52 protein-coding genes (2 of these 52 only partly in view) are annotated in these 57,671 nt (G+C 58.2%); 30 read left to right on the forward strand and 22 right to left on the reverse strand.

Annotated elements, in window-relative coordinates; genetic code table 11:
- On the forward strand, positions 1-1,708 hold the 3' portion of the coding sequence (locus ACR0I8_RS20585) for a sugar phosphorylase (RefSeq protein WP_170380341.1). Its footprint begins 35 nt before the window's first position; the window shows 1,708 of its 1,743 coding nt (coding positions 36-1,743); the start codon falls outside the window, past its left edge; it ends in the stop codon at positions 1,706-1,708.
- Here the strand turns inward: ACR0I8_RS20585 and ACR0I8_RS20590 are convergent.
- Together ACR0I8_RS20590 and ACR0I8_RS20595 are read right to left on the reverse strand one after the other, a co-directional pair.
- The gene (locus ACR0I8_RS20590) at positions 1,686-2,921 is read right to left on the reverse strand and encodes a glycosyltransferase family protein (protein WP_170692662.1); all 1,236 of its coding nucleotides are present in this window, start codon (positions 2,919-2,921) and stop codon (positions 1,686-1,688) included. The two genes, ACR0I8_RS20585 and ACR0I8_RS20590, sit on opposite strands and share 23 nt — an antisense overlap.
- An 18-nt stretch (positions 2,922-2,939) precedes the next feature.
- Positions 2,940-3,716: an HAD-IIB family hydrolase gene (locus ACR0I8_RS20595; RefSeq protein WP_170692664.1), complete on the reverse strand. Its 777-nt coding sequence runs from the start codon at positions 3,714-3,716 to the stop codon at positions 2,940-2,942.
- A 263-nt stretch (positions 3,717-3,979) separates the two neighbouring features.
- Here ACR0I8_RS20595 and ACR0I8_RS20600 point away from each other — a divergent pair, with 263 nt between their 5' ends.
- From ACR0I8_RS20600 to ACR0I8_RS20635, 8 genes are all read left to right on the forward strand, one after another.
- The gene (locus ACR0I8_RS20600) at positions 3,980-4,879 is read left to right on the forward strand and encodes a LysR substrate-binding domain-containing protein (RefSeq protein ID WP_170692666.1); all 900 of its coding nucleotides are present in this window, start codon (positions 3,980-3,982) and stop codon (positions 4,877-4,879) included.
- Between the two features lie 93 nt (positions 4,880-4,972).
- Positions 4,973-7,024, forward strand: a complete 2,052-nt coding sequence (locus tag ACR0I8_RS20605) for an ABC transporter substrate-binding protein (protein WP_170692668.1) — start codon at positions 4,973-4,975, stop codon at positions 7,022-7,024.
- Between the two features lie 89 nt (positions 7,025-7,113).
- Complete coding sequence (locus ACR0I8_RS20610) at positions 7,114-8,106, forward strand: ABC transporter permease (RefSeq protein WP_480703573.1); 993 nt, start codon at positions 7,114-7,116, stop codon at positions 8,104-8,106.
- 1 nt (position 8,107) lies between these two features.
- Positions 8,108-9,271: an ABC transporter permease gene (locus tag ACR0I8_RS20615; protein WP_170692670.1), complete on the forward strand. Its 1,164-nt coding sequence runs from the start codon at positions 8,108-8,110 to the stop codon at positions 9,269-9,271.
- A complete protein-coding gene (locus ACR0I8_RS20620; RefSeq protein ID WP_170692672.1) occupies positions 9,271-11,205 on the forward strand; it encodes an ABC transporter ATP-binding protein in 1,935 nt (644 codons plus the stop codon). The genes ACR0I8_RS20615 and ACR0I8_RS20620 overlap by 1 nt, the downstream gene beginning before the upstream one ends.
- A gap of 96 nt (positions 11,206-11,301) precedes the next feature.
- The gene (locus ACR0I8_RS20625; RefSeq protein ID WP_480703576.1) at positions 11,302-12,489 is read left to right on the forward strand and encodes a 2-aminoethylphosphonate--pyruvate transaminase; all 1,188 of its coding nucleotides are present in this window, start codon (positions 11,302-11,304) and stop codon (positions 12,487-12,489) included.
- A gap of 14 nt (positions 12,490-12,503) precedes the next feature.
- A complete protein-coding gene (phnX, locus tag ACR0I8_RS20630; protein ID WP_170692676.1) occupies positions 12,504-13,292 on the forward strand; it encodes a phosphonoacetaldehyde hydrolase in 789 nt (262 codons plus the stop codon).
- Positions 13,293-13,296: 4 nt separating this feature from the next.
- On the forward strand, positions 13,297-14,733 hold the full coding sequence (locus ACR0I8_RS20635) for a sulfatase-like hydrolase/transferase (protein ID WP_170692678.1): 1,437 nt from the start codon (positions 13,297-13,299) through the stop codon (positions 14,731-14,733).
- Between the two features lie 54 nt (positions 14,734-14,787).
- Here ACR0I8_RS20635 and ACR0I8_RS20640 read toward each other — a convergent pair whose 3' ends face one another.
- The gene (locus tag ACR0I8_RS20640) at positions 14,788-15,621 is read right to left on the reverse strand and encodes an IclR family transcriptional regulator (RefSeq protein ID WP_170692680.1); all 834 of its coding nucleotides are present in this window, start codon (positions 15,619-15,621) and stop codon (positions 14,788-14,790) included.
- A gap of 246 nt (positions 15,622-15,867) precedes the next feature.
- Here ACR0I8_RS20640 and ACR0I8_RS20645 point away from each other — a divergent pair, with 246 nt between their 5' ends.
- The 7 genes from ACR0I8_RS20645 to ACR0I8_RS20675 all read left to right on the forward strand — a co-directional run bounded on the left by ACR0I8_RS20645 (position 15,868) and on the right by ACR0I8_RS20675 (position 22,415).
- Entirely contained in the window at positions 15,868-16,962 is a 1,095-nt protein-coding gene (locus ACR0I8_RS20645) for a TRAP transporter substrate-binding protein (RefSeq protein WP_170380352.1), read from the forward strand.
- An 81-nt stretch (positions 16,963-17,043) separates the two neighbouring features.
- On the forward strand, positions 17,044-17,652 hold the full coding sequence (locus ACR0I8_RS20650; RefSeq protein WP_170380353.1) for a TRAP transporter small permease subunit: 609 nt from the start codon (positions 17,044-17,046) through the stop codon (positions 17,650-17,652).
- Positions 17,645-19,009, forward strand: a complete 1,365-nt coding sequence (locus ACR0I8_RS20655) for a TRAP transporter large permease (protein WP_170380354.1) — start codon at positions 17,645-17,647, stop codon at positions 19,007-19,009. Before ACR0I8_RS20650 ends, ACR0I8_RS20655 begins: the two co-directional genes overlap by 8 nt.
- On the forward strand, positions 19,006-20,361 hold the full coding sequence (locus tag ACR0I8_RS20660; protein ID WP_170692682.1) for an amidase: 1,356 nt from the start codon (positions 19,006-19,008) through the stop codon (positions 20,359-20,361). Before ACR0I8_RS20655 ends, ACR0I8_RS20660 begins: the two co-directional genes overlap by 4 nt.
- A gap of 4 nt (positions 20,362-20,365) precedes the next feature.
- Positions 20,366-20,560, forward strand: a complete 195-nt coding sequence (locus ACR0I8_RS20665) for a hypothetical protein (protein ID WP_170380356.1) — start codon at positions 20,366-20,368, stop codon at positions 20,558-20,560.
- A gap of 4 nt (positions 20,561-20,564) precedes the next feature.
- Complete coding sequence (locus tag ACR0I8_RS20670; protein WP_170640145.1) at positions 20,565-21,527, forward strand: 2-hydroxyacid dehydrogenase; 963 nt, start codon at positions 20,565-20,567, stop codon at positions 21,525-21,527.
- Positions 21,528-21,542: 15 nt separating this feature from the next.
- Positions 21,543-22,415, forward strand: a complete 873-nt coding sequence (locus ACR0I8_RS20675) for an NAD(P)-dependent oxidoreductase (protein WP_170380358.1) — start codon at positions 21,543-21,545, stop codon at positions 22,413-22,415.
- Positions 22,416-22,519: 104 nt separating this feature from the next.
- Here ACR0I8_RS20675 and ACR0I8_RS20680 read toward each other — a convergent pair whose 3' ends face one another.
- The 7 genes from ACR0I8_RS20680 to ACR0I8_RS20710 all read right to left on the reverse strand — a co-directional run bounded on the left by ACR0I8_RS20680 (position 22,520) and on the right by ACR0I8_RS20710 (position 30,093).
- Complete coding sequence (locus ACR0I8_RS20680; protein WP_170692684.1) at positions 22,520-23,665, reverse strand: ABC transporter permease; 1,146 nt, start codon at positions 23,663-23,665, stop codon at positions 22,520-22,522.
- Positions 23,662-24,588, reverse strand: a complete 927-nt coding sequence (locus tag ACR0I8_RS20685; protein WP_170692686.1) for an ABC transporter ATP-binding protein — start codon at positions 24,586-24,588, stop codon at positions 23,662-23,664. The genes ACR0I8_RS20680 and ACR0I8_RS20685 overlap by 4 nt, the downstream gene beginning before the upstream one ends.
- The gene (locus ACR0I8_RS20690) at positions 24,585-25,547 is read right to left on the reverse strand and encodes an HlyD family secretion protein (protein ID WP_480703580.1); all 963 of its coding nucleotides are present in this window, start codon (positions 25,545-25,547) and stop codon (positions 24,585-24,587) included. Before ACR0I8_RS20690 ends, ACR0I8_RS20685 begins: the two co-directional genes overlap by 4 nt.
- Before the next feature lie 213 nt (positions 25,548-25,760).
- Positions 25,761-26,543 (reverse strand): FkbM family methyltransferase, encoded by a 783-nt coding sequence (locus ACR0I8_RS20695; RefSeq protein WP_170692688.1) that lies wholly within the window; start codon positions 26,541-26,543, stop codon positions 25,761-25,763.
- On the reverse strand, positions 26,540-27,619 hold the full coding sequence (locus ACR0I8_RS20700; RefSeq protein WP_480526190.1) for a glycosyltransferase family 4 protein: 1,080 nt from the start codon (positions 27,617-27,619) through the stop codon (positions 26,540-26,542). Before ACR0I8_RS20700 ends, ACR0I8_RS20695 begins: the two co-directional genes overlap by 4 nt.
- A 220-nt stretch (positions 27,620-27,839) precedes the next feature.
- Entirely contained in the window at positions 27,840-28,967 is a 1,128-nt protein-coding gene (locus ACR0I8_RS20705) for a Hint domain-containing protein (RefSeq protein ID WP_170692692.1), read from the reverse strand.
- A gap of 214 nt (positions 28,968-29,181) precedes the next feature.
- Complete coding sequence (locus ACR0I8_RS20710; RefSeq protein ID WP_170692694.1) at positions 29,182-30,093, reverse strand: LysR substrate-binding domain-containing protein; 912 nt, start codon at positions 30,091-30,093, stop codon at positions 29,182-29,184.
- A gap of 90 nt (positions 30,094-30,183) precedes the next feature.
- On the opposite strand from ACR0I8_RS20710, the gene ACR0I8_RS20715 reads away from it, so the two are divergent.
- The 3 genes from ACR0I8_RS20715 (at position 30,184) to ACR0I8_RS20725 (ending at position 35,297) form a co-directional block, all read left to right on the forward strand.
- The gene (locus ACR0I8_RS20715) at positions 30,184-31,704 is read left to right on the forward strand and encodes a trimethylamine methyltransferase family protein (protein WP_170692696.1); all 1,521 of its coding nucleotides are present in this window, start codon (positions 30,184-30,186) and stop codon (positions 31,702-31,704) included.
- 119 nt (positions 31,705-31,823) lie between these two features.
- Positions 31,824-34,292, forward strand: coding sequence for an FAD-dependent oxidoreductase (locus ACR0I8_RS20720; RefSeq protein ID WP_170692698.1), 2,469 nt, complete (start codon positions 31,824-31,826; stop codon positions 34,290-34,292).
- Positions 34,293-34,307: 15 nt separating this feature from the next.
- Entirely contained in the window at positions 34,308-35,297 is a 990-nt protein-coding gene (locus ACR0I8_RS20725; protein WP_170692700.1) for a GlxA family transcriptional regulator, read from the forward strand.
- Positions 35,298-35,327: 30 nt separating this feature from the next.
- On the opposite strand, the gene speB is transcribed toward ACR0I8_RS20725, so the two are convergent.
- The 6 genes from speB to ACR0I8_RS20755 all read right to left on the reverse strand — a co-directional run bounded on the left by speB (position 35,328) and on the right by ACR0I8_RS20755 (position 41,207).
- Positions 35,328-36,311, reverse strand: a complete 984-nt coding sequence (speB, locus tag ACR0I8_RS20730) for an agmatinase (RefSeq protein ID WP_170692702.1) — start codon at positions 36,309-36,311, stop codon at positions 35,328-35,330.
- Between the two features lie 97 nt (positions 36,312-36,408).
- Positions 36,409-37,887, reverse strand: coding sequence for an aldehyde dehydrogenase (locus tag ACR0I8_RS20735; RefSeq protein WP_170692704.1), 1,479 nt, complete (start codon positions 37,885-37,887; stop codon positions 36,409-36,411).
- Positions 37,888-37,896: 9 nt separating this feature from the next.
- On the reverse strand, positions 37,897-38,931 hold the full coding sequence (locus ACR0I8_RS20740; RefSeq protein WP_170692754.1) for an LLM class flavin-dependent oxidoreductase: 1,035 nt from the start codon (positions 38,929-38,931) through the stop codon (positions 37,897-37,899).
- Positions 38,931-39,851, reverse strand: coding sequence for a flavin reductase family protein (locus ACR0I8_RS20745; RefSeq protein WP_170692706.1), 921 nt, complete (start codon positions 39,849-39,851; stop codon positions 38,931-38,933). Before ACR0I8_RS20745 ends, ACR0I8_RS20740 begins: the two co-directional genes overlap by 1 nt.
- Positions 39,848-40,636, reverse strand: a complete 789-nt coding sequence (locus ACR0I8_RS20750; RefSeq protein WP_170692708.1) for an alpha/beta fold hydrolase — start codon at positions 40,634-40,636, stop codon at positions 39,848-39,850. Before ACR0I8_RS20750 ends, ACR0I8_RS20745 begins: the two co-directional genes overlap by 4 nt.
- Positions 40,608-41,207: an amino acid synthesis family protein gene (locus ACR0I8_RS20755; protein WP_170692710.1), complete on the reverse strand. Its 600-nt coding sequence runs from the start codon at positions 41,205-41,207 to the stop codon at positions 40,608-40,610. The genes ACR0I8_RS20750 and ACR0I8_RS20755 overlap by 29 nt, the downstream gene beginning before the upstream one ends.
- A gap of 106 nt (positions 41,208-41,313) precedes the next feature.
- Between ACR0I8_RS20755 and ACR0I8_RS20760 the strand changes: the two genes are divergently transcribed.
- The 9 genes from ACR0I8_RS20760 to ACR0I8_RS20800 all read left to right on the forward strand — a co-directional run bounded on the left by ACR0I8_RS20760 (position 41,314) and on the right by ACR0I8_RS20800 (position 51,475).
- Positions 41,314-42,153: a LysR family transcriptional regulator gene (locus tag ACR0I8_RS20760; RefSeq protein WP_170692712.1), complete on the forward strand. Its 840-nt coding sequence runs from the start codon at positions 41,314-41,316 to the stop codon at positions 42,151-42,153.
- Positions 42,154-42,217: 64 nt separating this feature from the next.
- A complete protein-coding gene (locus tag ACR0I8_RS20765) occupies positions 42,218-43,261 on the forward strand; it encodes a pyridoxal-phosphate dependent enzyme (protein WP_170692713.1) in 1,044 nt (347 codons plus the stop codon).
- The gene (locus tag ACR0I8_RS20770; RefSeq protein ID WP_170692715.1) at positions 43,258-44,403 is read left to right on the forward strand and encodes a M24 family metallopeptidase; all 1,146 of its coding nucleotides are present in this window, start codon (positions 43,258-43,260) and stop codon (positions 44,401-44,403) included. Before ACR0I8_RS20765 ends, ACR0I8_RS20770 begins: the two co-directional genes overlap by 4 nt.
- Entirely contained in the window at positions 44,400-45,110 is a 711-nt protein-coding gene (locus ACR0I8_RS20775; protein ID WP_170380377.1) for an aspartate racemase/maleate isomerase family protein, read from the forward strand. The genes ACR0I8_RS20770 and ACR0I8_RS20775 overlap by 4 nt, the downstream gene beginning before the upstream one ends.
- 136 nt (positions 45,111-45,246) lie before the next feature.
- Positions 45,247-46,347, forward strand: a complete 1,101-nt coding sequence (locus tag ACR0I8_RS20780; protein WP_170380378.1) for an ABC transporter ATP-binding protein — start codon at positions 45,247-45,249, stop codon at positions 46,345-46,347.
- Between the two features lie 102 nt (positions 46,348-46,449).
- The gene (locus tag ACR0I8_RS20785; RefSeq protein ID WP_170380379.1) at positions 46,450-47,541 is read left to right on the forward strand and encodes an extracellular solute-binding protein; all 1,092 of its coding nucleotides are present in this window, start codon (positions 46,450-46,452) and stop codon (positions 47,539-47,541) included.
- Between the two features lie 70 nt (positions 47,542-47,611).
- Positions 47,612-48,886 carry an ABC transporter permease gene (locus ACR0I8_RS20790; protein WP_170556043.1) on the forward strand — a complete coding sequence of 425 codons (1,275 nt, stop codon included), beginning with the start codon at positions 47,612-47,614 and terminating at the stop codon, positions 48,884-48,886.
- A gap of 5 nt (positions 48,887-48,891) precedes the next feature.
- Positions 48,892-50,103, forward strand: a complete 1,212-nt coding sequence (locus tag ACR0I8_RS20795) for an ABC transporter permease (protein WP_170473721.1) — start codon at positions 48,892-48,894, stop codon at positions 50,101-50,103.
- A 160-nt stretch (positions 50,104-50,263) separates the two neighbouring features.
- Positions 50,264-51,475 (forward strand): aminopeptidase P family protein, encoded by a 1,212-nt coding sequence (locus tag ACR0I8_RS20800; RefSeq protein WP_480703586.1) that lies wholly within the window; start codon positions 50,264-50,266, stop codon positions 51,473-51,475.
- A gap of 56 nt (positions 51,476-51,531) precedes the next feature.
- Here the strand turns inward: ACR0I8_RS20800 and ACR0I8_RS20805 are convergent, their stop codons facing one another.
- The gene (locus tag ACR0I8_RS20805) at positions 51,532-51,831 is read right to left on the reverse strand and encodes a hypothetical protein (RefSeq protein ID WP_170380383.1); all 300 of its coding nucleotides are present in this window, start codon (positions 51,829-51,831) and stop codon (positions 51,532-51,534) included.
- Between the two features lie 145 nt (positions 51,832-51,976).
- Between ACR0I8_RS20805 and ACR0I8_RS20810 the strand changes: the two genes are divergently transcribed.
- A complete protein-coding gene (locus ACR0I8_RS20810; protein WP_480526157.1) occupies positions 51,977-53,140 on the forward strand; it encodes a Hint domain-containing protein in 1,164 nt (387 codons plus the stop codon).
- A gap of 92 nt (positions 53,141-53,232) precedes the next feature.
- Here ACR0I8_RS20810 and ACR0I8_RS20815 read toward each other — a convergent pair whose 3' ends face one another.
- Both ACR0I8_RS20815 and ACR0I8_RS20820 read right to left on the reverse strand, forming a co-directional pair.
- On the reverse strand, positions 53,233-53,970 hold the full coding sequence (locus ACR0I8_RS20815; protein WP_170692719.1) for an anti-sigma factor: 738 nt from the start codon (positions 53,968-53,970) through the stop codon (positions 53,233-53,235).
- A complete protein-coding gene (locus ACR0I8_RS20820) occupies positions 53,967-54,539 on the reverse strand; it encodes an RNA polymerase sigma factor (protein WP_480703588.1) in 573 nt (190 codons plus the stop codon). Before ACR0I8_RS20820 ends, ACR0I8_RS20815 begins: the two co-directional genes overlap by 4 nt.
- Before the next feature lie 48 nt (positions 54,540-54,587).
- Between ACR0I8_RS20820 and ACR0I8_RS20825 the strand changes: the two genes are divergently transcribed.
- Positions 54,588-55,526 carry a c-type cytochrome gene (locus ACR0I8_RS20825; RefSeq protein ID WP_170692721.1) on the forward strand — a complete coding sequence of 313 codons (939 nt, stop codon included), beginning with the start codon at positions 54,588-54,590 and terminating at the stop codon, positions 55,524-55,526.
- Between the two features lie 63 nt (positions 55,527-55,589).
- On the opposite strand, the gene ACR0I8_RS20830 is transcribed toward ACR0I8_RS20825, so the two are convergent.
- The 3 genes from ACR0I8_RS20830 to ACR0I8_RS20840 form a co-directional block, all read right to left on the reverse strand.
- Positions 55,590-56,042, reverse strand: a complete 453-nt coding sequence (locus ACR0I8_RS20830) for an SRPBCC family protein (RefSeq protein ID WP_170556048.1) — start codon at positions 56,040-56,042, stop codon at positions 55,590-55,592.
- Positions 56,043-56,148: 106 nt separating this feature from the next.
- Entirely contained in the window at positions 56,149-56,961 is an 813-nt protein-coding gene (locus ACR0I8_RS20835) for an XdhC family protein (protein WP_170556049.1), read from the reverse strand.
- Positions 56,962-56,973: 12 nt separating this feature from the next.
- Positions 56,974-57,671, reverse strand: partial view of a VWA domain-containing protein gene (locus ACR0I8_RS20840; protein ID WP_170692723.1) — the 3' portion only. 493 nt of this gene lie beyond the right edge of the window; only the last 698 of its 1,191 coding nucleotides appear in the window; its start codon lies beyond the right edge, outside the window; it ends in the stop codon at positions 56,974-56,976.

Raw genomic sequence — 57,671 nt, forward strand, 5'->3', positions numbered from 1 at the left:
TCTGATCCGTATCTACCCGGACCATGACCATGCAGAATTATCCGAGCAGATTGTGCAAGCGTTCTGGCCGTCCGGCCACCACCAAAGAAAGCAGGGGCGAAAACCCGGCAATGGTCTCTGGTCGGAGCGGGACAGTGTTCTGATCACTTACGGCAATTCCATCGAAGATCAGGTCCACAAACCTCTGGACTTGTTGCACGATTTTCTTGTGCGTCATCTGCAAGGGGTCGTGAACGGCGTGCATATCCTGCCATTCTTTCCCTTCACATCCGATGATGGGTTTGCGGTTTCGGATTATTACAGCGTCAGCGCGCAATTGGGGGATTGGCCAGACATCACGCGCATCGCGGATGATTTCCACCTGATGTCGGATCTTGTGCTCAACCACGTGTCCAGTCAGGGGCTATGGTTCAACAACTACCTGCAGGGAAAGCCGCCGCATGACAGGTTCTTCTTCGAGGCTAGGCCTGAAGAGGATCTGCAGCCGGTGGTACGGCCCAGAACCACCCCGCTTTTGCGTCAGGTTGAAACGAGCCGTGGCGACCGTCACGTCTGGTGTACTTTTAGCCACGATCAAATCGACCTAGACTTCCGCAATCCTGAGGTTCTGATCGAAATGCTTCGGATCATCCGACTGCATATCGACAAGGGCGTGCGCATCCTGCGGCTGGATGCCGTGGCCTTCATCTGGAAAGAAGTGGGCACGACCTCGATCCACCTTCCTCAGACGCATGCCATCGTGCAACTGCTTCGGCTTCTTTGCGATTTCACGACAGAGACTGTCGTCCTGCTGACCGAAACCAATGTTCCGCGTACAGAAAATTTAAGCTATTTCGGCAATCGGAACGAGGCACATGCGGTTTACAACTTTCCCCTTCCTCCCTTGATCCTGCACGCCATGCAGTCTGGCACTGCCCGGTACTTGCGTGACTGGCAGGCGGCCATGCCCCCGGCGCAATTGGGGTGTGCCTATCTGAACTTCACCGCCAGCCATGATGGTATCGGGATGCGGCCCGCAGAAGGGCTGCTGCCACCCGAAGAAAAGACGCGGATGATCGACACCGTGCGAAACCTGGGCGGGCTGGTTTCCATGCGCGCCTTACCGGATGGTCGCGAAGAACCTTATGAATTGAACTGCGCCTTCTTCGAGGCCATGTACGCGACCTTTGACGGCGAAGACCAATTTCACTTGGCGCGTTTCATCTGTTCGCAGACTATCGTGATGTCGCTTGAGGGTATTCCCGCGTTTTACATCCATTCACTGTTGGCTACCCCCAACGACCATGAGGCGGTTGAACGTCGCGGGATGAACAGGGCGATCAACCGGCATCGCTGGCACTATCCGGACCTGCTGTCAAAGCTCGCTGATCCTGGATCGGATCAATCCCGAGTGTTGTCGGAAATGTCTCGCCGGTTGCGCATTCGTGCGCAGCAGTCGGCGTTCCACCCGAATGCGACGCAGTTTACCCTACGGCTTGACGAAAGGGTTTTTGGAATTTGGAGGCAGAGTCTGGATCGAAGCCAATCCATTTTCGCCCTTCACAACGTGTCTGCGGATCACGTTCAGATTAATCCGACAGAAGTGAACCTGATTGCCGAAGAAACATGGATGGACGCCCTGACCGGCGAGGTCTTTGGTGCTAATATGTCCGAATTCTCACTGGCGCCTTACCAGTGTCGCTGGATCACGAACGCCCCTGCGGTGTGAACTCATCCAGATCCAGCGCGACCGCTTCGCTCAGGTGGTGCAGGAACTCGGCATCTGCGGCATGGACCCGGTTCCATGTCGGGATAAACGGCGTCTCATGGGGGTTCTCCAAAAAGACCCGCCCGGCGCGGATGATGTTTTCGGCAAAGAGCTCGATCGACTTTTCCTCAGTGTGGCGATCAAGCGCCAAGCCGTTCATCTTTGCGTCGGTATAGTACCCCTCAAGCAAATCCAGCGCCGAGCGATAATAGGTCGCCTTGAGGGTCCGGAATGTGTTTGTGGTGAATACGGTACCATCTGCGGCCAGTTTACGGAAAATGGCCTTACAGATGTCGGTCGACATTCGGCTTAGCCCGGTGTTGGCATCCTCGGGCGACAGCTTCTGATGCTTATGATCGTAATTGTCGGCAATCTCGACCTGACAGACGGATTTGGGAGCGAGGTTCCTCCAGGCCTCAGATAGAACGCCGATTTCCAGCCCCCAGTCGGACGGGATACGTAGATCGGGCAGGGTCGGGGTGCGAATGGCAAACTCGCCTGACAGCGGATACCGGAAGCTGCGCAGGTAATCGATGTAGTCTCGATCTCCGATTACCTTCTTCAGCGCGATTAGCAGAGGGCTGACAAGCAGCCGCGTAACACGGCCGTTCAGGTTGCCATCGCCGATGCGCGGATAATAGCCTTTGGCCATCTGGAACGGGAAGGTTGGGTTGACCACGGGGTAAACCAGCCGATCGAGCATATCCCGTTTGTAGGTCACGATATCACAGTCATGGATCGCCATGACCGAGCTGTCGGCGCAGGCCAGCAGGTAGCCGATACAGGACCAGACGTTTTTGCCCTTGCCGGGTTCCTGTGGTGCAAGGCCAAGGTCGCGCAGCCGGTCTTCCAGCTGCAGCATCCGGGGGCTGCTGTTCCAGATCACAACATGTTTCTGGTGCAAACGGTCGAAAAACGCCCTGGCGCGTTGGTATTGTTCTGCGTCGGCCTGATCGAGCCCGATGATAATGCGATGCAGGTAATTGACCTTGGACAGCTCGTCGATAATCCCCGTAAGGGCCGGGCCTTCCAGTTCTGAGTAGAGACAGGGCAGGATCAGTGTCACCTTGCGTGTTTCGGCAAAGACCGAGATTTCGTGCACCAGATGCTCGGCCGGACGGCTTCGCAGGTTGTGAAGCGTGGTGATGTTTCCGTTCTGATGGAAGTCTGCCATTTGGGCTGCCTGTCTTGGTTAACTGTCTTCGTGATCGGGTGCGGTGAGGGTCAGAATGGCCTCGGCCCAGCCTTCGGGGCCTTCGCGTGTGGTTCTGAATATCCGCTGCTCGTCTCCGAGCGCCTGGACCGGAATGGGTGCACCATGCCGGTTTGCGACAACGACACCAGTGTCGGCGGCAAGGATCATTTCCAGATCGTTCGGTGCATCGCCGAGCGCGATGGTTCTTTCCGGTTTCAACAGACGGATCACATCGGACATGGCATCTGCTTTGGTCTTTCCAAACGACAAGGTGAGAAATCGACCGCCTTGCCTGGCCTTTAGACCGTACCGCCCGGCTTCGGAGATAAACGTACCTAGATCCTCTGGCGCGCCATCCCACACGCCCGGTTCGCTGAAATGCCGATCCTGGGCTTTCTCTGCCTCGACGAGATCAAGGCCGGTCCTGTCGCTCACCTCCTGCACGCTCATATCTGCGAAGCCGCGAAAGCCAGGTGGGAGGTGTTGCAGGATATTCAGAATGTTCAGATATTCGGATGGCCCGCCGGTTTCTGGGTGGCCCGGTGCCAGAATGCCAGCACCATTTTCAACGATCGACGGCATGTTCGAAAAGCCGATGGCTTGGCGAATGCCAATCATCTCGACAGCGGTTTTACTGCTGGCTAGCACAAGTCCCGCGCCGATGTCCCGAAGGTGTTTTAGTGCCGGTTGCGCGGCGTCCCAGCTATAGTCGTGATGGTTCAGCAGAGTACCATCGAGATCGGAGAAAACCAGAAGTGGCAGGCGTTGGAGCATGGCTTCTGACTAACATCCGAGACTGTGCGGCTACATCTCAAATCACAAGAAGATGCGAGTTTTTTGTTTAAAAAATCAGCATACAGGCGAGAACGATTAAGAATTAGGCAGCTTGGACCGGTAGAACGTGACTTAACCCGCTCCCATGCGCACTGGACGCGCGGGAAATGAAAACGGATAAAGCTAGGAAAGTGTATCCGGGCATCGAGCTTTGTGCCCGTTCCGGATCACCTGCACGAAAGCGCGAGCGAAGGAAGCCAACCATGCCCAGCAACGTAGAACCGAGCATTCGCCAGCTGAAAGCGCTTGAGGCGGTTGCCCGCACCGGCAGTTTCACGGCTGCGGCAGAAGAGTTGGGCGTCTCTCAACCAACGGTTTCCAACCTGATCGTCGCCTTGGAGCGGCAAACCGAGTGTCGCTTTTTGCGGCGGGGCAACAAAGGTATTGAAACCACCGAAATGTTCGAAACACTGCGTCCACAGATCAAGGCTCTGCTGGCGTTGAAGTCCGAGGTCGATCTGGCGATTGGCGCTCGGAAAGACCTGAAGTCGGGCAGTTTTTGGGTGGGCTATTCGACCTATCAGATCGCCATGCCACCTATTGCCCGATTTATCCAGACCCATCCGGGTGTCACCCTGAATGCGCGTGCTATGGCCAGTCTCGACCTTCTGCCCTTGCTGCGTACCGGTGATCTGGATGTCGCCTTTGTCACCGCGCGCGAACCGCTGGAGACGATGCATTGCCAAAAGGTAGCTTCGTTTCGGATCGGCATAGTGGCCCAAAACGAAGGTGCATTGCGAGACGTCGAAACCCTTAGTTGGGCGGATGTCGCGAAACTGAGACTGATACAGCGGGAGCCAAATGCCGGTACGCGTCAGATCTTCGAACGCGCAGCATCTGAGGCTGGTATCGCGCCGGATACCATTCTGGGCCTCGGCTCCTGGGGGTCGATCACCTCTCTGGTTCGGGCTGGCGTGGGCGAGGGGGTAGGCTTCGAATCGGAGTTGGTGGCCGCAGACAAGGATCTGAAATTCATCCCGATAAACGATCAAAAACTAAGCGCTCATCAGTTTTTGGTTTCGATGCCGGCGATGGCTGCGTCGGCCACTGTCCGGCAATTTTATGAAATTACACAAGAAACTTTGGAGAGCGTTGGCGAATAGGAGTAACATAGTTTAAAGCTATAAACTCTTACTCATTATTAAACTGTTACAATAGCCCCTTAACCGGGTCGTCGAACAAACCTGGAGGTTGTCATGACGATCCGTCATATTCTGATGTCCACTGCCGCGACGATGATTGCGGTTCCCGCGCTGGCAAATTGCCCTGGCGCCACCGTCGCTGATCCAATGGGGCTGGAGCCCGCTTTCCCGCAGCAGTTGGAACTGGCCGAGCTGCAATCGGCTGCATCCTGCACCCTGGAATTCTCGGAAAACCCAGCGATTGCCGACCTGAACGGCAAAATCCTTGGCAACGCCGACCTAGCCGCTGTTGCAGACCGTTTGCCGACCGAGCCTCTGGTCGTGATGCCCTATGACAGCATCGGCCAGTATGGCGGCGCGATCACCGGCATCTCGAAAGCGACCGAGTCGGGCACGTCGGACCTGCTGTCTGTGCGCCACGTGAACTTTGTGCGCTATGCGGATGACCTGCAGACGGTTGTGCCCAACGTCGCCAAGGCATGGGACTGGAACGAAGACAAAACCGTTCTGACGATCACGCTGCGTGAAGGCCACAAATGGTCGGATGGCGAACCCTTCACCGCCGAAGACGTTGCCTTCTGGTATAATGACCTGCTGCTGAACACCGACATACTGGAAAAAACTCCGGATCGCTGGCTGTTCGCAGGCGAGCCGATCAAGGTTGAGGCGGTTGACGACGTGACCGTCCGCATGACCTTCCCGGTACCGACGCCGGGCATTCTGAACCGCTTTGCCGTCGACTATGGCCAGCCGTTCCAGCCCAAGCATTTCCTGGGCCAGTTCATGCCCAAATACAACGAAAACGCCGATGCACTGGCGCAGGAATACGGTTTCGCCAACGGGGCCGAAGCGGTTGATTTCTACTATGGCGGCTCGGACTGGAAAGACGTTCCCTCGCCGCTGCTGAAAGACGCCGACAAAGCAGCTGCCATCGGCCGTGCGGTTGTGCCGACCCTGGAAAGCCACATCGTTGTCGAAGAGACCTCGGAAGGGCGCAAACTGGTGGCGAACCCCTATTTCCACCAGGTCGACACCGCGGGTAACCAGCTGCCCTATATCAACGAAATCGTTGAGAGCTATGTCAGCGACAAGGAAGTTCAGAACCTCAAGGTCATGAACGGAGAGGTTGTCTGGAAACAGCAAGCGATCTTCCTGGAAGACTTCCCGCTGCTGAAAGAGAACGAAGGCAAAGGCGGCTACACGATCCAGTTCGCGCCGACCCTGGGTGAAAACGTGTTCTTCTCGTTCAACCGCACCCATAACGACGAGGTGCTGCGCGAGATCTTCAACGATGTGCGCTTCAACCGTGCCATGTCGCTGGCGATGAACCGTGATGAAATCAACGAGATCGTCTATCTGGGTCAGGGCACTCCGATGCAGGGTGTTCCGGCCGAGCCAAAGACCGTGTCGTTCATCTCGGACGACGTGCTGAACAAAGACATCGCCTATGATGTCGAAGGCGCCAAGGCCCTTCTGGCCGAAATGGGTCTGAGCGACAGCGACGGCGACGGCACGTTGGAGCGTCCGGACGGCAAGCCTCTGGTCATTCGTCTGGTCTATTCCTCGCAGGGTGTTCCGGTGAAAATGATGGAGCTGGTGCGGGATTACTGGACCGCCGTGGGCGTCCGCGTCGACCTGAAAGAGGTCACCTCGGACGAATACCGCGCCTCGGGCAACAACAACGATCTGGACCTGACGACCTGGAAATATGACGGCAATGCCGGCCCGACCATCTCGCAGGATACCACCGTTTTCGTGCCGCCGTTTGGTGACTTCTTCAACCCGGGCACCGGTGCCAAATGGGCCACATGGAAACAGACCGATGGGGCCGAAGGCGTTGAACCCCCAGCCGATATCCAGAAGCTGTGGGAGCTGAGCGAGAAGTTCATTCAGGCTGAGTTCGGCTCGGACACCAGCAATGAAATCGGTGCGGAAATCGTCAAGATCCACACGGACAACATGCTGAAGATCGGCACCGTCGGTGACATCGTTGCCCCCTTCCTGTGGCGCAACGATCTGCAGAACGTCAAACCCATCAAGTCGAAAACCTACGACTTCTACTGGACCTACCCCTACCGCCCCTCGCAGTGGTGGCTGGAACAGTAACCCCCATACGGGTTTGACATTTTCCTCCGGGGCGTTTGCAGCAGACGCCCCGGAGTTTGCAGTCCAAGCTGCAATCTCGGGACAGACGCATGCTCAGATTCACTGCCGAACGACTAGTAGGGATGGCCATCACGATGCTTTTGGTGTCGATGATGGTGTTCCTGATCATGGAAATCCCGCCCGGAGACTACGCCGACCGCTACGCGTTCCGGAAATACTCGGGCACTGGGGTCAACGTGACCGAGGCCGATGTGCAAGCCATCCGTCAGGAGCTGGGATTGGACAAGCCGATGTTGCTTCGGTATTTCGACTGGATCGGGGGTATCGTTCTACGTTGGGATTTCGGGCAGGCCTTCGCCTTTGAAACCTCGGTCACCAAGGTGATCGGTGACAAGGTCTGGCTGACCGCAGGCATCCTGTTCGCGACGCTGATCCTGACCTACCTGATCTCGGTCCCGGTTGGGATCTACGCAGCCGTGCGGCGCGGTTCGGCCATTGACTACGGTCTGACGATTTTCTCGTATCTGGGCCTCGCGCTGCCGAACTTTCTGCTGGCACTGGTCATGCTGTATTTCGCCAACCGCTGGTTCGGGGCGGATATCGGTGGGTTGTTCTCGGCCCAGTATCAGGACGCTCCGTGGAGCGTGGCCAAGGTCTGGGATATGCTAAAACACCTATGGTTGCCTGCGGTGGTTCTGGCCTGGTCGGCGGTGGCCTACCAGATCCAGACCGTGCGCGCGACCATGTCGGATGAGCTGAACAAGCTGTCCGTCACCGCAGCCCGCGCGCGCGGTGTGCCCGAGCGGAAGTTGCTGATCAAATACCCGGCCCGGCTGGCGATCAACCCGGTCGTCTCGACCATCGGGTTTGACGTGAACCGTATCTTTTCCGAGCTGCCGATCGTGGCCGTGGTTCTGGGCCTGACCGAACTGGGTGAGCTGCTGCTGAAAGCGTATCTCGACCTCGACATGAACGTGGCGGGTGCGATCCTGCTGATGCTGACCTTTGCCATCGTGTTCATGAATTTCCTTTCCGATCTGCTGTTGGCGTGGCTCGACCCGCGCATCAAGCTGGGGGCGTGACATGACCGATATGACAGATCCCGAAATGACCCCGGCCCAGCGTCGGGCTGCGGAAAAAGAACGTCAGCAGCTGCTGAAATACTATTCAGCCTCGCAATGGACCCTGATCTGGTGGCGTTTCAAAAAGCACCGCGCCGCGATGTATGCCTCAATCGTGCTGGGGCTGATGGCGCTGGCCGGTTTGTTTGCCGAAATCGTGGCCCCTTATGGCCCGGTCACGCGCGATACCTCCTACATCGAAGGTCCGCCGCAAATCCCGCGCTTTTGCGATGACAATGGATGCTCTGTCGTGCCCTTTATCAACGGCACCAAGACCGAGCGTGATCCGGTGACCCTGCGGGCCGTCTCGGTGCCCGATCCCGAGGTGCGCAACTATCTGGGGCTGTTCGTCAAAGGCGAACCAGTCAAGGTTCTGGGCTTTATTCCAACCGACCGCCACCTAATCGGCTTGCAGAACCCGGACGCCAAGATCCATTTCTGGGGCACGGATGATCTGGGGCGGGATGTGTTCTCGCGCACCATCTATGCCACGCGGACCTCTCTTTCGATTGGTGTGATCGGGGTGCTGATCTCATTCGTGCTGGCGCTGATCATCGGCGGGTTTGCCGGGTATTTCAGCGGCCTCATCGACAACATCATCCAGCGCGTGACCGAGGTGATCCGGGTTGTGCCCATCATCCCGCTTTACATGGGACTGGCGGCCGCCATGCCCAAGGAGTGGTCGACCACACAGGTCTATTTTGCGATGACACTGATCCTTGGCCTTTTTGGCTGGCCGACACTGGCACGGCGCATCCGGTCTCAGCTTCTGTCGATCCGGAACGAAGACTATGTGGTTGCGGCCCGACTGGCCGGCGCGCGCCCCAAGCGCATCATCGGTCAGCACATGCTGCCAAGCTTCACCAGCTTCATCATCGTCGATCTGGTGATCTCGTTCCCCTACATGATCCTGTCGGAGACCGCGCTGTCATTCGTTGGCCTGGGCCTGCGCCCGCCGTCGGTCTCGTGGGGTGTTCTGCTGCAACAGGCGCAATCGGTGCGCGCGATTGAGCAAACCCCATGGCTGTTCATTCCCGCCGTATTCGTCGTGGTGGCCGTTCTCGCCTTCACAGTGATCGGCGACGGGCTACGCGACGCGGCTGACCCTTATGCGGAGGCGAAGTGATGGCAAACATCCTCGACGTCAAAAACCTGACCCTGTCTTTCCGCACCGATGAAGGGCTGATCCAGCCGGTTCGCGATGTCTCCTTCTCGCTTGAGAAGGGTAAAACGCTGGGTATCGTGGGTGAAAGTGGCTCGGGTAAGTCCGTGTCGACCAAAGCGGTGATGCAGCTTCTGCCAAGCATTGCCAGCATCAATCAGGGGTCCGAGATCAACTACATCATGAAAGATGGAAAATCCGTCGATCTGGCCAAGGTGCGCCCCCATAGCCCGCGGATGGGCGTGATCCGCGGCGGTGAGATCGGGATGATCTTTCAGGAGCCGATGGCCAGCTTTTCGCCGATCTACACCATCGGCAACCAGATCATGGAGGCGATCCAGCTGCATCGCGGGCTCAACAAACGGCTGGCGCGTGAGCTGGCGATAGAGATGCTGGACAAGGTCGGCATCACCAACCCCTCCGCCCGCGTCGATCAGTTCCCGCATGAGATGTCGGGTGGCATGCGCCAGAGGGCCATGATCGCTCTGGCCCTCTCGGCGGGCCCGCAACTGCTGATCGCGGATGAGCCGACAACCGCTTTGGACGTGACCATTCAGGCGCAGGTTCTGCAACTGATGCGTGATCTGCAGGCTGAGCTGGGCATGAGCATGATTTTCATCACCCACGATCTGGGTGTGGTCGCTCAGGTCGCGGACGACATTGCAGTGATGTATAAGGGCGAGATTGTCGAGCGTGGCACCGTGCGCGAGGTCATCAACAACCCGCAACAGGCCTATACCCAGCGCTTGCTGGACGCGGTTCCGCGGTTGGACAAAGTCGTCCCGCCCGCGCCGTTGAAGAAAGCGCGAAAGCTGATTGACGTCCACAATCTGGGCGTCGCGTTCGAGGTGCGGAAGAAGAAACTGTTCCGAACCGAGGTTGAAACGGTCCGCGCGGTTGGTGACATCACCTTCGACATCCTTAAGGGCGAAACCGTGGGTCTTGTCGGCGAAAGTGGGTCGGGCAAAACCACCGTTGGTCGCGCGATGCTACGCGCTATTGATCCCAGCGAAGGCGAGGTGATCTTTCACCGCAAGAAAAAGGGCGATATCGATCTTGCCAACGCCTCCGAGGCTGAGCTGCGCGCGGTGCGCAGCAAGATCAACATGGCGTTCCATGAAGGGCCGGTTCAGTTGCACACCCTTGGTGGCAACTTGCTGCGCAGCTTCCGCCCGGAAATGAGCCTTGTCTTTCAGGACCCGTATTCCTCACTGAACCCGCGCATGACGGTGCGGGATATCATCGCCGAACCGCTGGTGGCCTCGGGCCTGATGACAGACCGGGATCAGATCGACGAGCGGGTGCGCGAGATCGCGGCGCGTTGTAAAATCGATCTGGAGCATCTGCGCCGCTTCCCGCATGCGTTCTCCGGTGGGCAGCGGCAGCGGATCTGCATTGCGCGCGCGCTGGTTTCCAAGCCCAAGTTTGTTGTTTGCGACGAATGCGTTTCGGCGCTGGATGTGTCGATTCAGGCCGAGATCGTCGCGCTTTTAAAGGACGTGCAGGCCGAACTTGGTGTCAGCTTCCTGTTCATCGCTCATGACCTAGCGGTGGTCGCACAGATCTCGCACCGGGTGGCGGTGATGTATCGTGGGCGGTTCATGGAATATGGCCCGACTGACAAGATCTTTTTCAACCCGCAGCACCCTTACACCAAGGCGTTGCTGTCCGCCGTACCACACCCTGATCCAGACGCCGAATTCAAACCGATCCGTTTTGAGGGCGACATGATCCATCCCGTTGCCTTCTCTGGCCCGGACGGGGTGTCGCTGCGCATCCCTGATCAGCCCTCGGACGAGCCGATCCAGCTGGTAGAGGTGGATGAGGGGCATTTCGTGGCCTGTCATCTGGATCAGCACGTGACCGCGGAAAGGACCAAGACGCTGGAACCCGCTTAGCCGGTCGAAATGCCCTTGCGGGGGTCACTGGAAAACTGTAGCCAAGCCATAGCTCGAACCTATGTTATGGCACCATTCATATAGAAGATGAATGACATGATTGATCACACCCAAAAACTGCCATCGCCGCATTTCGGTGAACCGTATCTGTTGACTCCGGGCCCATTGACCACGTCGCTGCCAGTGAAAGAGGCGATGCTGCGCGACTGGGGCAGCTGGGACGCTGATTTCCGCGCCATGACGGCTGAGTTGCGTAGCCGCCTGCTGGATATTCTGGGGAAGGACAAAGCCCGCTATGACTGTGTGCCTTTGCAGGGCAGCGGCTCTTACGTGGTCGAGGCGATGCTGGGTAGCTTTGTGCCCAAAGACGGCAAGGTGCTGGTGTTGTGCAACGGCGCCTATGGCAAACGAGCGGTACAGACTCTGGGTTATCTTGGCCGTGACTACGCCGTAATCGACATGGGGGACTATTTGCCGCCGCGCGGGGATCAGGTGGCCGCGGCTTTGCAGGCCGACCCCGCGATCACGCATGTGCTGGCCATCCATTGCGAGACCAGCTCGGGCATCCTCAACCCGCTGCAAGAGATCTCTGACGCCACGCAAGCGGCTGGCCGCAAGCTTTTGGTTGATTCCATGTCGGCCTTCGGTGCTGTTCCGCTCGAGCCGCATGTGATCCCGTTTCAGGCCATGGTCAGCTCGGCCAACAAATGCATCGAAGGCGTGCCAGGCTTTGGTTTTGTGATCGTCGAAACAGATGCGATCAAGGCGGCGGAAGGCAATAGCCATTCGCTCAGCCTGGATGTTCACGCCCAATGGGCCGCGATGGAGAAAACGGGCCAGTGGCGCTTTACCCCGCCCACGCATGTGGTTGCGTCTTTCGTCGAAGCACTGCGCGCGCATGAGGCCGAGGGCGGCGTCGCCGCACGGGGCGCGCGGTATCTTGAGAACCGCAAGACGCTGGTCAAAGGGATGCGCGCGCTGGGCTTTGTCACATTGCTGGACGATGAGTGGCTGTCGCCGATCATCACCACCTTCTTCTGCCCCGGTCATCCGAGTTTTGCGTTTCCGGATTTCTATAACCGCATGAAAGCGCGCGGATTTATCCTGTATCCCGGCAAACTCACAGCAGCCGAAAGCTTCCGGATTGGCCACATCGGACAAGTCGATGCGCATGTGATGCAAGCGGTCGTTGACACCGCAGCCGAGGTGCTGCGTGACATGGGGGTCGACAGTGCCAGACCCTCGGACGAAACACTCAAACAGAAACAGGTTGAACCTGCCTGACGAAAGGAAAGACAATGAGCAAATTCAAAGCCGCCGTGTTTGATTGGGCGGGGACAATGGTCGATTTCGGATCATTCGCGCCGATGGGCGTGTTTGTTAAGGCCTTCGCCAAGTTCGATATCGAAGCCACGATCGAACAGGCCCGCGCACCGATGGGCGCGCCCAAATGGGATCACATCCGCACCATGATGGATATGCCCGAAATCGCCTCCCAGTGGGAGGCAAAATACGGCAACGCGCCCACCGATCAGGATGTCGACAAGGTCTATGAGATCTTTGTGCCGATGAACGAAAGAGTCGCCGCCGACTACGCGGATCTGGTTCCGGGAGGCAAAGCTGCGATTGACGATCTGCGGTCCATGGGCCTCAAGATCGGATCGACCACGGGCTATACCCGCTCAATCATGGAGAACGTCCTGCCGGTTGCCGCCGCTCAAGGCTATGAGCCGGACAATTTGGTCTGTTCCGACGACCTGCCCGAAGGCCGCCCCGGCCCGCTGGGCATGTATAAATGCATGGTCGATCTGGTGGTCTATCCGCCAGCGGCGATCATCAAGGTCGATGACACCGAACCGGGCATCAAAGAGGGCGTCGCGGCTGGCTGTCTGACCGTAGGTGTGTCTTTGTCCGGCAACGCAGTGGGCAAGACACCGGAGGAACTGGCTGCTCTGTCCGCAGAAGAGGTTGACGAACTGCGCCAGCATGCGACCAAGATCCTGAAGGACGCCGGTGCGGACTATGTGATCGACACGGTTGCCGATCTGCCCGCGCTGATCCGTGAACTGGACAGCGCAGAGGCCTGACCCCATGCTGAAGAAGGCTCCGCGCAATTTTCTGTTCATCGTCATCGATCAGTTCCGCGCGGACCTTCTAACGGGTGCTTTAGGCCAGCATGTGCCGCTGCCCAACATTCGCGCTCTGGCCGCGCGGTCGGTGCATTTCCGCAACCATCATACAGTTGTGGTGCCCTGCGGTCCGGCCCGTGCAAGCTTGCTGACGGGTCAATACGCCATGAACCACGGATCGGTTCAGAACGGCGTTCCGCTGCGGCGCGATATCCCCAACCTTGCAACGGCGCTGCGCACCATTGGGCGAGAGCTGTTGTTGTTCGGCTATACAGATACGCAGCCTGATCCCAGAGGCTTGCACCCGAATGACCCGGCGCATCTCTCCTACACAGGGCCGATCCCAGGGATCACCGAGGTCACCGAGATGCGCGAGGAAGCGTGGGAGTGGCTCGCCCATCTCAGATCGCGTGGCTATGACGTGCCGGATGCAGGCGACCTGAATGCGCTCTACAAACCTAAGAACGACACTCTCGGAGGGCCTGCGCTCTATGACGCGCAGGACAGTGATACCGCGTACCTGACCGACCGGGTTTTGGCGCATCTTGACGTTCGCAAATCTCAGCCGTGGTCTGCCATGGTCACCTACATCCGGCCGCATCCCCCGTTTGTTGCCCCCGCGCCGTATAACGATTTGATCAACCCGCAGGACATCCCGCCACCGGTTGAGGCCACTTTTGAGCATCCTTTTTTCGAAGCCTATCATTCCCGCCCAAGCGGTACGGATATGTTCTGGGGTTTTGACGGACAGCAAGATGCCATGACGCCCGAGCAGATCGCTCTCTGCAGGTCCACCTATCTTGGGCTTGCCGCCGAAGTCGATCACCATATCGGTCGGATTTTTGAATGGTTGGAAAACGTGGGTCAGTTGAACGACACACTGATCGTGTTGACTGCCGATCACGGAGAGATGCTGGGCGATCTTGGTCTTTGGGGAAAGCAGACCCCGTTCCGCGCCGCCTCCCACGTGCCCCTGATGATCGGGCATCCAGATCTTGCGCCCGAAGATATCGACGTATTGACCCAGTCGATTGACGTGGCCCCGACGGTTCTGTCGGCGCTTGAGGCGACAACGCCGCCCGAGATGCAGGGCTGTAATCTTTTGGCGGCCAACCGACCCGACGGGCACGAGGCCATGGTAGAGCTTGAGCTTGGATCCGCGACCGGCCAAGGGCGCTTTGAAACCGCATGGCAGTGCCCGCCCGAGCATTGCCGCACAATCGCGTTTGAGAAAGACGGATACCGGCTTGCGCATTTCGCGACGGATATTGAGCCGATGCTTTTTGATGTCGAAAATGATCCCGATTGCACCCGGAATCTCGCGCGGGAAGATCTGCCCCGACTGCATCACCTGCGGGCTGAGGCGCTGTCACACAGGATGAGAAAAGGCTCGGTCTGAGGTGACCTCGGGGCCTGACTCCCAAAGCTTAAAACGGTTGAAAAAGCAAAGAAATTAACTCTGAGGTGAGGAATTCCGGAGCTTTTCAGAAATGCTTGCCGCAGTCTCAACAACCGACGCGGCCAAGGTTTCAAGCTTGTTGTCGGGGAATCTGCTGATGGGCCCAGACACTGAAACGCCAGCGACGACATTCTCCAACGAGTCGAATACAGGCGCCGCGATACAGCGTAGGCCTGGAAAACGCTCTTCATCGTCGATTGCCCATCCTCTTTGCCGGGATGTCTGCAGCTCGTCCTTGAGCTTTTGTTTGTCCGTAATCGAATTGGGCGTCTGCTGAACCAGTGTCAGTGGGTCCAGTAGCTTTTCAAGTGCAGCCTCATCCATATACGCCATGATGGCTTTGCCGACACCGGATGTATGAAAATAGGCTGCGGTTCCATTCTTGATCGAGGCGCGGATCGGGTTTTCGGATTCCACCTGAATCAGATACAGCAGCTGCCCGCCTTCCTCAATTGCAAGGTTTACGGTCTCTCCGGTTTCCTTGGACAGCTTGCGCATCGCGGCTGGTGCGACCTCCAGCAAATTCGAGGCTTCCTCAAACGTGTTGCCGATCCGATAGGCCTGCGGTCCGACGCGCCACTTACCATGTTCGGCATCGTTAACCACCATTCCTCGCTGTTGAAGCGTGGTCAGAAGCCGGTGCGCCGTCGCCGTTGGAATGCCTGTCGTTCTTGCGATGTCGACAAGCGTCGCGCCCCGGGCATCTGCAATGGCAATCAGGACACGAATCCCACGATCCAGCGCCCCGACCAGAGAACCTGCGGGCTTTTCTTCATTCGCTTTCAGGCGTGGGCGCCCGCGTCTTGCAACTGTTTTTGGTTCGTTCATTTTTGGCGCGTTTGTCATCTGGCTTGTTGTGAAAAGAGTCTAGCTTGTTCGCAAGTGCAAAAAAATGAAAATAATAAATGGATTAAAAACAATAAATTGCGCCTATTTTGACGCTCAAAATGAAAGAGTTTCCAAAATATTTTGAAAAATCGCGAATCTGGCTTATCGTAGATTCTATCCGCTGGAGGGCGGGTTTGGTGCCAATGCCGAAGGGATATCGGCGACGGCCCAGTCTAGGGAGGAAACATGACAAAATCTTTGAACCGCAGAAACTTTCTGCGCGGCTCCGCTGTTGTAGGTGCTGGTGCGCTTGCTGCTCCGGCTGTCCATGCGCAGGAAGGAACGACAATGAAGATGCAGGCAGCCTGGGGCGGCGGCATCTTTCTTGAGAACGCGCAATCCTACGTCAACCGCGTCAATGAAATGTCCGGTGGCAAACTGACGATCGAACTTCTGCCTGTGAATTCGGTCGTAAAAACCAGCCAGATGCAGGACGCGGTCCACCGCGGCGTTCTGGACGCGGCGCATTACGTTCCGGCCTACTGGTACTCGAAATCCAAGACGGCATCGCTGTTCGGAACGGGTCCGTGCTTTGGCTGGTCCAGCCAAGAGGTTCTGGGCTGGGTGAACTATGGCGGCGGTCAGGAACTGTTTGACGAGCTGATGGGCATCCTTGGCCTGAACGTTGTGTCCTTCTTCAACTCGCCCATGCCCGCACAGCCACTGGGTTGGTTCAAAGAGGAAATCACAAGCTCGGATCAGATGAACGGTCTGAAATACCGTACAGTTGGTCTTGCGGCAGATGTTCTGCTTGAGATGGGCATGTCCGTTGTGCAGCTGCCCGGGGGCGAGATCCAGCCCGCGATGAAGTCCGGCCTGATTGATGCGGCCGAGTTCAACAACCCCACATCCGACCGCGACTTTGGTATGCAGGACGTGTCCAAACACTATCATCTGGCCTCGTTCCACCAGAGCCAGGAGTTCTTCGAGGTCACGTTCAACAAGGACAAGTTCAACGCGCTTGCGCCCGAGCTTCAGGCGATCCTGAAATACGCGTCCGAGGCCGAGAACTCGAACTTCTACTGGAACAACACCAAGCGCTACGCTGACGATCTGGTGACGCTGGCCGAAGAGCAGGGTGTCAACGTGTATCGCACGCCTGACAGCGTGATGCAGGCTCAGCTTGAGGCTTGGGATGTTGTGGTCGAAAGGATCTCGAACGAAGATCCGTTCTTTGCCAAGGTCGTCGACAGCCAGAAGGCCTATGCGAAGACTGTCATGAACTACCTCAACCTCAACCAGCCTGACTACAAGCTGGCGTATAAGCACTACTTCGGCTGAGGCCTGACACTCTTTGAAAACGGAAGGTCGCGCTGGTGCGCGGCTTTCTGAACTGCGGGCGGAACAGGCGAGGAACTGACCTTGATCAAGACAATCCACGCCATCGAAGGGCTAAGCCAATGGGTCGGCAAAGCCTTCGGTTGGTGCATCCTAATACTGACACTTTCGGTGTCCTACGAAGTGTTCGTCCGGTATGTGCTGAACAAACCGACCGTCTGGGCGTTCGATATGATGGTGCAGATGTATGGCGCCCTTTTCCTGATGGCCGGGGCCTATGCGCTGGCGCAAGACGCGCATGTGCGCGGCGACGTGCTGTACCGCCTGTTCTCGGTCCGCTGGCAGGCGCGGGTCGATTTCGTTCTGTATATCATCTTTTTCTTTCCCGGCATGTTTGCCCTGTTCTGGTACGGCTGGGAAATCGCCAAGGACAGTTGGCGCTATGAAGAGGTGAGCTGGAACAGCCCCGCCAGAATTCAGATCTACTTCTTCAAAACCCTGATCCCGGTCGCTGGTGTGTTGCTGATGCTGCAAGGGCTTGCCGAGATGGCAAGATGCTGGCTGGCGATGAGGAATGGCGTCTGGCTCGACCGTTTGGATGACGTGCGTGAGACCGAAGACATGCTGATGGAATCAACCGTCGACCGAATTCATACAACAGGCACCAAGCAAGGAGGTCGCAGCGATGACTGACCCACAAGTCGCCATCCTGATGCTCAGCCTCTTTATTGTACTGGTGCTGCTGGGCTTTCCGATTGCGTTCACACTGCTCGCCATGGGCGTCGCGTTCGGGTACTACGCCTATTACCAGTCCGCGCCCGAGAGCATTGCGGACATCTTCAACAACAACATCTTCTACCTGCTGAACCAGAACACCTATTCGGTGATGGAGAATGACACGCTTGTTGCCATCCCCTTGTTCCTGTTCATGGGCTACGTGGTCGAAAGGGCGAATATCGTCGACCGTCTGTTCTTTTCGCTCTACATGGCAGCCCGCAACCTGCCTGGGTCTCTGGCGATCGCGGCGCTGCTGACCTGTGCGGTGTTCTCGACAGCGTCGGGGATTGTGGGCGCGGTTGTCACCCTGATGGGATTGCTGGCCTATCCGGCAATGGCCAACGCGGGGTATCAGCGCAGTTTTGCCTCGGGCGTGATCTGCGCCGGTGGAACCTTGGGCATCCTGATCCCGCCGTCGATCATGTTGATCGTCTACGCCGCCATTGCTGAACTTTCTCCTCTGCGCCTCTATGCAGCGGCGGTCTTTCCGGGCCTCATGCTGGCGGGTCTCTACATCGTCTACGTCATGGTGCGCGTCTGGCTGAACCCGTCGCTGGCCCCCAAACCGCAGGAGGATGATGTTCCGCCAAAACGGCAGATTTACATGGACCTGCTGATTTCGTTCGTGCCGTTGACCGTTTTGATCCTGCTGGTGCTTGGATCAATCCTCGGCGGTCTTGCAACGCCGGCCGAAGCGGCCGCGATGGGCGCATTGGGCGGGCTTGTGCTGGCAGTGCTCTACCGGTCGCTCACCTGGGACAAGGTCAAGCAAAGCGTCTTCCTCACGGCCAAGGCAACCGCCATGGTGTGCTGGTTGTTCGTGGGCTCGTGGACCTTTGCGTCGATCTTTTCGTATCTCGGCGGGCATGACGTGATCGAGCATTGGGTTGTTGGTATGAACCTTCAGCCCTGGCAGTTCCTGGTGCTTGCGCAGTTGATCATCTTCCTGCTGGGCTGGCCGCTTGAATGGTCCGAGATTCTGATCATCTTCGTGCCGATCTTCCTGCCCATGCTCGAAACGTTTGGCGTCAACCCGTATTTCTTCGCGATGCTGGTGGCTCTGAACTTGCAGACCTCATTCCTGACACCACCGATGGCCATGTCGGCCTACTATTTGAAGGGGGTCCTCAAGAACCAGATTCAACTGATGGAGATCTTCCGAGGTCTGATGCCCTATCTGGCCATCGTGATCCTGTGCATGGTGCTGATGTATCAGTTCCCGGGCATCGCGCTGTGGCTGCCTGACTACCTCTTCGGGGTCTGGGTGCCATGACCAAACACGATCTGTCATTGTTCTCGGCGGTTCAATCCGCCGAGGGCATTCGGGACGGGCGTATCTTGTCCGAAGCGCTGGTCGAGGACTGTCTCAAACGCATCGAAGAGACCGACGGCACCATCCGCGCCTGGGCTTACCTGGATGCAGGCGTAGCGCTGGATCAGGCGCGTGAGCTGGATCGCATTCGCAAGGCCGGACGGGCGACAGGCCCCTTGCACGGCGTGCCCATCGGGCTAAAGGACATTGTCGATACAAAAGACATGCCCACGCAGCGGGGCACACCGATCTTTTCGGGTCAGCAGCCGGAGGCAGATGCTAGGCTCGTAGAGTGCTTGCGCGAGGCCGGCGCCGTCATCATGGGCAAGACTAAGACGACCGAGCTTGCCTTCATGCATCCGACCGACACCACCAACCCTTTTGATGCGACCAGAACACCAGGGGGGTCGTCCAGCGGATCGGCAGCGGCCGTTGCGGCAAGACATGTGCCTCTGGCCATCGGCACCCAGACAGGGGGCTCGGTTATCCGCCCGGCCTCTTACTGCGGCGTCTATGGTTTCAAACCCACGCGCGGAATGATCTCGCGACATGGGGTTTTCAGGACGTCGGTCTCTTTGGACCACGTTGGGGGGTTCGCCAACGCGCTGGAAGATATCGCTTTGCTGACAGATGTGGTCGCCGGATATGACCAGCGCGATCCCGCCAGCTTTGCCCGGCCGCGAGCGGATATGCTGTCCGGCGCGCAGGCTGATGTTCCGGTCGAGCCTAACATTGCCTGGCTGGAATTTCCATTCAACGACCGCCTTGATGAAGATGCGCTTGAGGGGCTGAACGCCGTTATCGAGGGGCTTGGTGGAAGGGTCGAACGTTTTTCGGTATCGCCGCAACTGGCCGATTTGATCACCGTTCACAAAACGATCTATGACTTTGAAATTCGCCAGAACATGGCCGAAATCTCGAATGCGCATTGGCCGGAACTCAGCCCCGAGATGCAATCCGCAATCACCCGCGGCGGAGATATTAACGAGGCCCAATATGAAGACGCCTTGGCAGTCATGGCGTCCGCGCAAGGCTTTTTTGCCGAGTATTTCAATGAATTCGACGCGATCTTGGCCCCGGCAGCTACCGGTGAAGCCGTTCCGCAGAGCGCGGGGCATACCGGAGATTCCGTTTTCTGCCTCACCTGGACGCTGGCAGGTTTGCCCTGCCTCACGCTGCCTTTGTTGGTGGGGCAGAATGACCTGCCCATTGGTGTCCAGCTGATCGGCGCGGTCGAAGAGGACGACCGGCTTCTTCGGACAGCTTCATGGGTTCAAAGAACCCTCAGAACGCAAGAATTAAAGGGAGAGTAATCCTATGTCACGACTGACAAATATTCTCATGGGCCTCATCGGCACCGGCTTGATGATGGTGTTCGTTCTCGGGCTTGCCCACAGTATCTCGACCGGTTTCGCCGGGTTCTGGGGCGGGTTTCCATTCTTGTGTATTGCGGTCTTCGTAATAGCCCTGGCGCTGTACAATTTCTGGGAAGACGCGATCAAAAAGGACTGACCCCATGAGCGATAGACCCGTTCTCTGGCTACCGCGTCGGGTGTCCGATGCCACGATTGCGCGCGCGCGACAAGGCTATGACGTGATCCTGAACGAGGCCGACACGCCGGGCACGGCGGACGAGATCATCGCCATGAGCGCAAGGGTCGACGCGATGATGCCCTGTCACTCGGAACATTTCTCGGCCGAGGTCGTCTCAAAGCTCGATCCACGGCTGAAGATTGTAGCGAACCATTCAGTGGGCGTAGATCATTGTGACCTTCCGGCGTTGGCGGCGAAGGGGATTGTCGTGACAAACACGCCCGACGTGCTGTCGGACGCCACGGCCGAGCTTGCGATGTTGCTGATGCTGGGTGCCGCGCGGCATGCGGTCCGAGGGGACCGCCTGATGCGCACCGGTGCCTGGGACAGCTGGAGCCCGTCTTTCATGGTAGGCAAACAGCTCACCGGCGCTCGGCTTGGGATTGTCGGTATGGGTCGTGTGGGCCGCGCGTTCGCAGAAAAGGCGCGCGGTTTTGAAATGGAGGTTCACTACTTCAACCGCACCCGCCTGTCGCCTGAACAAGAGCAAGGCGCGACATATCACGGCAGCATCGACACGTTGTTGACGGTCGCGGATTTCCTGTCGCTGCATTGTCCCGCAACACCGGAAACCGTGAACCTGTTGGATGCTGAAAACCTGGCAAAGCTGCCTGACGGCGCGGTTCTGGTGAACTCGGCAAGGGGTGCGCTTGTTGACGAAGACGCTTTGCTGAGCGCAATCGAAAGCGGAAAGCTGGCGGCTGCCGGGCTTGATTGTTTCAAGACCGAGCCGGGTGGAAACCCAAAATTCGCCGCGCATGAAAACATCTTCATGCTGCCGCATATCGGCAGCGCCACAACCAAAACCCGAGACGCTATGGGCTTTCGAGCGTTGGACAATCTGGATGCTTTTTTTGCGGGTCAAACACCGCGAGACCTTTTGTAGTAGAGGACATAAGTAATGGCTAAACTTGCTTTTCTCGGCCTGGGCGTGATGGGCTATCCGATGGCAGGCCACTTGCAGGCTGCAGGCCACGACGTGACTGTTTTCAACCGGACGGCAGCCAAAGCCGAAGCCTGGGTTGCCGAACATGGTGGCTCGATGGCCGCAACCCCGCGCGAGGCGGCCGAGGGGGCAGAATTTGTCATGACCTGTGTGGGGAATGACGATGACCTACGCAGCGTGTGCACCGGGGCAGACGGAGCTTTCTCCGGGATGTCGCAAAGCACAACGCTCGTGGATCACACGACCGTTTCAGCTAAAGTCACACGCGAGTTGTATGCGGCAGCGAAGGATCAGGGTTTGGGCTTTGTAGACGCGCCGATTTCGGGCGGTCAGGCGGGGGCCGAAAACGGTGTCCTTTCGATCATGTGCGGCGGGGATCAGTCTGTTTACGATGCAGCCGAGCCGATCATGCAGGTCTATTCGAAGATCTGTCGTCGGATTGGCGAAAGCGGTGCGGGTCAGATGACGAAGATGAGCAACCAGATTGCGATCGCCGGTCTGGTTCAGGGTTTGAGTGAAGCCCTGCACTTTGCCGAGAAAGCCGGTCTGGACGGGCGCGCGGTCGTCGAGGTTATCAGTCAAGGCGCAGCTGGAAGCTGGCAGATGGCGAACAGGTACGAGACGATGCTGGACGACCACTTTGACCACGGGTTTGCCGTAGATTGGATGCGCAAAGATCTGGGGATTTGTCTTGATACTGCAAATGAAACCGGGGCGAGCCTTCCGGTGACGGCGTTGGTCGATCAGTTTTACAAGGATGTTCAGAAACTCGGCGGCGGCCGCTGGGATACTTCGTCTTTGCTAAAGAGACTTCGGGCTCTGGATTGAACAACACGTCTGCGATTTCGATGCCTCCCAGCTGAGCGCTTGCAAAGCAAACCGAGGTAGGGCGGCGATTTGCCTGACACGCAGTTCAAGCGCCAGATGGTTCGCTAACCCAGACGCTTCTTGAACCTCAGCGTTGCTGCCAGCAATCCGAAAATGGCAAAGCCGATCATCCACAGGATCTCCGAGCGCAGATCATAGAGAGACGCATCGCGCAGAACCACGCCTCGGATCATCTCCATGAAATGCGTCGCCGGCAGCACCTGTGCTATGATCTGAACCGGTTGCGGCATGCCGTCGAACGGAAACATGAACCCCGACATCAGGATAGACGGCAGCAGGATAAATAGGGTCATCTGCATCGATTGAAGCTGGTTCTGAGCCAGAGTGGAAATCACCAGACCCAGCGAGAGGCTGGCGATGATGAAAAGCAGCGTCACCACCAGCAATGTGCCCAGCCCTCCGTTTATGGGGACGTCAAACAGCAGATGCCCAAGCCCCAAAATGATCGCGACCTGGATCAGACCCAGAAAGATGTAGGGGATGATCTTGCCCAGCATCAACTCGATCGACTTGATCGGTGTGTTGATCAGCATCTCCATATTGCCGCGTTCGCGCTCCCGAACGATCGCGGCCGAGGTGAACAGGATCATCGTCATCGTGAGGATCACCCCCACAAGACCTGGCACGATATTGACTGCGGATCGCTGTTCGGGGTTGAAGTAGAGCGTCACCTCAAATGTCGGAACCTGCCGGTTGGCAGGTAGCCTCAGCAATTCGGTCAAGGGCATTGTCCGCAGGGATTTGATCGCGCTTGCCACCATCGTGTCCGAGCCATCGACGATCCAATGCGCGACGGGTCGACTGCTGGTTTGATCTGTCGAATTGGGCAAGCCCAGCCCAACAGACGGGCTGCGGGCAAGGCGCTGGCTGACGTCCGGAGGGATGATCAGCGCGGCCCGCACGCGGGATTGCGTGATCGCGCGCTCGGCCTCTTGTGGGGATGTCAGTTGCTCCGTGACGGTCACGACCTGAGTGGCCTGAACCATCTGCGTCAACATACGGGACAGCTCGGTTTGGGATTGATCGACCACAGCCACAGGTACGTGGCGCAGATTGGTGTTGATCGCATATCCGAACAATAAAAGCTGGATCAGCGGGATCATGATGACCATGGCGAAGGTCATCCTGTCCCGCCGGAGCTGCAACAGCTCTTTCCTGAGGACGGCTGCGATCCGTCGCGCCGAGATCATTGGTCTTCCCCCCGCGTGGCGCTGACAAAGACGTCCTCAAGATTTGGCCTCTGAGGTGTCAGGGACAAATCGGAGAACCCCTCAAGCCGGGCGCGCAGCATGTCCACCGGCTGAGGTTCGGACTTGTCCACCAGAACCCGCAAGCGAGAGCCGACCTGAGCGGTCGACAGTATCTTCGGCGTGCCGTCCAGCTCATGTTTGACCTTGCGCAGATCCGGGCCTTCGACCTCGACAACGTCGGCTTGAAGATCATTCATAAGCTGGCGCGGTGATCCGTCCGCTTTCTTGACACCATGCTGAAGGATGGCTAGGCGGTGGCAGCGCTCGGCCTCATCCATAAAATGGGTGGAAACGATCATGGTGGCACCCTGATCGACAAGATCGAACAATTGCTCCCAGAATGTGCGGCGTGTTTCGGGATCAACGGCCGAGGTCGGCTCGTCCAGGAACAGCAGTTTAGGCCGGTGCAGGATCGTGGCCGCAAGGGCCAGCTTTTGCCGCTGCCCTCCGCTCATGCTGCCGCTGAGTTGATTTACGTTGGTCGTCAGGTCGTAAGTGTGTAGCAGCTCGTCGATCCGATCTTTCGCTGCTTTTGCGGGGATACCGTAGATTTCCGCCGCGAACCTGAGGTTCTCCAGCACGGTCAGGTCGCGGTAGTAAGAGAAGATCTGGGTCATGTACCCGATCTCGTTCTTCAGCGGTTCTGCTGCCTCGGGCATGGATCGACCCAGAACCGAGATGGATCCGCTGGTCGGTGTCAGCAGCCCTGTGAGCATGCGCATGGTCGTGGTTTTGCCGCAGCCGTTGGGGCCGAGAAACCCGTAGATCTGGCCTGTATGGATCTCAAGATCCAGATCGTTGACGGCGGTGTTTGTTCCGAACTGCCGGGTCAGGCCGCGTGTCGACACAACGACATCTGTCATGGCATGGGAACCTGCACTGGAACCCCGGCAGGCAGGTCCGGCGACGCGGTGGGCAGATCAATCTCGGCCAGATAGACAAGCCGCGTCCGGTCATCTTGGTTCAACCCGTAATAGGGCGTGAAGGACGCGTCGTCGCTGATCCAGCGAACCACGCCGTCCAACGGGGCATCCAGCCCGTCGACATTCACCTCCAGCGTATCGCCGGGTTTCAGCTTCACGCGATGCGGTTCGGGTACATAGACGCGGGCATAGGGCGTCTGTCCCGTGACCAGAACCGCCACCGGGCTGCCCGTTGTTACCCGTTCACCAAGGTTCCAAGGCAGCGAGTCCAGGACGCCGTCGCGCGTCGCGACAACGGTCAGATCCTCCAAGACGGTCTGTTCCGCATCGACCGACGCTTCGGCTGCACGGACGTTGGCTTCGGCGACGGCCAGATCTTCGGGGCGCGTGCCGTTTTGAAGCTCTTTCAACGTTTCCTGAGCACCGACCAATTCGGCCCGCGCCGAGTCCCGCAAGGCCAGATCATTTGCAACCTGCGCCTCGGTCACGACCGAGTTTTCCACCAGGCGGGCATTGCGTTCATAGATTGCTTCAGCATCGGCCAATCGCGCTGTGGCTCCGGCGACTTTGGCTTCAGCAATCGCGATCTCTTCGTCGCGCGGCCCAACCTGCAGCTTCAAAAGAGTGGCTTTTGCCTTCTCCAGTTCCGCCTGCGCCAGGCTCAGCTTTGCAGTCTGCAATGTTGGATCAAGTTGAACCAGCGTGTCTCCGGCCATGACGACCGAACCTTCGGCAACGGGTAGATCGACGATGATTTCGCTGGCCGTCGCGGTCAATGCGACGCGGTCGCGTGCCAGTACGCCAAGGGCTACACTCGTATCCGAGGCAGAGCATCGGTCCAGAACCGCAGGCAGTATTACGGCCAATATCATAGGTATGGGGATCGACAAATTCAGCACGGGGTCCCTCCGGGTGTTAACCTCTGCTCGAGTTGGACGGTTTGTTGAACCATACAATCATGAAATCGGAATTGTATATGTTGTCTAGCCTTCCGCGAAGACCGCACCGATCATGCGATGCGTTGTGCCGGTTTCAAACCTTAAGCTTGTCCTGACACACCATTTACCTGCCATGCCTTCGGCAGTGTTGGATCAATGGGGTTCTCAAAAGCATCAAAAGTCAAAACGCGCGCTGTCATAGCGGGCGAAAAGAACATCGCAGTCATCAGACTCCTGACGAATGGGTCTGGGGAAATCCAGAATTTCAAACCCGTTCTGACCCATGAAAGAGACCAGCTCTGAGAACCTGTATCCACCCACATAACGCCGTTTCACATTCGCTTCGGCCAACACAAACTCGGTTCTTTTCAGGGTTTCGGTTGCGCCTTTCATGACCTCCAACTCGAACCCTTCGGTATCAATCTTTATGCCGATCGGGCCCTGCAGGTCCGCCGTCAGACTGTCCAGCTTGCGCATTGGAACCTCGCGCGTTTCAAACGATGCGAACTGGGCTTTGTTCCGCCCTTCGAACTCCATGGCCGTTGCTCGGCTTGTGCGAGTTTTCGTGGCCGTTGAGGGGATGTTGACCGTGATGTTGCCGTCTTCGGGACCTAGGGCGCAGCATTCGAACTGGAAGTCCAGTTTGCCTTCGTATTTTTGGACCCTTTGCTGGGATTCGATCAACGGGTCCACAAGCAGGAACTTTGCTTGCGGAAAGGCGTCGTAGATCATCGGGGTGCCCTGATCTACGCCAATATCGATGACGGATTCAGGCTGAAACCCGAAGCCCCGCAAAACTGCGGCGGTTGGTTTGGTCTGTTCGATTTCAAACCCACGGCGCGACAAGGCGCGAAACAACTTGCGCGGTCGGATTTCGGCGCCCGGCTCTTTTGGCGCTAGGTCTACCCCCAGTTCACGCAGGTGACGAAGGAACAGGCGAGGGGTTGAACGTGTCATGTCGCGGGCCGGTCTGGTTGGTGGTCAAGAAGGATGTTCATCAGCTTGGGGCTTATCACCTCGGGCGCGTGTGTCTGCGCATGGTTCGAACAGGCCTGTCGCAGCCTCTGATACTCGGCGGTTTCCATCTGCAGCGACCGGATCATGGCGCGGATCAACCCTCGGGGCAAGCTTGGGTCATAGAGTGTTGTTTCATGCAATTCCGGCGGTGTGATTTCTTTCATTTCGCGCAAGGCAGGACCGATGATCGGCAGCCCAAAACTTAAGGCCAGTGAAACAGTTCCCGAGCTGAACAGCTCGGAATAGGGAGCCAGAAAGAAATGCGCGTTCGAGAAGATCTCTGGGATCTCCTCATCCGGGATACGGTCGGTTCTGAGCGATATGTTCCGGTTCCAACCGAGGCGCCTCAGCAACCGTCTTTGGCTGCCGAAAGCCTTGCCGTACATGTTCAGACTATAGTCATAGTCCCGCTTTGTCAGCTTGGCGGCGGCGTCCCGGATGCGCTCGGCCCCTTTTTCACCCCGAAACATGCCGAAGAACAAGAACGTGGTTGGGCTGCGATCCGGCATAGGACGCGCCAGTGTGATCTCTTGCGGCTCATATGACCCGAGGTAGCTTGGATGGGAAATCACATGAATGCGGCTCGGGTCGGCCCCGTATTCCGAGATCATGTGATCGCGGGCATGGGGGGCGTGCACGTGGATGGCGTCGACCCGTTTGACCAGCGATTGGCGGGCCTCGAGAAAGCCGTCAAGGCTGATCACCTTATGCGGGCGGGCGTTGTGAATGGTCCAGACCAACCGACCGCCCTGCGCGCGGTAGCTGTCAATCGACTGTTCCGCCTTGCGCAAAAGATCCGCGTTCTTCTCCGCATCGGCCTCACGGCCAAATATCCGGTCATCCCAATGCAGATGGGTGACAGGGTGTTCGGCTGCATCCAAACTTAACATAGCGCCTTTGCCGCCGCCCACAAACGCGACCCCGTCAGCCGCACAGCGATACATCAGATTGCGCTGATAGGGGTTCCCGCCTGCGGTCGGAATGTTGAGGACCTGCACCGGATTTCCGCTGTTCACAAGGACCCGCCGATTTCGTCTTGGGCGGGCGTGGCGTGTTTCATTTTGGGGTTCGGCGAAACTGTCACTTGGCTCATATCTACCCAAATTAAAGGGTCTGTTATCGACTGCATTCAACGAAATTGGATGCTCGGCGTCTGCAGGCTTGCTTGATGATGGGGGTGATAGCAACCCTTTTCTGCCAGCAACCCGGGCCTGGGCCAAGCGCATGGTTCCCTGCTCAGTTATGAGCAGCCTGACCGTCGAACAGGGGTTTGCGGTTCCCACGGTGACGCTCGACAAGCTTCGAAATCCACCTGCCCTTTCCAGGCACCAACCTTGCCGTCAGCGGTCGAAAATCAATCGTCGCGCATTCAGGGAACAGCTCTTTGATCTCTTGCCGCGCTTCGGGCGAGATGGACTGCATGGCTAGGGGTCCTAAAAAGAGGCTTTCCGTGGGCGTGCCGTTGGACCAGATGATCTCATGCTGATCGAATAGGATGTGGTGATACCGAACTCCACCAGACAGGTCGCCCAGAACATCTACACCGCTCAACGGCAGCAGTTTCTTCGCGGGCAGCAGGACATCCTGACAGTCGAACATCCGCTTGGCGATAGTGGAGGAAACCAATATTCGGTGCTGAGGTGACACGATCAGATCGCGCTGCGGATAGCCAGGACCCAGCGCATTCGCCCTGATCACAATGGGTTTGAGATGCGGCTTGTCCTCAAGTTGGTTTTGGCTCAGGTAACGAGAGCCAATCCAGCAAACCGGCCGCAGCCCATTGTCATATGTCAGGACCTGATCACCGACCTTCAGGTCCTCGACCCGGATAAACCCCTCGGATGTTTCGATCAGTGTTCCTGATGCAAAACAGGGTACATCCTCGAATTCACCGCTCGCATTGGTCGGGCCGGTCACGACCTGATCGATTTCGATGGTGTTGTCACCATCCTCGTTCCAGGCGGCGGCGATTGCGTCGGTGTTGACGGTTAGGCCGTTGAACAATTCCAGCGGAACAAGCGCGCCATCGTCGGACTTCACACCGAACAGGGCAATGGTCCCGTCCGGGTTCACCTCGAGCCGGACAACAGGATCAGTGTCCGAGTTTTGAAGCTGCCATACGGCGGGCGTATTCACCTCGTATCGATCACCATCGGCAAATCGCACGGTTTGACCTGAGGTCCCGCTAATCTGGAATTGCAGCTCATTGGGTGCTCCGGCAGGGCCGCCGACAAAAAGATCAACACCGTTGATCTGCGCGCTGAAACTGTTGTCGAGCAGTCTGAAGTCGATGACAAACCCCCCGCCGGGGGTTGTGTCGATAAATGTGGTGGATGCGCCACCGACGATGCTGAAATCTGGCATTCAAGTCTCGTTTCAACCTGTAACCTGTTTTCCTTCCGTAGACGCGTAAACCCTTGCTTCTTCAAGACAGAAATTCGTTCATTTTGTGAAAAACTCGCCCTTGACGTCAGGTCCAATTGTTTTGGTTTTGCCTTAAACCGAAGTGAGAGTCCGCTAGTTGCGAGCCCTGACGCATGTGCGTTGCGAGCGCGCGCCTCTAAATGGCTTGCCGCACTCAGGCGGCTTCGTCCAGAGTGCGCAAAATCCAATCCCTCACCTTGCGCGCATCATCGGACAGAGGGGTCTTTCTGGACCAGACCAGATAAAACCCTTTGCCCGTTGTCCATTGCCAATCGGATCTGGCAGCCAGCAGACCCTGCTCGACCAGACGGTCCGTCAGGTGCTTCCATCCGAAGGCAAACCCCTCACCAGCCATCGCCGCCTGCAGGACAAGCGCATAGTCATTCAGCCGCAGCCCCGTGTTCGGGACCGCCGTCCGGACCGAGAAATTGGCGAACCAATCGCTCCAACTCGGACGCTGACGAATGGGTTCCTCCAGGTGAATGAGGCGTTGAGACAGGAGATTCGGCAGGCTTCGCAGATCAACTGCGGCGGCCATGACGCGGGGTGAGGCGACGGGATAGATCGCCTCAGGCGCGATCAGAGCGCTTTCGCAATCCGCCCAGTTTCCATCCCCCAGACGCACTGCAAGGCTGATGTTTTCCGCGTCAATATCCGGTTCCCGGTCACTGGATTGCAGGCGCAAGTCGATCTTCGGATGCTGGCTTTGCAGATCGGCCAGTCGCGGCATGATCCAATAGTTGTTGAAGGCCGTCGATGCGCTGAGGGTGACATAACCCGCCTGTTTGGTCTGTCGAATGGACTCAACCGATAGGGCCAATTGCTCGAATGCCCTTGAAACATCCGCCAGCAGCCGCTCGCCCGCTCCGGTCAGGACGACTTGACGGTGACCGCGCGTGAACAGAGGCGTTCCCAGGCCTTCTTCCAGCCTACGGATGGCAACGCTGACGGCGGGTTGCTGCACGTTCAGCTCCTGCGCGGCGCGGGTAAAGGACTGAAGGCGGGCGGCAGCCTCGAATACGACCAGATTGCGGGGGGAGCCAAGCTGTTTCCAGAGTTCTTGCATAATCTGTGTTTATGCTAAGCATTCAAATTTTCAAGCGTCACATGCGTTTTCTTGACAGTTAATATGCACCCAAAAAATGGAGTGTTTTAAATGGCTCGGCGCGCACGTCAATCCCGTTCCCGCGGTTCCGAGGCCGGCTCTGTCCCGGCTTCCCCTTATATCCAACGAAAGTTGGCGTATTTTGACCCTCTGAACGAGGAGGACCTAGTCCGCCTTGAGGCTCAGGTCGACTGGATTTTCCAGGACGTGGGAATCGCCTTCCGCGACGACCCCGAAGCGCTGGAACTGTGGCGCCGCGAAGGGGCGCGGGTCGAAGGCGATATCGTACGGGCCGACGCGCAATGGATTCGCAGCCTGTGTGCCAAGGCGCCCAAAAGCTTCACTCAGGTGGCGCGCAACCCTGAGCGCTCAGTGGTCATCGGTGACGGCAATCAGGTTTTCGCGCCCGTCTACGGCGCACCTTTCGTTCGTGATCTGGAAGGCGGTCGCCGCTACGGCGATATCGAGTCATTCGAAAAGCTGGTGAAATTGACCTACCTGCATCCGAACCTCCACCATGGCGGTTTCGTGACCTGCGAACCCTGCGACGTGCCGGTCAGCAAGCGTCACCTCGATATGATGTTTGCGCATATGACCCTTAGCGATAAGCCGCATCTGGGTGCCATCACTGAGATGAGCCGCGCACAAGACAGCGTCGACATGGCCGAGATCATCTTCGGCGCGGATTTCATGGAAGACAATTGCGTCATCATGGGCAACGTGAACACGAATTCTCCATTGCTGGTTGACCGCGTTGTTACCGAAGCGGCACGGGTATATTCGACGCGCGGACAAGGCATGATCGTGGTTCCGTTCATCTTGTCCGGCGCAATGGGTCCGGTCAGCACTGCCGCAAGTGTTGCACAGGCCATGGCCGAGGCGATGATGGTCTGCGCCTACGTCCAACTGCTGCGCCCTGGAGCGCCTTTTGTCCTGGGCAACTTCCTGTCGTCCATGTCGCTGAAATCCGGCGCACCGACCTTTGGTATGCCCGAACCAGTGATCTCGAACTACGCCATCGGCCAACTGGCCCGCCGTGCTGGTCTGCCGCTGCGTTGCGGCGGCTCTCTGACGGCTTCCAAGATCGAGGACGCGCAGGCCGCCTATGAATCGGCGGATTCGATGCATTCGACCATGCTGGCCGGTGCAAACTTCATTCTACACTCGGCCGGTTGGCTCGAAGGCGGCCTGTGTACTGGTTTTGAAAAGCTGATCATGGATGCGGACCGTCTTGGCTCATACCAAAAGGTCCTCAGCCAAGGGTTAGACACCAGCGACGACGCCTTCGCCCGCGACGCCTATGATGAGGTCGACGCAGGCGGTCACTTCCTGGGCTGCGCCCACACCATGCGCAATTACCAGACTGCATTCTACGAACCCAAGCTGAGCGACAGCGAAAACGTCGAAAGCTGGGAAGAGGGCGGTTCCAAGGACATGCGCCGCCGCGCCTATGAGCGCTGGAACCAGATGCTGAACGAATACCAGCCCCCCACAATGGACGAGGCCAAGAAAGAAGAACTGGCCGCTTATGTTGCCAAACGCAAAGAAGAAATTCCGGACGCCTGGTATTGACGAAGGCGATCCCTTCATCTGGCCAGAAATATCCTCGGGGGTGAATTGAGCAGCAGGCTCAAGAGGGGGCAGACAGCCCCCTTCCCCCATGACCACAAGAAACGACACAGGAAATACCCATGCCTGAGATTCAAAAAGACGAAACCACGTCTGGCAAAAAGCTGCCCTCCCACGCCAAGGTCGTTGTCATTGGCGGCGGCGTCGTCGGCTGTTCGATCCTCTTTCACTTGGCCAAGTTCGGCTGGAAAGACGTTGTCCTGCTGGAGCGCGACGAGTTGACGTCCGGCTCCAGCTGGCACGCGGCGGGTCAAATCCACACGATCAGCTCGGACCCCAACATTTCGCGCCTGCAGAGCTATACCATTGATCTCTATAAAGAGATCGAGGAAACCTCGGGCCACTCAGTCGGAATGCACATCACCGGCGGTTTCTACGCGGCGTCAACCAAGGAGTGGTACGACTACCTCAAGCGTGAACGCTCGAAAGCGCGCTACATGGGCCTGCATCAGGAATTCATCAGCCCGCAGGAACTGGCCGAGCGTCACCCGCTGATCGACCCCAAACACTATCACGCCGCCCTCTGGGACGAGCAGGATGGCGATGTCGATCCCTCGGGCGCAACTTACGCCTTCGCCAAATCCGCCCGTCACCACGGCGCGCAATACTTCACCCATTGCGGCGTGACCTCGATGAGCCAGCGCCCCGATGGCAGCTGGGATCTGAACACCCCTAAAGGCGTCATAAACGCCGAGCAGGTTGTGAACTGCGGCGGCCTCTGGGCGCGCGAAGTGGGCCATATGTCGGGCATCCACCTGCCCGTACAGCCGATGGAGCACCACTATCTGATCACCGACGCGATCCCGATGATCAAAGACCGGATGGAGAGCATGGGCGAAGCCGGTCGTCTGCCCGCAGGCATCGACTATGAGGCCAACATCTATTTCCGTCAGGAACGCCACGGCATGCTTCTGGGCACTTACGAGCCGAAATCGACCCCATGGAAGGTCGATGGCACGCCATGGGATTTCGGCCACGAGCTGCTGCAACCCGATCTGGACCGGATTGCCGACCGTCTGGAAATGTCGTTCGAACGTATCCCCGCCATTGGCGAATCCGGTATCAAGGACACGATCAACGGCCCGTTCACGTTTGGCCCCGATGGCAACCCGATGATCGGCCCGGTTCCGGGCATGAAGAACTACTGGGTCGCTGTGGGCGTCATGGCAGGCTTCTGTCAGGGCGGCGGTGTTGGCCTGACCATGGCCGAGTGGATGATCGACGGCGAGCCTTCGATCGACGTCTGGGCAATGGACGTGGCCCGCTTTGGCGAGTTCGCAACGCCGGACTGGGGCACCATCAAGTCCTCGGAAAACTATGAGCGCCGCTTCGTGATGACCTTCCCGAACGAAACGCTGCCCAAGGGCCGGATGCAGAAAACCACTGCGCTCTATGACCGTCTAGTCGAAAAAGGCGCCGTGATGGGTCAAGGTTTTGGTCTGGAAAACGCCTTGTGGTTTGCCAACAACGCCGAAGACGCGCATGAAACGCCGACTTTCGAGCGGAACCGCAGCCACGACTATGTCGCGCGCGAAGTCAAAGCCGTGCAAGAGGCCGTCGGCGGTATCGAAATCGCCAACTTCGCCAAGCACGAGTTCAAGGGCGCTGGCGCGCGTGAATATCTGAACCGCACTCTGGCTGGTTACGTCCCGAAACCGGGCCGTCTGGCGCTGACCCCGATGCTGACCGAAAAGGGCCGCCTGTACGGAGACCTGACCGTGGCATGCCTGGGTGACGATCACTTCATGCTGTTCGGTTCGGGCACGATGCAGGACGCACACTGCCGTTGGTTCGAAAAGGACCTGCCTGCGGATGTGAGCTATGCGAATGTCTCGGACGACTGGCACGGGATCGCTCTGTCTGGCCCCAAATCGCGCGAGCTGCTGGCCCGTATCACCCGCGACGACGTCAGCGCCGAGGCGCTGAAGTTCCGCGACCTGCGTCAGACCTTTGTGGGCGGCGTGCCGGTGATCCTGAACCGTATCTCGTTCTCGGGCGAGCTGGGCTTTGAGATCTACTGCAAGCCGATGTACCTGCTGCGTCTGGCCGAGGCGATCGAAGAGGCCGGTGCCGATCTGGGCTATCGCTGGTACGGCGCGCGTGCGCTGATGTCGCTGCGCCTTGAAAAAGGCTGGGGCGTCTGGACCACCGATTTCCGCCCCGACTTCAACGCGGTCGAATCCGGCATGGACGTCTTCATCAACTGGAATAAGGACTTTGTCGGCAAGGATGCGACGCTGAAGTTCAAGGAAGACGGCGTTGCCCGCAAGCTGGTCACCATGACCATCGACGTGGACGGCATCGACGTCTCGAATGACGAAGCGATCCTGAAAGATGGCGAAGCGGTCGGTTATGTCTCGTCCGGCGGCTACGGCCACCGCGTCGGCAAGTCGATGGCGATGGGCTACGTCGCAACCGAGAGCGCTGCGCCGGGAACCAAGCTGCAGGTGGAAATTCTTGGCGCGTTCTATGACGCCGAAGTTCTGGGCACACCCGCCTATGACGCCAATGGCGCCAATATGCGGGCGTAAGAAAGGAAAGCTGGAATGGGTCGTCCTGAGATCAATTTTGCAGATGCAAGCACACGGGTGAATGAGCTGAACCGCTTCATTTTCCTGCTGACGTCGGGGTTCTCTGCTTTGGACCTTGGGGCCGGGATCGACTCATTGGGGGCGGCGAATGCCGCCTCCGAGCAGGCAATTTTCGAATGGAATATCGTCAGCGAAACCGGCGAGGCGGTGACCTCATCCTCGGGGATGACGGTTGCTGTTGATGGCGGTTTGATCAAGACCCGCCGGGGCGATTGTATTGTCATTTGTGGGCCGATGACCGTGGATCGGTCGATCTCGAACGAGTTGAAATCCTGGTTGCGGCAGGGGCGTCGGTTCGGCGTTCAGCTTTGCGGCATCGGGGGTGGGTCCGGTATTCTGGCTATGGCCGGAGTGGCCAGCGGCCAGAGCCTGAGCGCACATTGGAAACAGCAACCCGTGATGGTTGAGCTGTTCCCCACTGTGGAATCCAACTGCTCGGTCTTTGTAGATGAAGGCCCGATTGCGACCTGCGGCGGAGGTGTCACCACGCTCGATCTGTTCTCATCGCTGATCGGTCAGGCCTGTGGTCAGACTGTTGCCTCCCGCGTGGCGGATCAATTGCTTTATGCGTCGGTGCGTCCAAAGGACGGCAGGCAGACGCAGACGGATCTATTCCGCTTTGGCCGCCGTCATGAGAAGCTGGCGACCGCCATCATGATCATGCGCGAAAACCTTGAAAACCCGCTGTCGCCCAGTGTCGTGGCCGAAAGCGCGGGCCTTTCGACCCGACAGCTTGAGCGCCTGTTTCAACGGTACGTTGGCACAAGCCCAAAGAATTATATGACGCGCCTGAGGCTCGAGCGTGCGCGCACCTTGTTGCAGCAAACCGATATGCGGGTGCTGGATGTGGCCATCGCTTGCGGCTTTGGCTCAGCCAGCTACTTCTCCAAATGCTTCCGCCGGTATTTCGGAACCTCTCCGCATATGCAGCAGAAGTCGGTCTGAAAGACCGAGCTTTAGTCCGAAAACCTGCTCTTACCCCGCGCTGGGCGATCCTTTGTGGTGCAGAATACGCCCAATCGTGTTCATGAGGATCTGTGCCGCCAGAATGGCGGTGCTGCCCGTGTGATCATAGTCCGGGGCCACTTCGACCAGATCCAACCCCACCACATCACCGCGCTGGGTCAGACCGTCGAGCAGTTCCAGCACTTCATAATACAGGAAACCACCGTGGCTGGGTGTGCCGGTCCCGGGCGCGATGGAGGGATCGAAACCGTCGATGTCTATGGTGACATAGTATCTGGCGCCTTCCGGGATCCGGTCCAGAACGGCCGCGTTCCCCAGTTTGCGCAATTGCCGGACGGACAGGATGTCTGACCCCATACGACGGGCGTCCTCATAGCCCTCTTTTGCGGTCGACGAGACGTTGCGGATGCCGATCTGTGTCAGGCCCGAGACATAGGGTTTTTCCGCCGCACGCCGCATTGGGTTTCCATGCCCGAACCGAACCCCGTGCCGTTCATCCACGAAATCCAGATGCGCGTCGATCTGAACAATGTGAATGGGGCCGCTCTTTTCGCAATCGGCAGCAAAGGCATCTATGCAGGGGATGTTGACCGAATGATCTCCGCCCAGAACCACGGGCAAGGCCCCGGCCTCAAGGCATTTTTTGACGCCGAATTTTATGTTCTGATGACTTTTTTCGGTGCTGGTATGCACGATATCCGCATCGCCTAAATCCACGATCCGGGTGGCTTCCGCAGGCAGGTAGGTGATGTCATCCTCATGGTCGTATGCGCCGCCATGCCCGAAGGAAAACAGGGTCGAGGCTTCGCGGATGGCGCGTGGCCCGAACCGCGCGCCGGGCCGGAACTGAGTGCCAAAATCAAACGGAGCGCCAAGGATCGCGACATCAGCGTCGATCGCATCCCAGTCGCTGACATAGGGATATTTGCCAAAGGTCGAGATCCCGACAAAGGGCAAGTTTAACCGACCGCCTTCATATCCATGTGCGCTCATTCTTCAGTCTCCAACCGCTATTCTTGCGCCATAGTGTGGGATAATTTTCAGAAGGGCCATAGGGTTGTGGAGAAGAGGGCGAAATCTATCGCCACGCTCAGCGCATCACGAACGGGTTCGACATGGGTTGATCAGAGGTGTTCAGCCATACGGTCTTGGTGCGTGTGTAGTCCTGAATGGCCTCGATCCCCGCTTCGCGGCCATAGCCAGATTGGTTGTAGCCGCCAAACGGCGCGATGGGCGACACCGCTCGATAGGTGTTGATCCAACAAATACCGGCCTTCAATCGGGACGACACCCGGTGCGCGCGGGCGACATTTTCGGTGAACACGCCCGATCCCAACCCGAACGGGGTTTCGTTGGCCAGAGCGATTGCTTCTTCCTCGGTGTCGAAGGGCAACAGGGACATGACGGGCCCGAACATCTCGACTTTCAGGGTCTCGGTCTCGGGTGACGCACATTCGACCAGAGTGGGCGCCATGAAGTTTCCGGGCCGGTCGAGGGGCGCGCCCCCAAACCGGATGCGCGCGCCCTGATCGGAGGATTTTGCCAGTACCGTCTTGATATTGGCGATCTGCGCATTGGTGCAAAGCGGCCCGATATGGGTTGCGGCGTTCAACGGGTCGCCTACGATGACGTTTTTCATCTTCTCTTCGATCCTGGCTGCCAAGGCCTCCAGAATTGGGCGATGTATCAAACCACGTGAGCCCGCGACGCAGCTTTGCCCAGAGGCTCCGAAATTGCCTGCGATCAGGCCATTTGCGGCCCCGTCCAGATTGGCATCGTCAAATACCAAAATCGGGGATTTTCCCCCAAGCTCCAGCGTGGTTACGGCGAAGTTTTCGGCCGAGTTGCGAACCACATGGCGCGCGGTTTCCGGGCCGCCAGTAAAGGCGATGCGATCCACGTCGGGGTGTCGAGTCAGGGGGATGGCGCAGTTTTCTGCATCGCCCGTGATGACCGAGACGACGCCGGGCGGGAAGCCCGCCTCCTCGACCAGACGCGCGAATTCCAGCATCGGAGCGGGCGCAATCTCAGAGGCCTTCAGCACCACCGAACATCCGGCGGCAAGGGCTGGTCCCAGCTTGGTTGCCGTCAGGAACATCTGCGCGTTCCAGGGCACAATTGCGACGACGACACCAATCGGTTCGCGGCGAGTAAAGACATGCAGGTTGGGTTTGTCGATCGGAAGCACCGCACCTTCGATCTTGTCGGCCAAACCAGCATAGTAACGATAGTAGTCGCCGACATAGGCCGTCTGGCTTGCCGTTTCGGCAAGGAGTTTTCCGCTGTCTTTTGTCTCAATCTCGCCGTGGCGCTCGGCATTTTGTTCAATCAGCTCGGCAAGCCGGAACAACAGTTTGCCGCGCGCGGTTTGCGTCAGATCCCGCCAAGCCGGGTCATTCAGGGATCGACGCGCCGCCGAGATGGCACGATCCACGTCCTCGGGCGCGGCGCAGGCGAAACTAGACCACGCTTCGCCGGTGGCGGGGTTTTGCGAGGTCATGACCTGCCCGTTGGCGCCCTCGGTCCAGGTTCCGTCGATGAAAAGCTGATAGTGTGGGTTCTGTTGCATCACGGGTCCTCACTGAAACTTTGGCATGACGTCGTCGATGAACCGGGCCAGCGAAGCGCGCTTGCGCTCAAAGCTCATGCCGCTGTCGATCCAGAACGAGTATTCATCATAACCAAGGTCTTCATAGTGCTTCAGGCGATCCGTGACCTGCTCAGCCGTGCCAACTGTCAGATCGCGACCCATGTTCTCGGGGGCCATCATGGCGTTGGCGGCCATTTCCTCATCCGTCAGGGTTTGGATCAGCCCCTGATGTACGGGTCGCTTGTTCTGGAACCAAGCGCCGAAATAGTTGTAAAAGCGCGAAAGCTCTTGCGTTGCCTGATCCACATCGGCGGCGTCCTGTCCGACATAGGTGTGGTGAAGCAGCATGATCTTGGGGCGCGGCCCGTCATAGTTGGCGCAGGCGTCATTGAAGCGGCCCATCAAGCTCTCAATCTCTGCGTTACCTTGCCAGAGCGGTGTGACCTGAATGTTGAAACCATTCTGGACACCGAATTCATGGCTGTTCGGGTCGCGGGCCGCGATCCAGATCGGTGGCCCTCCGTCCTGAACGGGTTTCGGCGCAGAGGTGGTGGCGGGGAATTGGAAATACTCCCCCTCATGGGCGCAATCGCCTTCCCACAATTTGGGCAACAGGGGGGCGATTTCCCGCATGCGCTGGCCCGCGTCCCAGGCATCCATGCCGGGGATCAATCGCTCATATTCATAGGAATACGCTCCGCGCGCGATACCCAGTTCGATGCGTCCCCCAGTCATCAGGTCGGCTGCGGCCGTCTCGCCGGCCAGTTTGATCGGGTGCCAGAAGGGCGCGATAACCGTGCCGGTGCCAAGGCGGATGTTTTTGGTGTGATGCGCGATATCGACCAGGGACATCAATGGATTGGGCGCGATGGTGAAATCCATCCCGTGATGCTCGCCCGTCCACACCGCGCGCATACCGGCATCATCGGCCATTTTGCAGAGCTCAATGAACTCTTCATACAGTTTCTCATGAGGCTGTTCGGGGTTGAGCCGCTCCATATGAGCAAAGAGGGAAAACTCCATCATTCAGTCCTTTCCGAGAGAGTATGTATTTCGCCCCGCTGTGCATCGCCGAGATAGAGGGAAAAGTCGCGGGTCAGGCTTTCGAACGCAAAGCGGGACATCATGGTGGCGATGGCCGGGGTTGCGAATGTCAGGTTTGCAAGGTTTTCGATGGCAACCGCTTCAAGGGTGCTGTTGAGCGGCAAAGCCGGTGCCGACGCGAGCGTATAGACATGGTGGGTTGTGGCATCGTCATAGACAGAATAAACCGCACCCAACTGCGCTGTGATCCCGCGCGTCACCAAGTCTTGCTGTAGGCTTTCGCGCAGGGCTTGATGATCCGACAAGCTGATCTGCGGCGGGCGGTATCCGGATTCGGTTTTTTCCAGCAGCACCTTTCCGTCGCATTCGATGATCGCGCCGCAAACCACGGATCGACCCGTGGCCTCCAATGCGCCGCGTTCCAGACCAAGGCTGAAATACTGCCCGTTGGCATATCCGAGCCCTCGGGTTTCGGTATAGGAATACGCCTCAACCTCTCCGATCAGAATACAGTGATCTCCGGCTTCGATGGTTTGATGCGTCCGGCATGAAAACGTCGCAACTGCGCCATCCAGAAGAGGAACGCCATGGGCGTTCAGTTGATGCGCGGTTTTGGCAAACCGATCGCCTGTGAACCCGGCGAAGGTGTTTGAGACGTCCTCTTGCCCCTCAGCCAGAATGTTCACTGCGAAATGCGCGCAGCTTGCGAAGGCATCGTAGGAGGACAGGTTCTTGCCCGGACAAACCAGCAAAAGCGGCGGGTCCAGAGACACGGATGAGAAGGAGTTGGCAGTGAACCCCAACGGCGTGCCCGAGGCGTCGCGCGCCGTCACAACTGTGACGCCGGTCATGAAGCTGCCAAAGGCGCGCCGCAGGTCGCGAGGGTCGAGACTGGTCATTGTTGCACCTCAGTCAGAAAGATTGATAGGGCTGCGTTAACCTCCGCGGCATGGGTCATCGGCATCATATGCGCGGCACTCTTGACGATCTGCGCCTGCCCGTTTGGAACAAGCTCCGCCATGGCGCGTGACATGGCGGGGGTCGAGTTGGGCTCAAGCTCACCGGTCATAAACAGCGCTGGGCAGAGGAGCTTTTTCAGAGCGTCACGGCGCGGGTTTTTGCTGTTGGAAAAGACGGTATAAGCCTGTTTGTAGCCAGCTGGGTTCGTTGCCGTCAGCCAGTTTTGACAGGCTGTACGCTCGGGCGATTCTGTGTCGCCGAACCAACGGAAGAGGGTCCTCGTCGGGTCGGACGGTGTCAGACCATCAAGCGCGGCGGCGCGGGTTTGTATGGCCCGTGTAGCCTCAGCGTCACGTTCGAAAATCGCGTTCAGTGCAACTATACCAGCGATCCGCTGAGGTGCTTTGGTCGCCAGATCAAGCGTAATCATTGCGCCCATGGAATGACCGACGACGAGTGTTGGCCCGTCCAGCCGATCCAGAACGCGCAACGCGGCCTCGGTATATTCTGAAATATCCTCGCGTGGGTCGCCCAATGGGCTTTCGCCGTGACCAGGCATGTCCGGTGCGGTCAGACGCGCTGCTGATGCCAGCGCGTCTAATTGGGCGCCCCAGGCCTCGGCGCGCAAACCGACACCATGCAGCAACAGGACATTCGGTCCCGCGCCGGTCTGGATTGCTGCGAGGCCGCCGATCTCAGACCGCGGCCGGGTTGTCCACGTCATGGCCCAAATCCTTGAGGTCCTGATACCGGTCGCCGATACGGTGATGCGGCCGGCCCGAGGTTGCCGCGCCAAGCGCAACAACGATCTCGTCGTCGCGTGGCGCATCGGGGATCGCAAACTGGATGGTCAGATAGTGCGAGCGCCGCCCGGCGTCGTTCTTGTCCATCAGCGGCACCATGATCGGAGCGTTCGCGGGCCCTCGGGTGTTGGTAAAGGCGAGATATGACTTTGCGTCGACGGCCTGCCGGTAGTGGTTGCCAAAGCGCAGAGTGTGAATGAGGCCCGAGGCATGCTCGACCTCGCCATTCAGACCAACCACTGCGGCCTTGCCATAGGCCTCGATCGCATCGCCGCTGCCAGCCAGCGCGATCATGCGCTTGGTCATCATCTCACCCAGAACGGGACCATAGGCCTGAATCTCGGGCTTCAGGTCTTCGACATATCGCCCGGCCCACGGGTTGGTGACCACGGCGGCCACTGCGAACATGCGCCATGGGGTCTTTGCGGGGCGAAAACCCTCGACCAAAACCTCTTCGTCATAGGTTACGATTTTGCGTATTTCCGGCTGCATAAAACTTCTCCTGTCGCGCGGGCCGACGTTAGAAACGGGGCTGGTTTTTGACAAATGATAGAATTATGTGCTTTGACATTAACAAGACTAATGACTGGCTTGGCCTATGGCAAAATCGCTTCCCCCTCTGACCTGGTTCCGATCCTTTGAGGCCGCCGCCCGCACGCTTAGCTTTACAGCAGCGGCCGAGGAAATCGGTCTGACGCAATCCGCCGTCAGCCAGCAGGTGAAATCGCTTGAATTGCGGTTGGGCGCATCCCTTTTCGTGCGCCATCCGCGCAGTCTGGCGCTGACGGACGCGGGGAGAAAGCTGCTGCCCGAGGTCGGTAAGGCGCTTGAGGCGCTGGCCGTTGCTGCCGGGCAGGTCGACACCAACGCGTCCGGAGACGTTCTGACGGTCGCGACCTCGGTCAGTATCGCGCAATGGGTCATCGCCCCACATCTGCCTGCGTTTGCCCATCAGCACCCGGACATCCGCGTGCGGCTGCTCAGCGCGATTTGGCCGGACGATTTCAATGCTTCTCAAGCGGATGTGCAGGTGCGGTTCGGATCGAAGAAACAAGTGGGGCAGGGCGCTGTTCGTCTGATGCCGGACCGGCTTGTGCCTTTCAAATCTCCGGCCCTGTTGAGGGACATATCGGATCTGCCTCTGATCGAGGCTGTTGGGACGTCTGGCGGCTGGGGCCGGTGGTTGGAGTGTCAGGGGTTGCAAAGCCAGCCCACTGTCTTTGTGGATACTTTTGGCATGGCGCTTCAATTGGCGGCGCACGGGGGTGGCGTGGCTTTGGTGAGCGAGCTTTTGGCGAAACACGCACTTGATTCGGGCTTGGTCGAGCGCGCGCATGACGGCTCAATCGACAGCAATGAGGGGTATTTTCTATCCGCGAATAGCTCGAACCCGGCGGCGGGGTTGTTTCATGACTGGCTGTTGGATCAGGTCGGTTAACGATCAGGAGAGTTGACAGATCAGGGGCGATCGGATCACGTCAGGCAAAAAGGCGGGGAGAGACATGAAGATCGTTGCGAATACACACCGGGCAGGTCCCAAACTTGCGCCCTCGGCCCCTTATCCGTCGACAGATGCGGCCCGCGTTGCGGCGTTGTTGTCCATGTGCCCGGCGGCGAAGGAGACCCCGTTGGTGGATGCCGCAGGCCTCGCCCCGGTTGCGCATCTTTGGGTCAAGGATGAGCGCGCGCGTATGAATCTGGGCTCGTTCAAAGCCCTCGGCGCGGCCTATGTGATTGCGCGCCACGCTGCCGAAGCCTCGGACGCGCCGGGTGCAGACACGTTGGCAGGGTCAACCTACGTAACCGCCAGTGCCGGGAATCACGGGATGAGCGTTGCGGCGGGCGCGCGGATGTTTGGCGCAAAAGCTGTTGTCTATATTGCCGAGACGGTGCCCGAGAGCTTTGCCGCCCGATTAAAAGGCCAAGGAGCCCACGTGGTTCGCAGTGGGTCCGATTATGCAGACAGTATGCAAGCCGCAAGCGACGCGGCTGAGGAAAACGGGTGGACCTTGCTCTCGGACAGCTCATGGGAAGGGTACTATGATCTGCCGTGGACCCTGATGGAGGGGTATCTGCAAATGGCGGCCGAAGCGGTCGACCAATGCCCCGAAGTTCCGACTCACATCATGTTGCAGGCCGGTGTTGGTGGTCTGGCCGGGGCTGTCGCCGCCTATGCGCGCAAAGCCTGGGGTGGCGCGCCGAAAATAGTCGTTGTCGAACCTGAAGCCGCGCCCGCCCTGCAGGCCAGTATTGAGGCGGGGTCATGCGTGTTCGCCGATGGGCCGGATAGCATCATGGGGCGTCTGGACTGTAAAGAGCCTTCGTTGATCGCGCTAAACGGATTGGCACGCGACGCCGACTTGTTCCTGACGCTCTCGGATGAGGACGTATCCGAGAAACTGCCCGCCATGGCCGCAGCGGGGTTGGAGACAACAGCCTCGGGCGGCGCTGGGCTTGCCGCGGTTCTGAATGACCAGGCACGGACCGAATTGGGAATGACTGAGGCCTCACGTGTGCTGTGCATCCTCTCCGAGACCGCAGAATGAGGGGGTTTGCGCCATCCGAGTTTGAAGCGCGTACCAAGCGCGCGCAGAAGTTGATGGATGCGGCGGGCCTGTCGGCGCTTTTGCTGACAACCGAGACGGATCTACGCTATTTCACCGGGTTTCTGACCCGGTTCTGGGAAAGTCCGACCCGCCCATGGTTCCTCATTGTGCCAGCCGCGGACAAGCCGATCGCGGTGATCCCGTCGATCGGGGCAGCCCTCATGGCGCAGACATGGATCGATGACATCCGCACCTGGAGCGCGCCCGATCTACAAGATGACGGTGTTTCTCTTCTGCGTGACGCGCTGGTCGAGGTGACGCCCACAGAGGGACGAATTGGGGTGCCGGATGGGCATGAGACGCGTCTCCGCATGCCTTTGGCAGACCTTGAACGTCTGCGCGGCCAGCTTGGACCAAGGGTGCTGAAAGGCGACAGCGGCATCCTGCGCCAGTTGCGTATGGTCAAGTCCGAGGCCGAGATTGCCAAGATCGAAACCGCTTGCGGCATTGCCGGTCGGGCCTTTGCCCGCGTCCCTGAGATCGCGGGGGAGGGGATGCCATTGGATGAGGTGTTCCGCCGCTTTCAGATGTTGTGCCTAGAGGAGGGCGCCGATTGGGTGCCTTATCTTGCCGGCGGGGCAGAGCAGGGCGGCTACGCGGATGTGATTTCACCAGCCTCTGGCGTACCGCTGGCGCTTGGTGATGTGTTGATGTTGGACACCGGATTGGTTTGGGACGGGTATTTCTGCGACTTCGACAGAAACTGGTCAATCGGCCCGCCTCGGCCTGATGTGGCAAACGCCCATGCTAGGTTAATCGAGGCATCGGATGCTGCGTTCGAAATCGCTCGTCCGGGCGCAACCGCAGCGGATTTGTTTCATGCCATTAACGCGGTTCTCACGGCGGATGCAGAGGGTACGGATGCGGGTCGCCTGGGCCATGGTTTGGGAATGTCCCTCACCGAATGGCCGTCCCTGATCCCGTCGGACAACACCGTTCTGGAGCCGGGCATGGTTTTGACACTGGAACCGGGCATCGCCGTTGGGGACAAAATTCTGGTGCATGAGGAAAACATAGTCATCACTGACAGTACCCCACGGTTTATCAGCCCGAGGATCGGGCCGGAGATGATGCAGCTATGACCCATGTCCCTTACACTCTGGACGAAGACGATCCAAACGCCTCGCCGCTTGGGCTGATCGTTTTGCAGGTCGATGAGACGCTAGAGCCTGAGTTCGGCGCATACTTCGCGGACCGTAAATACCCCCTTCACGTCACGCGCATTCCCAGCGGTATTGAGGTTACGACCGAAAGCCTTGCCGAGATGGAGAAGGCGCTGCCTGCGGCGGCGGAATTACTTCCCAATGCGCGACCCTACAATGTTGTGGGTTATGGCTGTACCTCGGCCAGTTCGGTGATCGGGTCAGAGCGCGTGGCAGAGCTGGTTAAACAGACATGCAATACCCGTGAAGTCACGAATCCTCTGCGCGCGGCGATTGCCTGCGCCGTCGACCTCGGTGTTTCGAAATTTGCCCTGCTGTCGCCTTACATCGAAGAGGTCAACGTACCGCTGCGTACTGCGTTTCAGGCCAATGGCATAAGCATGGACGTGTTTGCAAGTTTCGGGCAGGCAGAAGAGGCCAAGGTGGCGCGGATATCGACGGAATCCGTGGTCGAGGCTGCCTCCAAACTGGGAGTAGATCCGGCCGTCGAAGCGGTGTTCCTGAGTTGTACCAACCTGCGAACTCTCGACGCGATACCGAAAATCCAAGAGCGGATCGGAAAACCTGTTTTGTCGAGTAATCAATGCCTTGCATGGCATATGAGGCGCTTAAACGCTGTGCATTGACTGGTAAGAGTGAACTCAATTTTGGCAAAAGCACCATAACTTGTTGCCAAGTGCGTATCGCTTGGTCTTAACTGTCGATCACAGATCAATGAAATCCGAAAGCCTCGGGTAATCATTTGACGAAACAGGGGGTCTTGTGACCGGTACAACGAACGACGCCGCGTTTGTCGAATTTCAACGCGTTCAGAAGTCTTATGATGGCGAGAATCTCGTCGTTAAAGATCTCAACCTTGCAATGCCGAAGGGCGAGTTTCTGACAATGCTCGGGCCGTCAGGTTCAGGCAAGACAACTTGCCTAATGATGCTCGCCGGGTTTGAAACCGCTACCCATGGTGAAATCCTGCTGGATGGAAATCCAATCAACAATATCCCGCCGCACAAACGTGGGATTGGCATGGTGTTTCAGAACTATGCTCTGTTCCCGCACATGACGGTGGCCGAAAACCTTTCGTTTCCTCTGGAAGTTCGCAAGCTGGGCAAGTCCGAGCGTGACGAAAAGGTCAAGCGCGCTTTGGACATGGTGCAGATGGGTGCCTTTGGCGGGCGCCGTCCGGCGCAGCTGTCAGGTGGCCAGCAACAGCGGATCGCTCTGGCCCGTGCGCTAGTGTTCGAGCCGGAACTGGTGCTGATGGACGAGCCGTTGGGCGCGCTGGATAAACAGCTGCGTGAACATATGCAGTTCGAAATCACGCGACTGGCGCATGAGCTGGGCATTACCACCGTGTATGTGACCCACGACCAGACCGAGGCGCTGACCATGTCAGATCGTGTCGCCGTTTTCGATGATGGCCGCATTCAGCAGCTGGCCCCGCCGGATCAACTCTATGAAGAGCCCGATAACAGCTTCGTCGCGCAGTTCATCGGCGAGAACAACACTCTGGAAGGTGTGGTCAAATCCATCGACGGCGACGGCTGTGTGGTGCAGCTGGATGACGGATCAGAAATTGATGCGGTGCCGATCAATGTGCACAATCCGGGCGAACGAACCAAGGTTTCGATCCGTCCGGAACGTGTCGAATTCAACAAGGATCGTCTGCATGCCGACGCGCATACGCTGAAGGCGACGGTTAAGGAATTCATCTATATGGGCGACGTGTTCCGCTTCCGCATGTCTGTAGCGGGCAATGACGAGTTCATCGTCAAGACACGGAACGCCCCCGATGCCATTCGCCTGCAACCCGGTCAAGAGATCGATATCGGTTGGCTGGCAAAGGATTGTCGTGCGCTTGACGCATAGACCAAGCCGCGCGGCACAAGCGCGGTTACACTGAGGGACCGGCTGGCGAAAACCCGTGCGTCGGCTGACCATACAACAAACGGGAAATACTGGGAGTTTTACATGAAACCAACAAAGACACTGCTGACTGCAGCGGCTCTGGCAACAGCGGCCGGTGGCGTTTCCGCCGAAGAGATGACCATCGTCTCTTGGGGGGGAGCCTATTCCAAATCGCAGCTTAAGGCCTATCACGAGCCCTATTCGGAAAAGACTGGCGTCACCATCCTGAACGATGACAGCTCGGCCGAAGCGGTTGCCAAGCTGCGCGCTATGAATGAAGCCGGGAACATCACCTGGGACGTGGTTGACGTTGTTGCGGCGGACGCGATCCGTCTCTGCGACGAAGGTCTGGCGATGGAAATCGATCCCGACACCATGCTGGCCCCGGCACCTGATGGCACGCCCGCATCCGAAGACTTCGGTGACCTGCTGGTTAGCGACTGCTTTATCCCGCAGATCGTTTACTCGACCACATTCGGCTATCGCACCGACCTGGTTGGTGACACACCGCCGACAGACGTCTGCGCCGTGTTTGATCTGGAAAACTATCCGGGCAAGCGTTCGCTGGAAAAGCGTCCGATCAACAACATGGAATGGGCTCTGATCTGTGACGGCGTTGCCAAGGACGACGTTTATGACGTGCTGGCGACTGCAGAGGGTCAGGATCAGGCTCTAGCCAAGCTCGACACCATCAAGGACAGCGTTGTCTGGTGGTCGGCAGGTGCCGACACGCCCCAGCTGCTGGCTGATGGCGAGGTCATCATGGGCTCGACCTACAACGGTCGTCTGTTCAGCGTGATCGAAGAGCAGAACCAGCCCGTTGCCATGCTGTGGGATGCGCAGGTGTTCGATCTGGACGGTTGGATCATCCCGGCCGGTCTGAGCGAAGAGCGTCAGGCACGCGCACTGGACTACATCATGTTCGCGACCGACACTCAGCGTCTTGCGGATCAGGCCAAGTACATCTCGTACGGTCCGGCCCGTGCCTCGTCGGCTCCGCTGGTGGGTCAGCATGCCGATCTGGGTATCGACATGGCGCCGCACATGCCGACCGATCCGAACAACGCCAAGAACACGTTCCTGTATAACTACGAGTTCTGGGCTGACTACCGCGACGACATCGACGCCAAGTTCCAGGCGTGGTTGGCGCAATAAGCGTCTGATTTCATGACAAAGTCGGGGGCGGCGCGCCGCCCCCGGACCAAAGAAAACCCAAGGGGCACTGATGACTGACGCAAGCCAAAACGCCGGACCTATGCTGGCAGCGGATGGAACGCCGCTCAAGCAATCGCTGGCACGTTCGTTGAGGCGACAAAAGCTGCGGGCGCTGATGCTGGTGGCCCCTCTCCTATTGTTCGTGCTGTTCTCGTTCATCGTGCCGATTGCATCGATGCTTTTCCGGTCGGTGGAAAACAGCATTGTGCAGCAAACCCTGCCCCTGACGGTCGAAGCCTTGCAAAGCTGGGACGAAAACAGTGGCGAACTGCCTGACGAGGCCGTCTATGACGCCTTTGTCCGCGACATGGTCGTGGCGGTCGACAACAAGACACATACCCGACTGGGCTCGCGCCTGAACTACGAAGAGACAGGCATGTCCTCGATGTTCCGCCGCTCGGGTCGGAAAATGGGTAAGCTGGATCCCGAAACAGATGGGCCGTTCAAGGATCAGGTGATCGAAATCCATGAGGGCTGGGGCGAACCGCAGACTTGGGCGGTGATCAAGACTCACTCGCCCGCCGTAACGAATGGCTATTTTCTGAACGCGGTCGATATGCGCCGCACGCCCGAAGGCGCGCAGGCGCAGCCCGAGGACAAGCAGATCCTGATCAAGCTATTCGGGCGTACTTTGTTCATGTCACTGGTGATCACCGCGTCCTGTATCCTGTTGGCATATCCGGTCAGTTACCTGCTGGCGACCCTACCGATGCGGGTGTCAAACTTACTGATGATCCTTGTTTTGTTACCCTTCTGGACCTCGCTATTGGTGCGAACCTCGGCGTGGAAGGTCATGCTGCAACAACAGGGTGTGATCAACGAAACGCTGGTTTGGCTTGGGTTGGTGGCCGATGACGCCCGACTTGTCATCATCAACAACCAGATCGGTACGATCATCGCGATGACGCATATTCTGCTGCCGTTCATGATCCTGCCGATGTATTCGGTGATGCAGACGATCCCCGAGTCCTACACCCGCGCCGCGAAATCCATGGGCGCGACGAATTGGACGACCTTCTGGCGCATCTATTTCCCGCAATCCATTCCGGGCATCGGTGCGGGATCGATCCTCGTGTTCATTCTAGCCATCGGCTACTACATCACGCCCGAGATTGTGGGCGGCACCAAGGGAGTCTTCATCTCGAATCGGATTGCCTACCACATCTCGTCCTCGCTGAACTGGGGGCTGGCCGCGGCGCTGGGTACGATACTGCTGGCCGTCGTGCTGTTGCTCTACTGGTGTTACGACAAGATCGTCGGCATTGATAACGTGAAGCTGGGATAATCGACATGGCCGCACTTACTCCGATTTCCCGCAAACCAATGTCCATGGTCCTGCCAAGCGTTGCGCTGGCAGGGGCCTTCGCCGGTGTCTTCGTTGGCGCAGGTAACGGTTCGATCTTTCTGGGCATCATTGGCGGAGCCGCCCTGATCGCGGCACTGGCTTGGATCTACATCGCTGTTCTAAAGAATGAGAATCTGGCCCGCTGGATCACCATTTTGGGCTTTGGCATCGCCGGATTTCTGATTTCGGGTCCCATGGGCGGCGTTCTGGGCCTGCTGGGCGGCTGGTTCTTCGCATGGTTCATCTACTGGCTATATGAGGGCCGCTATCGCCGCAAACTACTGCCCTATCTGACTGCGAAACAGGTGTTCTATCACTACCTGTTCCGAGTGATCTGCGGCGCAATCTTTGTCTTCCTGATCACGCCGATCCTCGTGGTTCTGCCACTGTCGTTCAACGCACAGGATTTCTTTACCTTCACGCCCGAGATGTTGCGACTGGACCCCGAGGGGTATTCGCTGAAGCATTACCGCGACTTCTTCACCAACAATGAATGGCAGCGCAGCTTCAAGAACTCGCTGATCATCGCGCCAATTGCGACGGTGATCTCTGTCTCGCTGGGCACCCTGGCGGCCATCGGCCTGAGCCAGAGCCATGTTCCCGGTCGCCGTGCCATCATGGGTATCCTGATCTCACCCATGATCGTGCCACTGATCATCTCGGCCACCGGTATGTTCTTTTTCTACAGCGATATCGGTCGCTTCATGGAAGGCACGCTGGGTATGAACAAGAACTTCGTGGGCTATGTGAAGGTCATCCTCGCGCACGCCGTTCTGGGCATCCCGTTCGTCATCATTACCGTGACCGCCACGCTGGTCGGCTTTGACCGCTCGCTGACGCGGGCGGCGGCGAATATGGGCGCAGGGCCGGTGCGGACCTTCTTCAAGATCCAGATGCCGTTGATCCTGCCGGGCGTGATCTCGGGTGGTTTGTTTGCCTTCATCACCTCGTTCGACGAGGTGGTCGTGGTGCTGTTTGTCGGCTCAGCCAGCCAAAAGACCCTGCCTTGGCAGATGTTCACCGGCCTCCGCGAACAGATCAGCCCGACCATTCTGGCGGTGGCGACGATCCTTGTGGTGATCTCGATCGCGCTGCTGACCACGGTCGAATTGCTACGCCGCCGGTCTGAGCGTCTGCGGGGGCTTTCCCCCGCTTGACGCAAGCGCGCGCCTGATCTAACGATTCACCTGTTCATCCCAGCCGCGATGGCGTCGCGGGCGCACTGGGATGATCGGCTCTCGGACCCCGAGACCGCCTGTCCTGAACGCCGGGACAAGTGGCCGGGTTTGCCGCCCGGCAAAGATGAGAGACCTGAACATGACAAATCGCCCCGAATTCTTCACCTGCCACAATGGCGACAAGGCGCCCCTGCCGTTCAGCAAAGGCGAATACGATCGCCGTCTGGGCAAACTGCGCGCCATTATGGCTACGCGGGATATTCCCGTAGTTCTTCTGACGTCGATGCAGAACATCGCCTATTACTCGGGCTTTCTGTACTGCGCCTTTGGCCGGCCCTATGGCTGCGTAGTTACGCAGGACGCCTGCACCACGGTTTCGGCCAATATCGACGCAGGCCAGCCGTGGCGCCGCTCGGCCGAAGACAACGTGATCTACACCGATTGGAAGCGTGACAATTACTGGCGCGCGGTGGCCAGCCTGATCGGCGGCGCGAAACGGATCGGGATCGAGAGCGATCACATGACTCTGGCCGCGCGCGATACGGCTTTGGCGATGCTGGGCCAGCCTGAACTGGTCGACATCGCGCCCGACACCATGGCGGCCCGTATGGTAAAATCCGCCGAAGAGATCGAACTGATCAAAGGTGGTGCCCGAACCGCTGACGTGGGCGGAGCCGCCATCCACGCCGCCATCCGCGAAGGCGCAACCGAAATCGAGATCGCCATGGCCGGTCGCGACGCGATGGAGGCGGAGATCGCCCGCGCTTATCCCGACGCAGAATACCGCGACACTTGGGTCTGGTTCCAGTCCGGCCTCAACACCGATGGCGCGCATAACCCGGTCACCAAACGGGCGCTGCAAAAGGGCGATATCCTGTCGCTGAACACCTTCCCGATGATTTCGGGGTACTACACGGCATTGGAGCGCACCCTGTTTCTGGGCGAACCCGACGCCGAAAGCCTGCGCATCTGGAAGGCCAACGTCGCCGCGCATGAGCTTGGCCTGAGCCTGATCAAACCCGGCGCGACCTGTTCCGGTATTACGGCCGAGATCAATCGCTTTTTTGAAGATGAGGGCCTGCTGCAATACCGCTCCTTCGGCTACGGGCATTCCTTCGGAGTGCTCAGTCACTACTATGGGCGCGAGGCGGGTTTGGAACTGCGCGAGGATATCGACACCGCACTGGAACCCGGCATGGTCGTGTCCATCGAACCGATGCTGTGGATCCCCGAAGGCCAGCCGGGAGCCGGAGGCTACCGTGAGCATGACATTCTTGTGGTCGAAGAAGACGGGGCCGAGAACATCACCGGTTTCCCCTACGGTCCTGGCCACAACATCATCGACGCGTGATACCAAGGGGGTGGGGCGTGTGCCTCACCCTTTGCCGCAAACACACAGAGTGCAGTCTAGGCCTGATAAAACGGATCCAGCTTGGCCTTGGCTTTTTCGTTCACGATTGGGATATAATTCAAGCGTCCGCTGGCAGATTGTGGAATGGCCTGCTCGAGAGCCTGAAGGTCCCGCACTGCCAAAACGACGGCATCGCCGGTTTCTCCGCCAAAACCCGCGATCTCTTCTTCTGTGAAACCGATCAGTTGAACGACGTCTTTGGCCAGAAACATTTTGACCTCAACAGATTGCGATAGCTTGAGAATTTCGTCCTTCAGCCGTTGGGCTGTCTGCGCAGGCATGGTAACGACGGCCATATTCGGTCCTGATTGATTGGGGTACGCTGTATTTGATCACACTACAGGAAAAAGATACTAGGGTTGTCAATTTAAGGATGCATTAATACGCATGAGATAGAATATCGTTATTCTATGCAGTTTAAGCGGTTTGGGAGACGCAGTAGTGCCATTCCTATTTGATTGGTCAACTCTGGGCAGTGCGAACAGTTCGACCGTGCTGACAGACGGTTCGAACTCGTCGACGCTAACCGTGGCCTCTGATCCAGGGGTATTCTTCAATGGGTTTCTTGGTGGAAACCTGTTTGTTTCGGGCATCCCGGGCCCTGCGACATCAGAGGTGACGTTTTCAACTGCTGTTAAAAACGTGACGTTCGAAATTCTGGATCTGGACAGCAACGAATTCTCTTTCGACGATAGAGTGACGGTTCTGGCGTTTGATGTGAACGATAATCCGGTCCCGGTTGTTTTCTCCAACCTCAGCCCATTTCACGTCCAGACCGGCAACACGGTCGAAGCCAACGGGAATGTGTCTCCGGGTGTCGAAGGACCGGGCGCGCCAGATTCGCTGACCGTTTCAATTGCAGGCCCGGTGTCCCGGATTGAGGTCATCTTTGAAGGGGGTCTGTCTTCGGGTGCCAATACCGGTGCAATCGGCTTTGGTGATATCTCCGGCGATATTCTGTGTTTGTGCGCGGGAACCATGATTGAAACGCCGAACGGCCCAACCGCTGTTGAAGATTTGTCCGTGGGGGATGTCGTTCTGACCAAGGGAAATGGCCCGCAGCGGTTGCGGTGGGTTGGTTCCAAGACAGTGGACTTTGCGGCCCAAGGTGTAGCTGCGGAAAAACTACGACCTGTCCGTATCTCTGCCGGCGCGCTTGGGCAGGGGCTTCCGGCAAAAGACCTGCTGGTGTCCAGACAACACCGCATGTTGGTGTCTTCCAAAGTGTCCGAGCGTATGTTCGGCAGTCCCGATGTCCTTGTGTCGGCAATAAAGCTGGCCGCGTTACCTGGGATCTACGTGGATGAAGACATAACCGAGGTCGTCTATTTCCACCTTCTCTTCGATCAACACGAGGTCATTTTCGCCGATGGTGCTCCTTCGGAGAGTTTGTTTACAGGCCCCGAAGCAATCAAGACAATATCGGAAGAGGCCCGAGAAGAAATCTTTATCCTCTTCCCGGAAGTGCAACGTCAGGGCTACGCCCCGGAAACGGCATATCCTGTACCAGCCGGTCGCTTGCAGAAGAAATTCGTCGAGCGGCATCTCAAGAACGGAAAGCTGGTTCTCGAGGACGCGTCCACGCCATCGAACCGCCTGCATTAATTGTCCACAACTCGGTCATTTCGCTATTCGTTTCGAAAGTCCGATTTGGTGTAGTCTTCAACCTCCGCGATTGGCCTAGGCCCAGGCGCATTTTAGCTGGAAATTGCCTCGGAAAATGCGGTCAGGCGATCGCTCAGATCGCTCTGCCCATCGGCGCCGATGATCATGTAGCCATAGCCATCTTCCGCCCAAGTGGCCGTTGCCAGCCCGCTGAGAACGGCAAGGTTCACATCCTTGTCCGGTGCCCCTGGCCCTTGACGGATCACGCAAAAGGCAAAGGGCCGCCCCTGATCATCCGCAAAGACGACCTGAACCAGTGGCTTTCCCTTGAAAGACAGAACCTGAGCGCGTTTCAGCTCTGCACCCGGCAAGGCGCTCAGGGCTTCGCGATTCAGTGATCGGCCTAGCGTGGCTTCGGCCTGAGCAAACTGGGCCTCAAGCGCCTCGGGAGCGGTGTCCAGAGTGGCAATTGTTTCAGGTACATAGAGCGATTGGTAGATCGCCGCCTGCTGCGCCCAGCCCAACGGCGCGGGTCGTGTCGCCCACAACGTCGCTGAAACCGCCACAATCGCGACCGAGGCCGCGACGGCCAGCAATCGAAAAGGTTGAGACGCGGGTTGAGACGTCGCGCGGTCCGGCAAGGTGATCTGAGGCACATCCTGCGGAACATCCTTGAAGACCGAATGCACAACGGGTGCAAACGGATCAAGCGCCATCAGGCGCTGTTCCAGTTCTGGATCGGCTTCGACCGCGCTCTCGATCTCTTGCGCGTCGGTCTCGTCCAGATTTCCATTCAGATACGCCAGCAGCGTTTCATCGGAAAACGTCATTTGCCACCCCGTCGAACGGCGTCCGCAGCCTCGTGCTGCATCACGGTTTTCAGTTTCTGCCGAGCCGTAGATAGTCGGCTCATGATTGTTCCAATCGGCACCTCAAGCAAGGCTGCTGCCTCGCGATAGCTATACCCTTCCACGAAGACAAGCATCACGGTCTCGCGCTGTGCTTCTGGCAGCTGCATCACTTGAGTAAACACTTCAGCCGCGAAAATATTCGTTTCTGAATCCGGTCCTGTTGCAATTAATTCAGTTTCGGGGGTCACAGACAGGGCCTGCGCCTTGCGAACGGATCGCGCGCGTACTTCATTCAGCCAGATCGAACGGCAGATCGTCATCAGCCAGCTGTCCAGCCTGTCGTGGGATGTCACCTGATGGTGACGCTCTAGCGCGCGCAGGCATGTGGATTGCAAAAGGTCGTCGGCCACATCCGAGGCGCCCGACAGGGCAAGCCCGAACCGCCACACGCGTTTCGAATGCGTCTGGATCGCGCCGCGCACGGCCTGTTCCGAGCTGATTTCACCACTCATCGAATAAATCGTGACCTGTGTGTGTTTGTCTTTCACGGACCGGGCCCGCGGGGTCAGAAATTACATAACCTGAGGAGAAATGAAATGAAACTTCTGTTGAAAGCAGTCACGATTGCGTCTGCAATTGTTGCAACCCCGGCCCTGTCGGAAAGTTGGACTCTGTCCTCGGATGCCTCGCACCTGGCTTATGGAACGATCAAGAAAGACACAGTGGGCGAGGTCAACTCCTTCACCGGGCTGAGCGGTCATGTCAGCCCTGATGGCATTGCCGAGATCGAGATTGATCTGTCCTCAGTAGAAACCAATATCGACATACGCAACGAACGGATGATCGAATACGTGTTCCGCAAGGCAGGCACCGCTGCCCTGACCGCTGAATTCGATATGGATGAGGTCTCGGGCCTTGCCGTGGGCGCATCGTCGATCATCGATGTCGAGGCCGCGTTGTCTCTGATCGGGACCGAGATCGAGTTCGACGCCGAGATGTTCGTGGTGCGACTGACCGCGAAATCGGTATTGGTTTCTACCAATGATATGGTTTTTCTAAGCACCGAGGACGCAGGCGTGGATGCAGGCGTTGACAAGTTGATGGAGCTGGCCGACCTGCCCGGCATCACACGAACCGTGCCGATCACCGCACGGCTTGTGTTTACCATGGACGAAAACAAGGCCGAAACCGCGACCGTCGCTCCGGTTGCAATCGCTGCAGTGGACGGGGATCTCAAAGCGGGCAAGAAGGTCTTTCGCAAATGCAAGGCCTGCCATCAGCTGAAAGAAGGTCGCAATGGCGTAGGGCCCTCACTGTTTAATGTGGTGGGTGCATCTGCGGGGCAGGTGGACGGGTTCAAATATTCCGGCCCGCTTGCTAGTGCCGATCTTGTCTGGACGCCGGAGAATCTGGCGGCTTTTCTGGCCGATCCAAAGGGGTTTTTGCCTGGCAACAAGATGCAGTTCCCCGGCCTGACGAAAGAGGCCGACATCACCAATGTCATCGCCTACGTGCAGGATGAGGTACAGGGCTGACGGAAATCAGAGGCGGTGTGGCAGACCCTGCCACATCCGCTCGATGTACGTTAGGTGCAACGCCTATTGAACGAACTGTTCTGCAACGACTTCTCCGAACTTGTCGAAGAACTTGCCGGATAGCTTTTTGGCCGTCCCTGCAATCAAGCGGCTGCCCAATTGTGCGATCTTACCGCCGATCGTCACCTTGGCGGTGTAAGACAGAACCGTCTCATCTCCGTCAGCGGTCAAGGATACATCCGCGCCGCCCTTGGCAAAGCCGGCAGCACCGCCTTTGCCTTCGCCGGACAGCGAAAACGCATCTGGCGCCTGTGAGTTGTCCAGCGTCACTTCGCCGTTGAAGCGGGCCTTGACCGGGCCGATTTTCAGGACGACTTTGGCCTCGAGGTGTTCGGGCGAATGCTGGATTAACTCTTCGCAGCCCGGGATGCATTCACGCAGCACATCGGGATCGTTGAGTGCGCGGTAAACGGCGTCCTTTGGGGCCGCGATGCGTATTTCGTCAGTGAGCTCCATCTGGGGGGTCCTTTTTCAACAACATTTCGGAAAGACACGGAGGGCTTTTTCGGTCGCCTCCTCCGTGGTCAACTCGGGCTGCGCCGTTTTGAAAGCGTTCAGCCAGTTAAGCCATTTTCTCATCATGGGATGTCTCCTGGGATTTGTCAGAATTGCGCCACATGATGATTTCAGCCAAAATCGAAAGCGCGATTTCATGCGGGTCGATGGCGTGGATATCCAACCCTGCGGGCGATTTCAGTCGCTTGGTCTGCTCTGTGCTCAGCCCTTGTGTTTCCAGTTTGGCGCACAGCACTTCGGCCTTGCGGCGGCTTGCAACCATCGACACGCGGCGCGCGGGTGACTGCAGTGCAGCTTTCAATGCCGCTCCGTCGCCTTTGCCTTGCGACGCCACCACAACAAAATCTCGCGATTCAACGCCCAATGCGTTCAGATCGTCGGGATCAAAGGGGGTGTATTTCACCGTGTTTTCAGCACCCTCAGGCAAACACACGCGCAACCCAGCCAGTGCCGCATGGGACGCCAACGCCTGCGCAATCGGAGAGTCTCCGAATATGATCAAGCGCGGAGCGTGTTGATAGGGTTCGATCAGCATGTCCACTGTCCCTCCGGATGGGCACCCGCTTTTGTAGGTCTGAACACCGTCCGGGTCGGCCATAGACACAACCTTGTCCGAGGGTTTGACGCGGATCATTTTCGGCTCACCTGACACCTGCGCCTCTTGCGCTGCGGCGCGAACCGCGCGTTGCACGCAGGCACCCCCCAGATGGCCTAGAACCGTACCGTCGCGGGTGATGGCGGCCTTGCCTCCGGCCTTGGCCGAGGTCGCATCGGCGGTGCGCAGCACTGTCGCTACGCAAAAGGCATCGCCGGTGCGGCGCAGCTCTTCAATCGTGTCGAAAATGTCGAAACCTGCCATCGGTATATCCTTTCACAGTTTTCTGAATTCGGGTTCCAGCGCCGCCAGCGCCTCAAGCGTATTGGCGGGCAGATGGGCGTCCAGATGGGGTTCTGCGGCCTGCATGGCAGCGGCAACAGGTTGGTAATTCTGCCAGCCTTTCAGCGGGTTCAGCCAGACGACCCGGCGCGCTTTACGTTGAATCCGTTCCAGAACCTGCCCCAACGCCTGCGGAGCAGTGCTGCAATACCCGTCCGACAGGATCAGTACGATTGTCCGTCCGTTCAGCGCCCGCGCGCCGTAGCCGTCCAGAAAGCTTTCGAGACTTCCAGAGATATCGGTCCCGCCACCAAACCCCTCGGCCATCAGTGAAAGCCGTCCCGCAGCGCGGATTGAGTCGTGATCGCGCAAAGCGTCTGTCACGCGCATCAGACGGGTGTGGAACAGATAAGTGTCGGCTTCGGTTCCGCTGCCGATCAGGCCCTTGAGAAACGCCAGAAAAACACGGGAATAGACGGTCATCGACCCACTGACATCGCATAGTGCAACGAGCCGCATCGGTCGCGGCGGTCGCGCACGGCGATAGAGGTCCATCGGCTCTCCACCCCGCGCCAGACTGGCCCGCTGTATCCGCCGCATGTCCAGCGTCCGGCCACGTGATGCTTGTTTACGTCGGCGAGATCGGCGGTCGCGGATCGCCCGGGCCAGCTGTGTTGCGGCCCGTTCGGCCT

The organism is Ruegeria sp. BG9, assembly GCF_056538305.1.

Bases quoted from the DNA above. Each gene is read 5' to 3' on its own strand.
- ACR0I8_RS20740 (WP_170692754.1), bottom strand. From the start codon at position 38,931: ATGGAGTTTTCCCTCTTTGCTCATATGGAGCGGCTCAACCCCGAACAG.
- ACR0I8_RS20825 (WP_170692721.1), top strand. From the start codon at position 54,588: ATGAAACTTCTGTTGAAAGCAGTCACGATTGCGTCTGCAATTGTTGCA.
- ACR0I8_RS20765 (WP_170692713.1), top strand. From the start codon at position 42,218: ATGAAGATCGTTGCGAATACACACCGGGCAGGTCCCAAACTTGCGCCC.
- ACR0I8_RS20770 (WP_170692715.1), top strand. From the start codon at position 43,258: ATGAGGGGGTTTGCGCCATCCGAGTTTGAAGCGCGTACCAAGCGCGCG.
- ACR0I8_RS20745 (WP_170692706.1), bottom strand. From the start codon at position 39,851: ATGACCAGTCTCGACCCTCGCGACCTGCGGCGCGCCTTTGGCAGCTTC.
- ACR0I8_RS20755 (WP_170692710.1), bottom strand. From the start codon at position 41,207: ATGCAGCCGGAAATACGCAAAATCGTAACCTATGACGAAGAGGTTTTG.
- ACR0I8_RS20790 (WP_170556043.1), top strand. From the start codon at position 47,612: ATGACTGACGCAAGCCAAAACGCCGGACCTATGCTGGCAGCGGATGGA.
- ACR0I8_RS20750 (WP_170692708.1), bottom strand. From the start codon at position 40,636: ATGACGTGGACAACCCGGCCGCGGTCTGAGATCGGCGGCCTCGCAGCA.
- ACR0I8_RS20660 (WP_170692682.1), top strand. From the start codon at position 19,006: ATGACCAAACACGATCTGTCATTGTTCTCGGCGGTTCAATCCGCCGAG.
- ACR0I8_RS20815 (WP_170692719.1), bottom strand. From the start codon at position 53,970: ATGACGTTTTCCGATGAAACGCTGCTGGCGTATCTGAATGGAAATCTG.
- ACR0I8_RS20695 (WP_170692688.1), bottom strand. From the start codon at position 26,543: ATGACACGTTCAACCCCTCGCCTGTTCCTTCGTCACCTGCGTGAACTG.
- ACR0I8_RS20640 (WP_170692680.1), bottom strand. From the start codon at position 15,621: ATGAACGAACCAAAAACAGTTGCAAGACGCGGGCGCCCACGCCTGAAA.
- ACR0I8_RS20775 (WP_170380377.1), top strand. From the start codon at position 44,400: ATGACCCATGTCCCTTACACTCTGGACGAAGACGATCCAAACGCCTCG.
- ACR0I8_RS20670 (WP_170640145.1), top strand. From the start codon at position 20,565: ATGAGCGATAGACCCGTTCTCTGGCTACCGCGTCGGGTGTCCGATGCC.
- ACR0I8_RS20625 (WP_480703576.1), top strand. From the start codon at position 11,302: ATGATTGATCACACCCAAAAACTGCCATCGCCGCATTTCGGTGAACCG.
- ACR0I8_RS20735 (WP_170692704.1), bottom strand. From the start codon at position 37,887: ATGCAACAGAACCCACACTATCAGCTTTTCATCGACGGAACCTGGACC.
- ACR0I8_RS20665 (WP_170380356.1), top strand. From the start codon at position 20,366: ATGTCACGACTGACAAATATTCTCATGGGCCTCATCGGCACCGGCTTG.
- ACR0I8_RS20635 (WP_170692678.1), top strand. From the start codon at position 13,297: ATGCTGAAGAAGGCTCCGCGCAATTTTCTGTTCATCGTCATCGATCAG.
- ACR0I8_RS20595 (WP_170692664.1), bottom strand. From the start codon at position 3,716: ATGCTCCAACGCCTGCCACTTCTGGTTTTCTCCGATCTCGATGGTACT.
- ACR0I8_RS20835 (WP_170556049.1), bottom strand. From the start codon at position 56,961: ATGGCAGGTTTCGACATTTTCGACACGATTGAAGAGCTGCGCCGCACC.
- ACR0I8_RS20805 (WP_170380383.1), bottom strand. From the start codon at position 51,831: ATGGCCGTCGTTACCATGCCTGCGCAGACAGCCCAACGGCTGAAGGAC.
- speB (WP_170692702.1), bottom strand. From the start codon at position 36,311: ATGAGCGCACATGGATATGAAGGCGGTCGGTTAAACTTGCCCTTTGTC.
- ACR0I8_RS20760 (WP_170692712.1), top strand. From the start codon at position 41,314: ATGGCAAAATCGCTTCCCCCTCTGACCTGGTTCCGATCCTTTGAGGCC.
- ACR0I8_RS20590 (WP_170692662.1), bottom strand. From the start codon at position 2,921: ATGGCAGACTTCCATCAGAACGGAAACATCACCACGCTTCACAACCTG.
- ACR0I8_RS20605 (WP_170692668.1), top strand. From the start codon at position 4,973: ATGACGATCCGTCATATTCTGATGTCCACTGCCGCGACGATGATTGCG.
- ACR0I8_RS20685 (WP_170692686.1), bottom strand. From the start codon at position 24,588: ATGACAGATGTCGTTGTGTCGACACGCGGCCTGACCCGGCAGTTCGGA.
- ACR0I8_RS20615 (WP_170692670.1), top strand. From the start codon at position 8,108: ATGACCGATATGACAGATCCCGAAATGACCCCGGCCCAGCGTCGGGCT.
- ACR0I8_RS20705 (WP_170692692.1), bottom strand. From the start codon at position 28,967: ATGCCAGATTTCAGCATCGTCGGTGGCGCATCCACCACATTTATCGAC.
- ACR0I8_RS20655 (WP_170380354.1), top strand. From the start codon at position 17,645: ATGACTGACCCACAAGTCGCCATCCTGATGCTCAGCCTCTTTATTGTA.
- ACR0I8_RS20680 (WP_170692684.1), bottom strand. From the start codon at position 23,665: ATGATCTCGGCGCGACGGATCGCAGCCGTCCTCAGGAAAGAGCTGTTG.
- ACR0I8_RS20675 (WP_170380358.1), top strand. From the start codon at position 21,543: ATGGCTAAACTTGCTTTTCTCGGCCTGGGCGTGATGGGCTATCCGATG.
- ACR0I8_RS20795 (WP_170473721.1), top strand. From the start codon at position 48,892: ATGGCCGCACTTACTCCGATTTCCCGCAAACCAATGTCCATGGTCCTG.
- ACR0I8_RS20830 (WP_170556048.1), bottom strand. From the start codon at position 56,042: ATGGAGCTCACTGACGAAATACGCATCGCGGCCCCAAAGGACGCCGTT.
- ACR0I8_RS20600 (WP_170692666.1), top strand. From the start codon at position 3,980: ATGCCCAGCAACGTAGAACCGAGCATTCGCCAGCTGAAAGCGCTTGAG.
- ACR0I8_RS20785 (WP_170380379.1), top strand. From the start codon at position 46,450: ATGAAACCAACAAAGACACTGCTGACTGCAGCGGCTCTGGCAACAGCG.
- ACR0I8_RS20720 (WP_170692698.1), top strand. From the start codon at position 31,824: ATGCCTGAGATTCAAAAAGACGAAACCACGTCTGGCAAAAAGCTGCCC.
- ACR0I8_RS20725 (WP_170692700.1), top strand. From the start codon at position 34,308: ATGGGTCGTCCTGAGATCAATTTTGCAGATGCAAGCACACGGGTGAAT.
- phnX (WP_170692676.1), top strand. From the start codon at position 12,504: ATGAGCAAATTCAAAGCCGCCGTGTTTGATTGGGCGGGGACAATGGTC.
- ACR0I8_RS20645 (WP_170380352.1), top strand. From the start codon at position 15,868: ATGACAAAATCTTTGAACCGCAGAAACTTTCTGCGCGGCTCCGCTGTT.
- ACR0I8_RS20710 (WP_170692694.1), bottom strand. From the start codon at position 30,093: ATGCAAGAACTCTGGAAACAGCTTGGCTCCCCCCGCAATCTGGTCGTA.
- ACR0I8_RS20610 (WP_480703573.1), top strand. From the start codon at position 7,114: ATGCTCAGATTCACTGCCGAACGACTAGTAGGGATGGCCATCACGATG.
- ACR0I8_RS20620 (WP_170692672.1), top strand. From the start codon at position 9,271: ATGGCAAACATCCTCGACGTCAAAAACCTGACCCTGTCTTTCCGCACC.
- ACR0I8_RS20800 (WP_480703586.1), top strand. From the start codon at position 50,264: ATGACAAATCGCCCCGAATTCTTCACCTGCCACAATGGCGACAAGGCG.
- ACR0I8_RS20715 (WP_170692696.1), top strand. From the start codon at position 30,184: ATGGCTCGGCGCGCACGTCAATCCCGTTCCCGCGGTTCCGAGGCCGGC.